The following is a 43110-nucleotide window of genomic DNA, read 5'->3' as shown; positions in this document are numbered from 1 at the left end:
TTGGGGGGATCACTTTAAAGTGAACGGAAGGGGGCAGATACGAGTGGATTTTCCAGTCTTGGTTGAAATCATATCAAAGAAATCATCAGTTTCCTTATACTCCCCTTTCAGCCATAGTAACATCGTGCTGATACGCTGCCCCATTTCACACTGCAATACAAATAAATCTTTACTCTCCGCATCAATATCCGATAAGTTTTGACAAGCATATAACTGTTCAACTTCACTATACGCCAGCGCAAAACTCCGACTTAAATCATCATCTTTCAGTTTCTTAGTTTGAAGTTCATAATTTTCAACTCCCACATTAATATTACTTGGAAAGTCTTCAAATTTCTTTGCTGTACGTATTACACTCATTATATGCCCCATTTTGGTTTTGACGGTCTTATACTCTGCCCCTATCTTTGACCTCGTTGTAGGGGTAATATTCAGATGCCGTTCATAGAGTGCTAATGTTTTTTTACTTACATTTTCAAGTGTATCACCGCCATTACTTTCCAACCACTTACAAAAGTCCCGAACAATAGCTATCTTTTGCCTCGTACCTTGTTTCTCGTAGTTCCAATGGTCTGATATTACTTTGGTAAACACCGCAGTTGCCTTTAGTGGGTTCGTATTTTTCTTTGCCGCCATAGTCTTCTTAATAGTTGGGTTAACGCAATCTACAAATAGGGATTTGACCTTAGCCTCATCGGTCAACAACTCTACATGCTCACAAAGATACTGTTTTAACCTTTCAATCTGAACAGTCACTTCCATTATTTTGGTGTTGACTATGGCATTGTTTCGACTATCAAGACCACTCAAACCACCACCCATACGGGCAATCTGTCTGTTCTTATCCCAATGGGAAGCATAGACCTTAACCCCCGTACTGACTTTTATCTGCTGCCCCCACAGCGTTGCCACCGCATAAATAAGAGTTGCCCTACGGCTATTAGGTTTCCGTAGATTGAAATGTACCTGCCAATCAAGAAAAATCTGTTCATCCATACCGTTCTAAATCAGGTGCTAAAAGTGGTGCTAAATATGGTTCTAAAACGGTATTCCACTAATATGCTCCCATTTCAATAAAACGTTAACACACTGATTTACAAATATGAAATAAAAGACAAAAATCGCCCACATACGTGTATAAAAAAAGGAAGCTTTTCACAAAGCCTCCTTTTTCAGTTTTCAATAGGTATTAGTTTTTTTTAAGGTAAAAAGATTGTTTTCAGGATAACGTTGCAAATATAGCCGCTTTTCGAGATACCAACCAAATTAAAAAACATGTCTTATAACATCTTTTCTTTTATTCTTTTGATTTTATTATCATTTCAAAGCATTTTTCTACATCTGCAATCGTTTACAATGGACAAATATAGGGTTATTTTCCATTAAACACTAAAAATTTCCTAAAAACTTACTTGCTTCTTTCATCCGAATAGTGCTCGTCTGTGCGTCCGCTGTGTTTCAACACTTTGGCATCAATAAAGAACACTATCTCCTCGGCGATATTCGTAATGTGGTCGCCCGAACGCTCCAATTTACGGAATACGCTAACCAAATTCAAGCACGAAAGTGCACTTTCGGGATGCTTTCCGATGTAATCGGCAAGAACGGCAGCGGCATCCGCATTAATTCCATCCAATAGATTATCTTTGGCAAATACCGCTGTCGCCATCTCCTGACTCTCCTCACGGAGAGCTTTCTGGGCAAGTTGGAGCATGGACAGCATCTGCTCTATCATCTCTTCCAACCGTAATTTTCTTATCAATTCGCTGTCCAAAGCAGGTTCCTTGCAATTCAAAGCAAAGCGGGCTATGCCCTCGGCAAAGTCACCCAAACGCTCCAAATCCGTATTGATTTTAAGCATGGCAAGCACAAAACGCAAGTCAATGGCAACAGGGTTATAGAGTGCGATAATATCCTCCACATCGCTATCTATCTTAAGTTCAAAGGCATTGACACGACGCTCACGCACCAATACCTGTTGTGCCAGTTCGCGGTCTAAAGTCAGCACCGCCTCTCCAGCACGGTCAAGCTGATTATACACCAAAGTCCACATTTCGTCTATTTCTTTTTTCAGCAAGACGAGTTCTGATTCGATAAACTTTACCATAATGCTTCTTCTATTTCTAAATTATCAATCACATGCCATACCGTTTGTTAACTGCAAGAAACGGTTTATCTTAACATCCCAACCAACTATCATCCGAAACGCCCTGTTATATAGTTCTGCGTCTCTATCTTATCGGGATTGGTGAAAATCTTCTTTGTATCACCGAACTCCACCATTTTGCCCATATAAAAGAAAGCCGTGCTATCACTTACGCGAGCTGCCTGTTGCATATTATGGGTGACGATTACAATGGTGTATTGTTTCTTTAATTCATGAATTAGTTCCTCTACTTTCGCCGTTGAAATGGGATCAAGGGCTGATGCCGGCTCATCCATCAACAAGACGGAAGGAGACACTGCCATGGCACGGGCTATACAAAGGCGCTGTTGTTGCCCGCCGGAAAGAGCGTATGCAGACTCCTTGAGTTTATCCTTCACTTCATCCCAAAGAGCAGCACCTTTCAACGTCTCCTCTACCCGCCGGCGAATAAAAGCATTGTCGGTAACCCCGTTTACACGCAATCCGTAGGCGACATTCTCGAAGATGCTTTTTGGAAAGGGATTAGGACGCTGAAACACCATGCCGACGTTTTTGCGCAGTTCGTCCACTTGTACGCTTTTCTTATATATATCCTGACCGTCGATAAGGATTTCACCGGTCAGGCGAGTGCCGGGAATCAAATCGTTCATGCGGTTCAGCAAACGGAGAAAAGTGGATTTACCACAACCGGAAGGTCCGATAAAGGCTACGACCGACTTTTCTGCAATATCCATACTGATACCTTTCAAGGCGTGGAAGTCGCCATACCAGAAATTCACATCACGCGTTTCTATCTTATTTATCATGTCATTGAGGGTTTTATAAATTTAGTTCATTTTGATTTTCTTCTCGAAATATTTCCGCAACGCATTAGCCAGCAAATTGACCAGGAGAATGATTATTATCAATACCAAAGCCGTGCCGTAAGCAATAGGCAATTGGGCTTCCATGTCGGTACCGCTGGTAGCGATGACATACAGATGATAAGGTAACGCCATACACTGGTCGAAGATACTGCCGGGAAGTTGCGGCAGGAAGTAGGCGGCACAAGTAAAGAGGATAGGTGCCGTTTCTCCCGACACACGCCCCAAAGCCAGAATCAGACCGGTAATGATATTGGGCATTCCCATAGGCAAAATTACATGCTTGATAGTTTGCAGTTTGGTAGCTCCCAAAGCGCGGCTGCCCTCACGCAGACCATCGGGTATCGCCTTCAAAGCCTCCTCAGTGGTACGAATCACCAAAGGCAGACTCAAAAGCCCCAATGTAAGCGAACCGGCAAGAATACTATCGCCGAAGTCCATGTAATTGACAAACAACGCCATGCCGAAAAGACCGAATACAATGGAAGGAATACCGCTCAGGTTGTTCGTCATCATGCGAATGAAGCGTACCACCCAACCTTTGGACGCATATTCGTTCATATAGATGCCACTCATCACTCCTACCGGAAAAGCGAACAACGCACTACCTGCCATCAGACAGAAAGTACCGACGATGGCAGGCAGAATGCCGCCGGAAGTCATACCGTCTGTCGGGGCGCTCGTCAAGAATTCCCAGTCAATAACCCCTATACCCTTATATATGATAAAACCAAGAAGGGCGAAGAGAATTCCTACTACACTAAAGCTCAGCAAACGGAATAATCCGAATGTGATGTTTTGCGAAAGATGTTTTCTGCTTATCATATCCTTTTATTTTCTTTTGCCCGAAGAAACAGCTTCTACCGTGAAGTTTATCAACAGGCTGATAAAAAACAATACTACTCCCAAGAGGAACAATGCCTCGTAATGCGCGCCACCTGCCGGTGCCTCGCCCAGTTCGGCAGCAATGGTGGCAGGAATCGTGCGCAAAGGTTCCAAAATGTTACGAGGGATTACAGCGGCGTTTCCCGTCACCATCAACACCGCCATGGTTTCACCCATGGCACGCCCGATGCCCAGTACCACTCCGGACGTAATGCCCGATATGGAATAAGGTATCACCACCTTATATATGGTCTGCCACTGCGAAGCACCCAGTGCCAGACTGGCTTCGCGCATGGCACGCGGGCAGTTGCGCATAGCATCTTCCGTCACTGTAATGATAGTGGGCAGTGCCATAATGGCAAGTACAATACTTCCTGCCAGTCCACTCTCGCCGACAGGCAAGTCGAAGGCATTTTGCAATAAAGGAACTATCACAATCAATCCGAAAAAGCCGTAGACAACGGAAGGAATACCACTCAGCAACTCTATGACCGGTTTCATCAGATTACGTATCTTGTAATCCGCTACCTCAGACATGTAAACCGCCACTGCCAGCCCGAACGGCAATGCGATGAGAATGGCAAAAAAACTCACCCACAATGTGCCTGTTATCAATGGCAAAAAGCCGAACTGAGGCGCCGGAGTTGCCGTAGGGAACCACTCTGCCCCGGCAAAGACGTCCTGCAACGAAATAGTGTTGTCCTGCAACAGACAAACAGCATTGGGACGGGCTATGAACTGCTCCGGCACAAAAGCCGCCATACCCGGCGTACGTTCTATCAAATCCGTAATGCACGTACCCGCATACTCATAAGAGGCTCCCAACTGCTCTTCCGTATAGTATTGTGTCACATCTTCCAGACGAAAAAGCCGAATGGGGAGATTTTTGCCGCCCACTTCCTGCCAATCGGTTATCTCTTCATCGAAAATATCCTTTATTTGCGCCGAAGTAAGCCTGCCCACTCCATTTTCTTTATTCAATGCCAATACGTACCCTTCCTCAATCACCCGGCTGTTGAACAATCCTACCGCTTCGGAAAAAAGGAATAGGACGATAAGCACAATCGTAAGGCTTGTCACAAAACCGCTACAAGCCAACAAACCTTCTATAACCTTCTCAAAAACTTTTTTCATATTGCCTATTTTTTTCTGTGCACAAAGGAACGGGATAAATGTTACGGCAATGTGACTATCGTTTGAAAGAAACGTTGCAAACATGTTACAAAACCGTTACAATAAACACGCGCCCGTTATTTGTAACAAATATGTAATATATGTTGTTTTAATTTGCAACAAAATACAGCACATCGGAAACATACCATCGTGCATTATCGTTGTTTAAATATCATCCTAAAAACATCTGCATTATGATGAAACATTTATTTTCTGCCCTCCTTGTGTCCGCATTTGTCACCACCGGCGTCCAGGCACAGCGTATTAAAGGAAGCGACACCGTTCTCCCCATTGCACAGCAAACCGCCGAACGGTTCATGACATTGCATCCCGGCACGCGCGTCACCGTCACCGGTGGCGGAACCGGAGTAGGCATTTCCGCCCTGCTGGACGAAACGGCAGACATCGCAATGGCCTCCAGAAGTATCAAATTTAACGAAAAAATGAGAGCGAAAGCCACCGGAGAAAACCCGGAGGAAATAGCGATTGCTTATGATGCACTGGCAGTGGTCGTACACCCTTCCAATCCGGTAAAGCAACTCACCCGTCAACAACTGGAGAATATCTTTCGTGGCAAAATCACCAATTGGAAGCAAGTCGGCGGAGACGACCGGAAGATAGTGGTCTACTCGCGCGAGACATCTTCCGGCACCTACGAATTCTTCAAAGAGAGCGTACTGAAAAACAAGAACTACATGAGCAGCAGCCTTTCCATGCCGGCCACCGGAGCCATTATACAATCTGTCAGCCAAACACGTGGAGCTATCGGCTACGTGGGACTTGCTTATGTATCGCCACGCATCAAAACCCTTGCCGTAGCTTACGATGACAGGCACTTTGTTGCTCCCACTCCGGAAAATGCCGCCAACAAAACTTACCCTATCGTGCGCCCGTTATTTTATTATTACAACAAGAAAAACTCCGGTCTCGTAGAGCCGCTCTTGCAGTTCATGTTATCGCCTACCGGTCAAGAAATCATTAAAAAGAGCGGATATATTCCCGTGAAATAATGAGATATACAAAAAAATAGTCGTATTTTTGCGCCATTATACGAATAATAATAACATTATGGCAGAAATAAAAAGCGAAGAAACAAGCGAAAAGAAGAGCCTGAACTTCATAGAACAAATAGTAGAGAACGATTTGAAAGAGGGTAAAAACAACGGAAAAGTACAGACACGTTTCCCGCCCGAACCTAACGGTTATCTCCACATCGGACATGCCAAGGCAATTTGCCTGGATTTTGGTATTGCTGCCGCACACGGTGGTATCTGTAACCTGCGTTTCGATGACACCAACCCCACCAAAGAAGATGTGGAATATGTGGAGGCCATCAAGGAAGATATCCAGTGGTTGGGTTACCGGTGGGGCAACGAATACTACGCTTCCGACTATTTCCAACAGCTATGGGACTTCGCCATCCGCCTCATCAAAGAGGGCAAAGCATATATCGACGAACAGACTTCCGAACAGATTGCCGCCCAAAAAGGCACTCCTACCCAACCCGGCGTAGAAAGCCCGTACCGTAACCGCCCCATCGAGGAAACACTTGAACTGTTCCAAAAGATGAATACCGGAGAGATTGAGGAGGGCGCTATGGTGCTTCGTGCCAAAATCGACATGGCAAGCCCCAATATGCACTTCCGCGACCCGATTATCTATCGTGTCGTGAAGCATCCGCATCACCGTACGGGCACCACATGGAAAGCATATCCGATGTATGACTTCGCCCACGGGCAAAGTGACTATTTTGAGGGTGTGACTCATTCGCTGTGTACATTGGAGTTCGTTCCTCACCGCCCGTTGTACGATCTCTTCGTGGATTGGGTAAAAGAAGGAAAAGATTTGAACGACCACCGTCCCCACCAATACGAATTCAATAAGCTCAACCTGAGTTATACGCTCATGAGCAAACGCAATCTGCTTACTTTGGTAAAAGAAGGTCTCGTCAACGGTTGGGATGACCCCCGTATGCCGACTATCTGCGGTTTCCGCCGCCGTGGCTATTCACCCGAATCCATTCATAAATTTATTGATAAAATCGGGTATACTACTTATGACGCCCTCAATGAATTTGCATTGCTGGAAAGCGCCGTGCGCGAAGACTTAAATGCCCGTTCCACCCGTATATCCGCCGTATTGAATCCGGTGAAACTCATTATCACCAACTATCCGGAAGGACAGGTTGAAGAGTTGGAAGCCATCAACAATCCGGAACGCCCGGAAGAAGGCAGCCACCACATCGAATTCAGCCGTGAACTATGGATAGAACGTGACGATTTCATGGAAGACGCTCCGAAAAAGTATTTCCGCATGACGCCCGGACAAGAAGTACGCTTGAAGAGCGCATACATCGTGAAATGTACCGGCTGCAAGAAGAACGATGCCGGAGAAATCACAGAAGTATACTGCGAATACGACCCTGACAGCAAGAGCGGTATGCCCGGAGCCAACCGCAAAGTCAAAGGTACGATTCATTGGGTGAGTTGTGCACACTGCCTGCAAGCCGAAGTCCGTCTTTACGACCGCTTGTGGAAAGTAGAAAACCCACGCGATGAGTTGGCCGCCATCCGTGAAGAAAAAAATTGCGATGCCCTGACAGCCATGAAGGAAATGATCAATCCGGATTCTCTGAATGTATTGCCATGCTGCTACATTGAAAAATATGCTGCCGGCATGCCCCCCCTCTCTTACCTGCAGTTCCAGCGTATCGGTTACTTCAATGTGGACCGCGACTCTACACCGGAAAAAATGGTATTCAATCGCACTGTGGGTCTGAAAGACACTTGGGGTAAAATCAATAAATAATATAAAGAGTAAAAACAGTTAATGAGTAAAAATAATCTGCTGTCCGGAAGAGACAGGGAGTTGCAAGAACTTGCAGAACAATACGAAGCCGCAATAGCTGAAAACAGACCTATCTATCTGGACGCAGACGATTTAGCCGACCTTGCCGACTGGTATGCCATGCACGGAAAAGACGTACAAGCTACCGAAGTCATAGAATACGGTTTAAGATTACATCCCGGCAATACTCCCCTGTTGGTAGAGCAAGCCTATCTCTTTATAGATGCCCAGGACAGAAACAGTGCCAAGCAGGTAATAGAGCAAATATCCGAAGATTATTCTCCGGAAGTAAAGGTGCTCAAAGCGAACCTCCTTTTGGGTGAAGGCAAAATAGATGAAGCGGAACAACTTCTTGACACTATAGAAGACAAACAGGATTTGGCCAATATCGTGGATGTAGCTTATATGTATATTGATATGGGGTATCCGGATAAAGCTACATCGTGGTTGGAAAAAGGTTCGAAAAAATATGCCGAGGAAGAGGCATATCTGGCGGCAACGGCGGATTGTCTCCATGCACAAGGGTTAGAGCAAGAAGCCGAGACATTCTATAATAGACTGATAGACAAAAATCCCTATTCGGCTCCTTATTGGTTCGGGTTGGCGCGTTGCTATTTCAGTCAGCAGCTATTTGACAAGGCCATCGAAGCTTGCGATTATGCAATCGTAGGAGATGAAGAATTTGCCGACGCTTATATAATGAAAGGCCATATTTTCCATCAACTGGGAAATGAGAAAAGCGCACTCGAGAATTACACTTTAGCAGAAAAATACAATGCCATTAATCCTGCAACACTCCAGATGCTTATCGGGTTCGATGAAATATCCAAAGGATGCTGGGAAGAAGGATACCGACATTTCGAATCGGCAATACAAAGCGAAAGTATCGAACCGGCAATATTGCCTTCCTTATATGCGCATGCGGCACTTTGCCTCTATAACTTAGGAAAAAGGCAGCAAGCCAAGGGATACTTCAAGAAATCCCATGAAATAGACCCTGAAGATGCAGCCCCGTATTTGGTTGAAGGGCGTACCTATCTGGAAGACGGCGACTATGACACGGCAATAAAAAAATGGGCTTTGGCTTTAGAGTACGCGCCGTATGCCGAGACCTGGTACGAAATTGGCACATATTGCCTGGAGTTGGACCAACTGAACTACGCCAAATTCGCTTTTGAACATGTCAAAGAGTTGGATTCACAATTTGAATATATCAACGAAAAACTGGCTGCTATTTATCTGTTGCTCAACGATAAAGAGAATTTCCATAAATACAACCAGCTTTCCAAACAACCATTCCGACCGGAAGATTTGCAGAAAATAGAGCAACTGCTGGAAAGCGAAGATAAAGGAGAGCTGGCAAAAGCAATGAGGGATATCTTGAATGCGTTACAATAAGCAAGCATGTAAACAAACCGTTAAATACAAATATAGAGTATGGAATCATCAGCAGAACTCATTAAATGGGTATTGGAGAATTTGGATTATTGGATAGTCACCATTTTCATGACTATTGAGAGTTCATTTATCCCGTTCCCTTCGGAAGTCATAGTGCCGCCGGCTGCATGGAAAGCAATGACCGACGACAGTATGAATATCTTCCTTGTCATTATTTTTGCAACTATCGGCGCCAATCTCGGTGCGCTCATAAATTATTATCTTGCACGTTGGTTGGGGCGTCCTATCGTCTACAAATTTGCCAACAGCCGTTTGGGGCATATATGCCTGATTGATGAAGAAAAAGTACACCGTGCCGAAGAGTACTTCAGAAAACATGGTGCCGCATCCACATTCTTCGGTCGTCTTATCCCCGCAGTGCGGCAACTTATCAGTATTCCGGCAGGATTGTCAGGCATGAAATTGGCACCATTTCTGATTTACACAACACTCGGTGCAGGAATATGGAATACGATATTGGCGTTACTCGGCTATTTTATATATCGGTTCACGGACATTAAAACAACCAATGATGTCTATCTGCTGGCAACGAAATACAGCCACGAAATCGGCTATATCATTATAGCGGTGGCGATATTGATTATAGGGTTCCTTATTTATAAAGGTATACGACAGAAAAAACGATAAACAAAAAAACGGTGGATGAATATCAAGCTTCATCCACCGTTTTTTCATTATATATAGCTAAGTCTAAAGAGCTTATTTCCTAACTGCTGCAATTGCCTTATCGTAATCCGGCTCTTGGGTAATCTCCGGAACCAGTTCCGTATAGGCAATCTTTCCATCCTTACCGACAACAATCACTGCACGAGCCAGTAAACCGCTTAACGGTCCGTCTGCCATACGCACGCCATAGCTCTCATCAAAATCGGAAAAACGAAAATCGGACAAGGGGATTACATTCTCGATTCCTTCTGCCGTACAGAAACGGGCATGTGCAAAAGGCAAGTCTTTTGAAATGGCGAGTACCACCGTATCCGGTAAACCGGCAGCCAATTTATTAAATTTGCGTACGGAAGCAGCACATACGCCGGTATCCAAACTTGGAAATATATTAAGAATTACATTCTTGCCATTCAGTTCTTTCAATGAGAAAGAGGACAAATCCGTCTTTACCAATTCGAAATCAGGAGCAGCCGCTCCCACTTTTATGAACTCACCGATTACTTTTACCGGTTGTCCTTTAAATTTTGTTATAGCCATAATTTTATCAATTTATATGGTATACTAACAAACAGAACACAGAAAAAGTTCAACGATGGCAGCTTCCGATCATCTTTTATGATGCAGAAAACGGAACATAGTTGTTCTGGACACCCCCATTCGTCGGGCAAGTTCCGAACAGGATGTCCCCTTTTTTTGTTCTTTAAGCAATTGCTTCTTATTCTCTGTAAGTATTCTCATTTTAGGCATATCCCCTTTCCTACGCCCCAAACGCTTTCCTTCCTGTTTCCTACGTGCCAATGCCTCTTTAGTCCGCATTGAAATCAGATTACGCTCGATTTCAGCCATCAGCCCGAACGCAAATCCCAGTACCTTACTGTTAATATCATTCTGAAAAACATATCCCTCTTTAGTGCTATACAATATCACCTCTTTTTTTATGCACGAATTAAGAATAGTCATAATTTCAAGCAATGTACGGCTGAGCCGTGATATCTCCGTCACAATTAAAGAATCGCCGGGACGCATCTTGTCCAGTACTCCCGACAACTTACGCTCCTTGCTACTGATGCTTCCGCTAACAGTTTCCGTATACCACCTGTCAATACTCAACCCGTTCCTCTCTGCAAAACGTGTAATTTCCTCGCGTTGGTTTTCCAAAAACTGTTTTTCTGTACTTACTCTTAAATAAGCTACTACTGCCATAAATTTTGTTGTTTTTTATTGGTTTAACATCGCCAAAGAACGACTATTCCAATAACACCGCCAACGTATCCATACGCATCCTTTACTAAAGGAGTTTAGAGCCTGTTTAATTTTCTTCAAAAAGAACGCTCAAAAGACCATACCTATATCAAAAAGGTAAAAAATGTTTTGAGCGAAGCTAATGCCGAACAAAATTTAAACAGGCTATTAAAAATAAATGATAAAAAAACTCCCGGCTACATTCAGTAACCGGGAGTCCCTGTTTCAAATTCAAAAATAGGATATGCTCTTTACATCAACGTACAATACTCCAAAATGTCAAGAAGATTATTTTGAAGTACTCCTTCAAGGAACGATTATTGATGTATTTCATATTATACCTAATCTTATCAGGCATAATCAACTCCACATAAGCCTTATCCGCATCCTCCGCTTGTCCAAGTATTGCATTCTCATCAACATATTCTATTGAAGCATAATCCGTTATACCCGGTCGCACAGACAGGACCTTGCGTTGTTCTTCCGTATAGAGCTCGACATACTTACGTACTTCAGGACGCGGGCCTACCAAACTCATATCTCCTTTCAGGACATTAAACAACTGAGGGAGTTCATCCAGTTTATACTTTCGTATAAAATAGCCGATACAGGTTATTCGCGGATCGCGCCCCCCTACAGTTATCAATCCCTGTTTATCAGCTCCCACACGCATCGAACGGAACTTATAAACATAAAAATCCTTCCCGCGACGTCCTACACGTAACTGGCGATAAAATCCGCCGCCGTTACTTTCCAAGCGGATTGCCACATAAAGAAAAAGGAAAACAGGAGACAGGAAAAGTATACCCAGAAAGGAGAAAAAAATATCAAAGAAGCGAATCATAATGCTGTAGTCGTATCACTTTGCAGTTTCGTCACCTGCCACTTTATGATATGCCGATTTTACCGTGTCAATGATAAAAGCCAATTTCTCTTCATCCAGTTGCGGATATATAGGCAAGGATATTTCTCCCTTAAAGTTCTCGTAAGCTTGAGGATAATCTTTTATATCATAGCCTAAAGAGTTGAAGAAGGATAACATAGGCATCGGAATAAAGTGGACATTCACAGCCACTTCACTTTTGGCTATTTCATCAATCATCCGGTCGCGCTGTTCTTCCGTAAAGCCTTTGACACGTAAGGCATAGATATGGTAAGAACTCTCTTTATCCCCTTCTATCGAAGGTGGCACAATTGCCCAGCCACAGTTTCCAAAAGCTTGGGTATAAGCATCGAATACCCTTTTTCTCTCTTCGAGCAGTTTAGGATATTCCCGCATCTGCGCAAGGCCGATAGCGGCATTCACATCCGCCATATTGATTTTCATCCCCAGCCCCACAATATCATAACGCCAACCACCCGCTTTAGATTTAGAGAAAGCATCCTTTGTCTGGCAATTCAAACTCATCATGCGAAGCTCCTTATACAACCCCGCATTGTCAAAAGGCATGGGCAGGTTCAAACAAATCGCTCCACCTTCGGCAGTCGTCACATTCTTTACGGCATGAAGCGAGAAAATAGCGACATCCGTCTCACACCCCGTACGCCGGTTCTTGCCATACCATGCCCCCAATGAATGGGCGGCATCATTCATCACAAGGATACGCCCCAACTTTTCCTGTACCGGACTTTCCGCCTCGAACATCTCCCTTATTTCGGGGGCATTTACCAATCGCATGATATCATCGTAATCACAAGGAAAACCTGCGATATCCACAGGAATGATAGCCTTTGTCCGTGAAGTAACAGCTTTACGAATGGCATCTACCGAGATATTAAAGTCCGTACCCGAGTCTACCATCACAGGTTTGGCGCCGGCATGCAGTACCGCTAATGCCGTAGCACTATATGTATAAGCAGGGACAATCACCTCATCCCCTGCCTTCACTCCCAGCCAACGGAGCATCATAATGGCTCCCGAAGTCCAGGAATTTACACAAAGCACTTCTTTAGCACCGGAGAAAGATTTTATTTCCTCTTCCAGTGCTTTCACTTTAGGTCCAGTGGTTATCCAGCCGGAACGCAAAGAATCAACCACTTCATCGATGATGCTGTCATCAATGTAAGGGGGAGAAAATGGTATTTTCATGATTAATATAATTTAGTTATCTCATTTTTCTATAAATCAGATCAAGTATTTGGGTCGGCATTAGTTTGGCTATTGCATACATCAAGGCATAACAATCTTCTTTCAAGCCAAATCCCAACATTTCATTTATCCGTCTGCGAAGAGTAAAAATAGATTTTGCGTGTTTCCACCCTCTTCTACGTTGAAAGAAGTCAATATCTAATCTAAATTTTAAAAGGTATTCCGGCAAGTTGGCAAATTTACATCCTGCTTGAAAGCCCTTGGCCCACATCATTGTATCTTCGCCAAAATAAGTATCCACCGGATACAACCCCGCCTTTTCGAAATAAGAGCGGCGGAACATCACAGTAGGATGTATCATGCAGTCGCGCATCCTGAAAAAGTCCAAGCATTCCTCATTCGTTAACGGCATCCGCTTTCTAAAGTACTCATTACCGCCGTCGTCTATCTCAATTGCCCAAGTTCCCAAACAATCGATATCCGGATGATTTTCCATATATGCAATCTGTTTTTCAAAACGTTCGGGCATGGATATGTCATCGGCATCCATACGGGCGATGTATTGATATCCCATAGGTAAGACAATTTTCAGAAGGTCATTAAGAGAACAAGCCAAGCCTTTATTCTGCGTCCTCTCAAAAATAAATATATCTTTTTCAGAAAGATTAGATAAATATCCCCTGACTTCGTTATCTATATCCCCGTCTAATTGAATAAATACATCAGTTGAAGAAAATGTTTGAGTAAACAAACTGTCCAAAGACTCTTTCACACAAGACAAATTATCCTTCCGATATATGGAAAGAATGACTGCTATTTTCTTCATCACGCTACGCTAATGTTTTTATTTTCGCTATCAAGCTATCAACAGTATATGTATAGTCCCAAAACTGATTTACAATCCATTCTCTTTCATCGAATTGAAGAGTTACCTCATCCCGCATTACAGTAAGCAACTCTTCAAAAGTGTGCACTCTTTTGCCAGGAGTATACTTATCGAAATCAAAAGCCAAATCCCTGCCTGCTGTTATATATTCTGCATAATCAAAAGGGAACAAGAGTACCTCTTTTCCGGGCATTAACAAATAATCATAATAGATGGAAGAGTAATCGGTTACGAGAACGTCTGTAAACGGAAGAACCGGATAAATATCAATCTTTTTATCCAATACTAAAATATTACTATACCGGCTCATTTCTTCCATCGAAAGATTGCTTTCCGGATGCAACTTTAGTAAAAATAAATCCCCCTTTTGTTTTAATATCTCATTCAATAGTACAAAATCAAATCCTGCACTTACAATAAAGTTCTCTCTTGTTTCACGCCATGTAGGCATATATAAGTATGATTTCCTACATTTTTTTAATTTTTCTATTAAATCCAGACTCTCCACAGACTCATATTGATATATAAATTGTTTCAGTTTCTCCGGATGCCAGCTAAAAATATCGCAACGAGGATAAATGCCCTCTATACATTCCTTATCCGTTATTCTAAAACATTGTTTAAAATGCTCTGTCATGAGCGGCGAAGTAGACAGAAACAAATGGGGACGCTTGAACAAGTACGGAAGATAGACTCGTGAAAAGAAGTTCTTCTCATCGTATATTTTTCCGGCAGAACCTTTAGTAGACTTAAACTCGATATTCTTTATACCGACCCCATGCCAAAGGTTCACCCGCTTTACCCTGCCAGATGTCCAAAAATTCACATCAATCAAATGAAAACCATATATGTACGTACCTGCTGTAATGCTATGAAAAAGTCCTTTTATACCCCACCTGTAATAAGCAGGAAATCCCAGCTCTCTTATTTTCCTTTCTTCAGCACGCGTAGCTGCAATCCAATAACATTTTTTCATCTTACACCCGGCAATCACATAGATAAAAAAATATTTAGGATTTCCACTAAAGCCAACATGACTGCCTACCAACCACTTCTCTTTGTTTCGCGGTGCAATAAAAGACAATACATATAATGGGTACCCCCAAATAATCTCAATGTTCTTTTTCACTATTTCTTTGATACTTCTCCGCTTAAACATCAAAGAAATAAGAGAAAATTTTGCTTTCAAACTCATGAACGTTTTATTTTCACATCAATTACTTCACCTGTCATTGAAGAGAACAGGCTATTAACCGAAACAGCGGCTACAACATTAGACTTCAGTAAACTGTCATCAGGTTCCATACCAAAGTTTTTTGTTCGCATAGGCGTCTTTGTACGTTCCGGATTAATACAATTTACACGTATTCCACAATCATACCATTCCTCACTTAATGCTTGTACAAAATTGACAATTGCAGCCTTGGAAGACGAATACAAACTGTACAAAGAACGCCCTCTTGTATAAGAGCTGGAAGTGAACAACAACAATGCACCTTTGCTATCTTTCAAATACGGATAAGACTCCTTAGCAACAATAACAGCACCTAAATAATTAATATTAATGCTTTTACAGATATCTTCATAGGACATATTTACCAAGGGTTCTTTATCAAGTATTCCGGCAGTGTTCACTACGGCATCTATCCGTCCTTCCTTTTCATACACCTCTTTAAGAGCTTTTGCTACCAATAACTTATTTGAAATGTCAACCCCATTCTCCGAACGACTAAAAGAATATATATGCGCTCCATGACAGTTGCAGATGTTAACGATGTCAAGTCCTATGCCATAACTACCGCCAAAAACCACAATTACAGAGTTTGCCAACCCTAATTGCGCTTTAGGAGTTACCGTCTCGTTCTGTTGAGCAACAGACTTTAATTGAAACAATTTATCCAAAAGAAACAAATCTTCTTTATAAGTAAGTTTCATATTAAACTGTTCACCTTTTACAACATAAACCGGTTCATCGGGCAAATATTTATAAACTACACCGCAATCATCCGTTGTTTTAAAATCGGGGTCTTGCAATGCCAATGTATAAGCCTTTTTAATTGTAGATAACTTAAAAGCCTGTGGAGTTTGCCCATTACGCAGGTTCTCACGAGCAGGAATACCGGTTATGTACTCTTTCTCATTTACCTGAATAATCGTATCAGTAGTCTTAATAGCAACATCTACTGCATTATATTTTTCCAAAGCCTGTATGCAGTCCGATATAATCCGATCGTTCACTAAAGGACGCACGGCATCATGAAAAATAAGATTGAGTTCTTTGTCACCATCATAAGCATTAATAGCCGCCAAACTGGAATGATAACGCTCTTTACCACCTTGAAGAATCCTTTTCAATTTGGTATAACTATTCTTAATCACAATACTCTCTACATCACTCAAAAAGTTAGGATTAGAGACAACTACAATCTCATCTATTTGCGGATGATTTTGAAACACATCCAATGTGTGTTCAATAATCTTTTTTCCGGCAACTTTCAAAAATTGTTTAGGAACAGAATCACCTAAACGCTGACCGGTACCCCCAGCCAATATAACAGCAATATTTTTCATTATTTATTCAAGAAATTAACTGCTTTGCAGCTTCTACTTTATCAAACTTATCAATAAAACTTTTTAAATCTTCTGATTTCAATCGTTCATATTTTCTATGTAGCAAAATGTCCAAACATTCTTCATCACTGTTTACTAAAAAGCCAGTCTTATTATCCATGATTGTTTCTACAACGCCACCTTTATTCCTGCCAATAGCAGGAGTTCCACACGCTTGAGCTTCCAAATACACCAATGGCAAACACTCATCGTAATCTGATAAAAGCCAAAAACAATCTGCTATAGAATAATACACTTTTAAAGAATTTCGCTCTATATTCCCTAAAAAAGTAACATTTTCCGACAAAGATTCTTCCAGAACTCTCATTTTTAGTTCTGATAAATAGGGACCATCACCTGCTATCATCCAATGATATGTAGGATCTTTTAAACACAATACTTTAAAAATATCAAGCATCTTAGCATAACCTTTCATTGCAACAATCCTACTTACTGAAAGTAATATGTGGCAATTCTTTAGTTTATCATCCCGATAAACATCGTTCACTTTATAAAACACCTCTTTATCAATACCTGTATATACAACTTGTACTTTAGAAGATAAATGTTCTAAATGAGCAGCATTTAAAACTTTTGATTTATGAGCACTACTTACAGATACAATCTTTCTTGAATTACAGAGGGTCTTTTTATGGAACTTCTTCAAACGAAAAATATAATTGTTAAATATATTACTCAATAATCTATGATTCTTATAAAACCATTCTACTTCGAATCCTTGTATTATAGTAATACATTTATCAAACTCTTTTTTGTTAAAAATCCGACCAACAACCCCAGAAGTATTCGATTGGTTTAATATAATATAGTCATACTTATTATAATCAACCTTCTTCAAAAAGAAATAGTAGTTCAACATCCAAAATTTTTTACCAAACGAATTAGGGATTTCTATAATTTCGAATTTTTCATATTTCTTTCTATCTTTATGTCTACAACAAATAACAGATACTTGGTAGCCCAACAATGCTAAATTAACAGCATAATCATATGCAACAATTTCTGCTCCCCCTGTATCAGGTGGAAAACCATAAGATATAATTAAAACTTTATTTCTCAACATTATTTAAATATAGTTTTTTGATAATACTTAAGTTCACCAGTATTAATGTTTTCCTGCATCCAATACAAATTATATTCATGAAGTAAAAGTATTAGAAGTGGGTTACATAACTTTCATTTAATAGGTTCTACCCAACGTGCTTACTATCCATAGAATAAATAAGGTAATGCTGTTTTAGATAAAAAAATAACTGTATAAAAAACAATATAAATAAAGGGCGGAACAACGCAGATACTATACTTAGTGGAGCAGCACGAGGAGAAATAAAAAATGCTGGTAATATAAAAAATAAAAGAAATATTCCCGTATACGATTTTTTATATCTTTCTACAAAAAGTATTACACAAAAAGTGAATAAAAAGCCAACAATCATCACTCCAAACATTCCACCTAAGATATAAGATTCCGCAACAGTACTACTTCCCATGCCATGTCCTGACAAATAATATTTTGGTGCTACCATATATGAAAGTTTATCTGCCCAAGAGTATCCCTTCTTTACCGTTTCTGCAACTTGCCCTTGTGGAATTCCAAGGTCAAGCCTCTCCATAATAGGATTTTTCCTTAAATCATTTGTAACAGGACCACAAAAATAAAGCCATCCATTTACAACATCATCCGCGTGTTCTATCGTCCGTCCAATAGTTTGTATAGAAGTCCCTTGCTGCCAAAAAAAGGTTTGTACTAACTGCATAATGGGGATACTACTCTTCTCTTTACTATCCAAACTTTGAAATCCATTTTCGCGGAAATCATTAACAACTTGGGCTGTATATATCAATCCAAACCCAGTCAAGCCCAAATATATTACACGCTTCTTGTCTATCTGTAAACCTCTAAATCCTAAATATGCAACGAATGCAAATATTTGCGTAAAAGTAGCCGTCCTTCCACCCGTTCCAAGCATTGCTAATAATGTGAAAATATAAAATGACAGAACAAACTTATATTTCTTTCCGGATGGAAATGTACTCAAATATAAAAACAACCCAGCCATGCAGAAATCATCGCTGATTCTCAGAATAGGATTGGTAATTGTAGACTCAGACTCATTTAAATAGACCAATAGATATCCATTGTCTATTACATACTTCACTGCCTGATACAAATAGATTAGATAAGGAATAGCAAACACGATGAAAAGACCAAAACCAAAATTCCGCATTCCTATTATAATAGAAGTTTCTTTCTTTATATTTCCATTACTACGCAATCTGCCAGTAAGATAAAATACAGACAAGGCACCTAAAGAAGTAAACAGTAAAAAAAAAGCCAACGCATTCAACATTTCAAATCGAATCGGTTGCGAAAAAAAAGACCAATCATTAGCCCATGTTGCCACATCAAAAAAGGCACTTTCCACTCCAAAAGCATCCAAAAAAACCCGTGACATCATAAAAACACCGAATGCAAAAAGATAAAGAATATATGGATGAACGATATTCGTTCCAAACAATAATGGTACTATAAATCCTACGACATATATAGCGCATACATAATATTTCAGAAATGAAATAATGCCTTCATTAGGGCATTGCGCCCAAACTACAAATTGCACAAAAATTAATATCAAATAGAAGAGTGAAAAGACTTTTATTTTGTTTCTCTTACTATTTAAAACACTCATTTCCATAAAATGTACTACCAATTCTTATTATCTACTGCCAAACAGTGATTTCATTCTTATCATAGACAATCGAAAAGCCCTGTCAAAACATACAAATAATACCAAACTTAATACAGAATAGATAGAAAGATACTTAATTGCAACCCAGCAAAACGTTCTATATGAAGATATTATACCTAAAGAGGATAAATCACCAAAAAAGAAAACAGTCAACCAAGATATTAGAATTAATATAACATATTTAGTATAACGCCAAACATACTCATTAATACTTGCTTTAAAACCTTTCCTAAATAAAAAAACAGGTTTCCAACAACAAACTATCAATAAAAGGCTTGTTAAAACACCCGATAAAATGCCTACTAATCCATAATAATATCCCAAAAGAATTGAAAGTCCCAAATTCAACATAGCTTCTGTTAGTGGAGCCCAAATATCCTGAAATAATCCATAGGCAGATAAAAACACCTGACTTGTCCGCGTCAAATTTATAAAAGCAATCATTACCATGAGCTTAAATGCAATTCCTTCCAATACAAATTCTTCCCCAACCCAAAGACTAATAAAGGAATGTCCCAATGTATAAATGCCAAAACATATAATCGAAGCAAACCACATTTTTATAGATGTAAATTCCCAAAATACAGATTTAACACGCGTAACATCTCCCTCTGCCGCCAAATTGCCAATAGAAGCAGTAACCCCATTAAATAAAGAATTCATAAGGGAAATTACTCCTAAAATAATGAGCATATAATTACCATAAATAGCGACCAAAGTCAATGAAGCATAAGCATAAATCACCAAAGGGCTCGTTTGGGTTAATACAACACCTGCTATTTGATGAAAAAAAATCTGTTTCGTTTTCTGAATGATTTCCGGATATTTTTTCCGAAGTTCTCCGCCTTTTGACGGAACTGATTTTAGCCATGGATATATACGTTTCAATAATTTATCTAATACGATAGCCATAACAACGGATATTACCAATTCTAAAATCATCCAATAAACATATCCATTATTCAAATAATAGATGGCAAATATCTGTAAAAACACCTTTATAGCTCTACCGCCTTGCAGATTCCAAGTTACCACATACTCTTTTTGATCTGCCGTCAATACTATTTGGCGATAATTAATAAAATAACCGAGTAATGCGCTTATAAGCAATACAATAAAGGAACCATAAGTATACCATAAAGGAACTTTTGCCTTATCAAAAATCAGTGGAAAAAAGCACATCAACACGCATGCACTTATAATTACACAATAGGCAACCCGACGATAAAGCCATCCTTGTATAGAAACTATCTCATTAACTGCTTGAATATTTTTCTTATAAAGAGGTTTATAAAGCGTAAAAGCAATAGCACCACCTATTCCTAATTCCGCTAAATTCAAGAAACCTATTAGATTCTGCGCAGTAGTATTCAATCCTAAAAGTTCTGCTCCCAAATAGTCTAAAAAAACTTTACGGGAGAAAAATTGTAAAATCAAATTGATAAAATAAAAGGCTAAACCAATCTTAGCGTTTTTAAAACTCTTGACAGTTCGAGACATTTCTGACACTTATTACTGTAGCAGTTATTAAGTTACTTAAGAAAAAGCATATATGATTACAAACTGTTCGGACTCAACAAATCATATACGGAAATATACTATAGTTTATACTGAATAAGAACAGGGTTATTGAAAATCAGCATCCTAAAATCTTATTCGACATATTGCCTACTGATTATAAAATTATTACAATCCATCAAGTTAACTTTAACACACCGTTAAAGTTAACTTCCTACCATCAACGAAGTTAACATCGTAAACGCAAGAAGTTAACTTCTTGCAAATAGAATATATATTACTTGATTTTCGCCTTAACATTGTTAAAGCAGAGACTTTATTTTTAACAATAAAAAGAGATAAACGATGTTACAATTATCTTTGTATCAAATATCTATCCACATTACGCGTCTCTTTGCTAAAGTTCACCCCTATTTTCACCAGTTTCTTACCAGCCAAGACATAAGGAATCAGATAGCCTTTTTCATCAATCTGTTTCAGTGCTTCCTCGGCACTACCATCCAACTTGAACTCAAATATATAGATAGAGTCATCCGTCTTCACAACTGCATCGGCACGACCACGGGCACTACGTACCTCAGTCTCTATAAATTGTCCCATTAAAGTGAAAATTACATAGAAGATAGCCTGATAATGCCGTTCCGACTTCGTATCCAACTCGTAAGGGATACCTGCAAAAAACACTTTCAAACGTTCCATAAAGGCATCCACATCACCGGCACGAAGTTCACGCATGAATTTAGCAATATGAAAACCCGTCTCATCATCGGTGATATGGGTATAGAAAGGTACTAAAAAATTCAGAAAACCGTAACGGACTTCATCATTGGGAAATCCTAAGGTATAGAGACCAACTTCCTTATCATAAGACTTAATAGTCAGATAGCCACTCTGATAAATCATAGGTAACGGATTACTTGTTTCCACACGATATTCTAAAAATGCAGAAGCTGTCACAGCAACACCCTCAATCAGAAAGCGAAGATTATAATCACTCTCTTTCAACAAATTTATCAAATAGGTAGGAGTACCTGTCTGAAACCAAAAATTATCCAGTATTTTCGATTTAAACGCATTCAGCACACTGAAAGGATTGAACACCCCTTCACTATACGGATAAAAATGATAACCATCATACAATTTGGTCATCTTTTCCAACATCGCATTGAAATTCATGTCATTGGACACCCCTAAACGTTCTATCTCCGGAGTAAATGCCCCAACCAATTCCTCTTTTGTAATACCGCATAAGGAAGAATAGTCGGGCCATGAACTGATGTCCTGCAATTGGTTCAGGTCACTGAAAACACTGACTTGCGCAAACTTGGTTACTCCTGTCAAAAAGACAAAACGAAGATAACGGTCTGAACTTTTCAGTACCCCATAAAAGGCTTTCAAGGTACGGCGGTACTCTTCCAACAAAGGTTTATTGAGAACAGCCTGAAGCAAAGGCTTGTCATATTCATCAATCAATACCACCGTTTGCTTACCTGTACGGATACAAGCTTGCTCTATCACGTATGCGAAACGCTCTTCCGGGCTGCGGTCCTGTCTTTCCGTACCGTATTTCTGCTCCCATTTCTCCAAATACTGATTGAGCATGGCTACTAAATCAGCTCCCGTTTCATACTTACGGGCATTCAAATCAAGATGCAGCACGGGATATTCTTCCCATTGGGTTTCCAGTTTTTCTATGGCAAGTCCTTGAAACAAATCCTTACGCCCTTGAAAATAGGCTTCAAAAGTAGAAAGAAGCAAACTTTTGCCAAAACGACGAGGACGACTCAGGAAATAAGGAGTAGAATTAGATGCTATCTTATACACCAATGCCGTCTTATCTACATAAAGATAGTTCTCTTTACGTAGCTTTTCAAAACTTTGTATGCCGACCGGCAATTTGCGTATTTGTTCCATATTTTGCCTCATTTGGAAAGCGATATGCAAATATACTAATTTTCAACACAGAGAAAACAGGGTTTCGCAAAGTTTTTTGAGTTCGGGAAGAAATAGAGTATCACCCCCTTCTCACATAGCTCACCGGCACACTCACCAATGCACACCCTAATTCCTGCAATCGTACAGCTATGTAATATTTACTTTCGTATTTCACCATTTCACCGCGAATGCCCTGCATGCTCCCTTTCGCTACAGTCACCATAGTTCCCGGAGCAATCGGTTCGTTGACCATTAATATAGAAGTATCGGAAAGGTCCGCCATGAAGCGGAAATCCGCCATTTGCCGGTCGGGAATGATAAGGGGAGCGTTCGTGCCGCGTTTACTAAAGAAATGATGGACATTGGGAGCATGTTCTACAACAGTGAGTTCGGGACGGGAAAGACAGACAAAAACCATACCGCCAATCACAGGTTTGGTCACCTTAATACGCTTTCCGGCATGTTCCCGATAGACATCATGCACAGGTAAGTACACTTCTATACCTTGCTCACGAAGCCACGACTCTACTCTGAATTCAGTATTGTGACGAACATAAACAGCATACCAATGCCTATGAACCGAAGTAGTTAACAAATGCTAATGATAAATTATTAATAGTTTAGTAATAAGTGTTTTATAATTTCACTATGATTGAGCTGTTTTTACGGCTCCGCCGAACGTAGCTTTTACTACGCCTTTCATTTAAGAATGGTATTTATGTCCACGATTAGTTTATTTTGCAAGGGCAAAGATAAACACTCCGTGCGGAACTACAAAATATTTGATAGATAAAAAGTTTTGAATTAGCATAATCTTCTTCCACGTACATCAAACATTTTTCCCCTTTTTCATTTATCTTTGCATGCCTGTTTCCAACGTAGAAAGAAGAGGGGAAACTTCAAGAAGTTGTAGAAAGACAGGAAGAAGAAAGAGTTAATTGATTAATTAAAAACACTAACTAAAAATCAGAAAATTATGGCAATGCATACTTGGTTTGAGTGCAAAATCCGTTATGAAAAAACAATGGAAAACGGAATGAACAAGAAAGTGACCGAACCCTACCTCGTAGACGCACTCAGTTTTACAGAGGCGGAAGCACGCATCATCGAAGAAATGACTCCATTTATTTCGGGAGAATTTACCGTATCGGACATCAAACGGGCAAATTACAGTGAGTTATTTCCATGCGAAGAAGATGCCGCCGACCGATGGTTCAAATGCAAATTGGTTTTCATCACACTGGACGAAAAAAGCGGTGCAGAGAAAAAAACATCCACTCAAGTGCTGGTGCAGGCTGCCGACTTGCGTGATGCCGTGAAGAAACTGGATGAAGGCATGAAAGGTACAATGGCAGATTATCAGATAGCATCGGTAGCAGAAACCGCCATCATGGATGTATATCCGTATAGCGCAGAACCGGATGACAAGCCGGAAGTGTAAGAAAGAAGAAGTGAATAGCAAAAATTGAAAGCCTTATTGCGCATACATTATTATATATACGATGAGTATTGCAGAAAACATAAAAAAAATTCTGAATGAATTGCCTAAAAGCGTGCGTCTGGTAGCCGTCTCCAAATTTCATCCAAACGAAGCCATTGAAGAAGCTTACGGAGCAGGACAACGTGTGTTCGGGGAAAGCAAGGTGCAGGAAATGACCTCCAAATACGAAAGTCTGCCCAAAGACATTGAATGGCATTTCATCGGACATCTGCAGACAAATAAAATCAAGTATATCATACCATACGTAGCACTGATTCATGGTGTAGACTCCTACAGGCTTCTCACCGAAATTGACAAGCAGGCAGCCAAGGCGGGACGGGTTGTGAACTGCCTGCTTCAACTGCACATTGCGCAAGAGGAAACCAAATTCGGTTTCAGTTTCGACGAATGCCGGAAAATGTTTGCGGATGACAAGTGGAAAGAGCTTGAAAATGTCCGGATATGCGGATTGATGGGTATGGCAACAAATACCGAGAATACCGAACAAATCAAAGCTGAATTTTGTTTATTAAATAGTTTCTTCCAAGAGGTTAAAACTACGTGGTTTCCCGATGTGGAATGGTTCCGGGAATTGTCTATGGGAATGTCCCATGATTATCATGAGGCAATCGCCGCCGGCAGTACCTTGGTACGCGTAGGAAGTAAAATATTTGGAGAAAGAATCTATTAAATAACAAATAACTATTATCATGGCAACATTAACAACTACTTTTGCAGGGTTGAGACTTAGAAACCCGATTATTGTCAGCAGTTCCGGACTTACCGACAGCGCTGCTAAAAACCAAAAACTTTATGAGGCCGGGGCGGGAGCTATTGTACTCAAATCTCTTTTTGAAGAGCAAATCATGATGGAAGCCGATTGGCTCGGAGATCCCAATATGTATCCGGAAGGAAGTGATTATCTGGTAGGATATATACGCGAACACAAATTGGGTGAGTATTTGAACTTAATCAAAGAGAGCAAGAAAGTCTGCAACATTCCCATCATTGCCAGTATCAACTGTTATCAGGATGCGGATTGGACAGAGTTTGCCAAGAAAATAGAAGAGGCCGGCGCTGACGCATTGGAAATCAACGTCCTTGCCTTGCAAACTGACATGCAATATGTGTACGGTTCGTTTGAACAACGCCATATCGACATTTTGAGCCGCATCAAACAAACGACCAATATCCCCATCATCATGAAATTGGGAGACAACCTTACCAATCCGGTAGCTCTCATTGACCAGCTATATGCCAATGGTGCTGCGGCAGTAGTAATGTTCAACCGTTTTTATCAACCGGACATTGATATCGAGAATATGACCCAACGTGCCGGAAACATATTCAGCACAGATGCCGACTTGTCTAAGTCTTTGCGCTGGATAGGTATTGCCTCTGCCGCTGTCAGCAAGTTGGATTATGCGGCATCCGGCGGCATACACGCTCCCGAAGGAGTAGTGAAAGCCATTCTGGCGGGTGCTGCGGCTGTAGAGATATGCAGTGTACTCTACCGGAACTCCGATGCCATCATCGAGGAATATGTACGTTTCCTGAATTTATGGATGGAACGTAAGGGAATGGAAAATATCAACCAGTTCAAAGGTACGCTGAATGTAAGTGACTTGAATGGGGTAAACACATTCGAACGCACCCAATTCCTGAAATATTTCTCTTCACACAAATAAGCATAGCTTATATATGACAAACGGATGATGCACCTATGCGCATCATCCGTTTTTTTATATCATGGATTTATATCCACTTAAACAATCATCCCCCCCTACTCTTTCTTATCCAATACTTCAAAACAGGAATTCTTGCTGACAAATTCAGGAACGATGTCTTTCATGGCAGCTACAATCTTCATCTGGTCATAAGTATAGCTGACGTCAATCAATTTCTGAATACGCGCTTTCACCTCGTCATAATCATACTCGCGCACAGTGGCGATCATAATCTTTTCGTGATAGGTAGGTTTGGTAAGCTCCTTGACATTAAGCAACTCCTCATACAATTTCTCGCCGTGACGTAATCCGGTAAACTCTATCTTCACATCCGTACGTCCGGAAAGGCTTATCATGCGTTTGGCAAGATCTACAATCCGCACCGGTTTACCCATATCAAAGATGTAAATCTCTCCACCATGTCCCATGCTACCGGCTTCGAGCACCAGGCGGCAAGCTTCCGGAATAGTCATAAAGTAGCGTATAATTTCCGGATGAGTTACCGTCACAGGACCGCCACGTTGTATCTGGTCGCGAAAACGAGGTATAACCGAACCGTTTGACCCAAGAACATTTCCAAAACGAGTCGTAATGAACTGCGTAAAAGGTCCGTTTTCCGCCTGTGCCTGCAACTTCTTTGCCAACGACTGGATATAAATCTCACAGATGCGTTTGGAACATCCCATTACATTGGTGGGGTTCACCGCCTTATCCGTAGAAATCATGACAAACTTCTCCGCACCGTATTTCACCGCCAAATCGGCAACAGTACGCGTTCCGTAAACATTTATCTGGATAGATTCGGACACGTTATCTTCCATCATCGGTACATGTTTGTAGGCTGCCGCATGAAAAATATACTGTGGCTTATACCGTTTGAATATTTCCTCCATACGAGTTGCATTGGAAATATCGGCAATAATGGTTTCGGCATCAATATCGCGCCAACGGTCCTGCAACTCCAAACGAATGTCGTGCAACGGAGTCTCCGCCTGGTCTATAAGGATGAGTTTATAAGGATTGAAAGAAGCTACCTGGCGCATGATTTCACTACCGATAGAGCCTGCAGCCCCGGTAATCATCACCCGCTTGCCTTCCAAATGGGAAGCAACCTTATGGATATCAATCTCAATAGGATTGCGTTGCAACAAGTCCTCAATCTGTATTTCTTTCAGTTGAGCACGGTCCAGAGGTTGTCCGTTCCATTCACTCAACGGTGGAGCCGTCATCAACTTGATATTATGCGACAACAGGCGATCTGCCATATCGGAACGCTTGAATGCCTCCATCTTGGCAGGAGAAACGATAATGGTATGCACATCACGGTCGTCCAGGCAATCCATCAAGTTGCCATCATTGGGATATACCTTTACACCCATCATCACCTTATTAATAAGTTCCGGTTCATCGGCAATGAACCCCCGCAGACGGTAATGGTTACGCAAATTAACACGCAACGCCTTTGCAATATTCACTCCTGCCTCTTTAGCTCCGTAAATAAATACATTGGCACTGTGCGAACCGTCAAAGTTCAACGCTTCGAAGAATATCTTTACAAGTACACGGGAACATGCCATCATGGCAAAACTGATGATATAAGACATGAAAAACACCGTAGCGGGCGCTACATGGATACCCAGGCATTTTTTTGCCAGCACACCCGTTATCATCAGCAACGCATAAGAAACCGTCAGCGACACGAATATGCGCATTATATCTACAAACGATGAAAAACGCAGTACGCTGGAATACGTACGGAACACTCTAAAAAATATCAGATTGACCAACACCGTCCATACAATCGTTATATCCACAGACGATGATTCCGAAAAAAGAATCCGAAAATCGTATCGCAACGCATAAGACAACAAGCTGGATACGACAATTATAAGCACATCAACCAATAGAACAGTCCATATCGGCAATACCTTTGCTGAAAGGTACCGATGAAAAAAGTTTCGCTTCATCACGTTTGACAGTTTTTGTTTTAGGTACCGCAAAGATACACTATTTTTTATCAAAGCGAAGAAGAAATTAATAAAATATTACGGCTCGTTCATTTAAGAGAGTTAGAGATGTTGTTATTTCACATCGCTTCGTTAGGAGCCGTTAAAGAAGTTAAAGGAATTAAGGCCGATACTCTTGTATATGATATTGTTACAAAAGTATCGGCTTTAGCTCCTAAGCCGACTTGGCGGCTGATAACTCCTTTTAACCCCTTGATATAAAAAAGTCCTGATATTTTATTACATCAGATTACTTGCCAATTCACTTAACTGGCTACGTTCTCCTTTTACCAAATTGATATGTGCAAACAGGTTCTGGTCTCTCATGCGGTCTATCATATAAACAAGCCCATTGGACTGGTTATCCAAATACGGCTGGTCTATCTGCTGGATATCACCCGTAAAGACCATCTTCGTTCCTTCTCCGGCACGCGTTATAATCGTTTTTATTTCGTGAGGAGTAAGATTTTGCGCTTCATCGATGATGCAATAAGTCTCGCTCAGGCTACGTCCACGAATAAAAGCCAGGGCTTCAATGACAAGCTGGTCGCTTTTCTGCATATCATCCAGCCTTTTCACCTCGCTCGAATTTGATGCGAACTGGTGTTTGATGACGTTCAAATTATCAAACAGCGGCTGCATATAGGGAGCCACCTTCTCATTGGCATCGCCCGGCAGGAAACCAAGATCCTTATTGGACAAAGCAACGATAGGACGCGCCAGCAGGATTTGTTTATAATCCGTCAGCTTGCCCAAAGCAGCAGCCAGTGCCAACAATGTCTTACCGGTTCCCGCCTTACCGGTAAGAGCTACCAACTTGATATTCGGGTCGTTCAGTACCTCGAAAGCAAAACTCTGCTCGGCATTACGCGGTTCGATTCCGTAGTTTTTCGTCTTGTTTACGCGGCAGACAGAGTGGGTAAAAGGATTATAGCGTGCAAGCACACTGCTACGGTCGCTTTTCAGCACAAAGCATTCATTCGGATGCAGAATATCCTTAAAGTCGAATTCACTGATATCCAACCCTTCTTTGGACGAGTAGATACGGTCTATCAACCCCGGATCGACTCCTTCAAATACCTCATTCGATTTTTCAAATATATCTACATTGACTACCTTGTCATTGATATAATCCTCGCACAGCAGCCCGATAGAACGCGCTTTCATGCGAAGATTAATGTCTTTGGTGACAAGAATAGATTTCATTTCCGGCTTCTTCTCCGTCAGCCAGTCCACTACGGACAGTATCTGATGATCGGGAATACGTTCCGGAAAGGAACTGCGTACACGAGACGAATCTACCGAACCTGCCACTACAAACAAATGTCCCAACCCCTCGCCCAGCGGAGCACCTTTTGTAAAAAGGTTATCATCGGTAATCATATCGAGTTCCCGAACAAACTCACGGGCATTGAAATTTATCTGCTCGTTGCCTTTCTTGAATTTATCGAGCTCTTCAAGCACTACAATGGGAAGATAAATGTCGTTCTCTTGAAAATTCCTCAAACAGTTATAATCGTGAAGAATAACATTCGTATCAATCACAAAATTTTTCTTGGTTCCCATACTCTTTATATTTAAATTGTTTATACCTTATACCGACAATATAAAATAAAGCAAGCCATACACACTTAAATAAAAATGCCTTATCTTTGCCGTTCTTAAAGATAACAATTTAATAAGGAGAAAAGATTTCTTTCCCGTTAATTTTTATAAAAGATGGACTATCAGAACACTTTAACATACTTATATAACAGTGTGCCCATGTTCCAGCAAGTGGGTGGCGCGGCATACAAAGAAGGATTGGAAAATACACATACATTGGACGCTCACTTCGGACACCCCCACCGTTCATTCCGTACAATCCATATAGCGGGAACCAACGGTAAAGGGTCTTGTTCCCACACGCTGGCTGCCATATTGCAGGAAGCCGGATATCGCGTAGGGCTCTACACCTCTCCACATTTGATAGATTTCCGCGAACGTATCCGTATAAACGGTCTGCCTATACCGGAAGAATACGTAGTGCGCTTTGTTGAGGAAGAACGTGGCTTTTTTGAACCGCTGCATCCTTCTTTCTTTGAATTGACCACTGCGATGGCATTCCGTTATTTTGCCGATGAGAAAGTGGATGTAGCCGTTATCGAAGTCGGACTGGGCGGCAGACTGGATTGTACGAACATCATTCATCCGGACTTGTGTATCATTACCAATATAAGCCCCGACCATACCCAGTTTTTAGGCGACACCCCGGCAAAGATAGCAAAAGAAAAAGCGGGTATCATCAAGACAGGTGTTCCTGTGGTCATCGGAGAAACCACCCCTGAAACCAAACCGGTTTTCCTGCAAAAAGCGGAAGAAGAGAAAGCGCCCATCACATTTGCGGAAGACATGATGAACAATGATTATCCCGAGCTGCAAACAGAGCTGCAAGGACTTTATCAGATAAAGAACACACGAACCGTCCTCGCCGCCCTGCCACTACTGCAAAAAGCCGGCTACCGGATAGACGAATCCGGTGTACGTAACGGTTTTGCCCATGTCTGCGAACTGACAGGCTTGATGGGACGCTGGCAGAAATTACAGGACACCCCTACCCTGATATGCGACACCGGACACAATGTAGGTGGCATAACATACATCGTAGAGCAACTGAAACAGCAGACTTTTCGCCAACTCCACATAGTAATAGGTATGGTAAATGACAAGGACGTGAACGGCGTACTTGCCTTACTTCCCCAAAATGCCACCTATTATTTCACCAAAGCCGGCGTAAAACGCGCACTTCCTGAAGAAGAGTTGTGCAAACTCGCCGCTAAAGCCGGCTTGCAAGGAGAGTGCTATCCGGACGTGGCTGCCGCCGTGATTGCCGCACAAGAAAAAAGCCACCCGGAAGACTTCATCTTCGTAGGTGGCAGTAACTTTATCGTAGCGGATTTATTAGCGGACCGCGATGCACTCAATCTCCACTAAGGCATCTTTCGGAAGCGCCTTCACGGCAACTGCCGAGCGGGCGGGAAAATCTCCGTCAAAATAAGTGGCATATACCTTATTCATGTCGGCAAACAAGGACATATCCGCCAGAAAGACGGTAGTCTTTACGATATTCGCCATGCTTAGTCCTGCCTCTTCCAGAATGTGCTTCACATTCTCCAACGACTGGCGTGCCTGAGCCTCCGCACCTTCCGCCATTACTCCGGTAGCAGCATCAATGGGCAACTGACCCGATACAAACACCATTCCGTTTGCTTCAATAGCTTGACTGTATGGACCTATTGCCCCCGGAGCCTTTTGGCTGCAAATTACTTTTTTCATAATTTTTGTTCCTTTTATCTGTTCATTATCAAATATATCACATCTTTCTTTACAATATTCTCAAAAAAGTCAGTAGGTTCATGCAGTATTTCCCGAAACCGTGCATTTATCATACAGACACACGAAAGACAATTTCATTCATAACCGATTAATACCTAAGACTTAACTTCTATTTAACAAGGGAAAATTTCCCCAATAAAGGCTCTGCTTTCATCGGCAGGGCCTTTATCTTTAATTATAGAACTTATTTACAGTGCTTTTCAATCAGTTCATTCACATTCGGATCGCCCAATTCTTTTGCCTTTGCAAAACTTTGGCACGCCTCCTCCTTTTGCTTCATTTGCAGTTGGGCAATTCCCATTAGCCGATAAGCTTCGGAATATGAAGGGTCAATCGCCAAAGCATCTTGCAATACCTCCAAAGCCTCCTTATTACGTCCTACACGAATATTGACAACAGCAAGTTCCGCACGGTAAGTCAAGTCTTTCGGATTTAGTTCAATGGCTTTCTCCATATCGTTCAATGCCCGTTGGAACTGCCTGGCACCTAATGCCGCCTGCTCACGATAGAAATAGAATACATCATTCACCTTACCGTTCACTGCCTTGTAGTAAGCATCGTAATCCAACATGGCGGCACGTGCCCGATTTGCATTCATGCGGGCTTGGGCACGTTCCAACAGGTAGGGAGCGGCTTCTTCCGTATACGGTTCGGCGAAACGCGCCATACAACTATCCATCAACGCCAATATTTCTTCCGCCGGAGCTTTCATCAGTTCTTTGGTCTTCGCCGCGCTAAAGAAAGTTGCCGGTGATGCCATATCGGATTGGTTAACTTTTTCATAGCAGGTCAAAGCCGCCGGATAATCTTGCTTTGCAAACAGAATATCTCCTTCTGTCTGTACATACACCGGAAGTTCTTGAACAGCAGATGCCTTTCTTATTTCATCTACCGCCTTATCGTAAGACCAGTCTTTATAAGGCTTCTCCGGATTGCCCAACATATAATTGTATATCAGCTTGGCACGATTGTAATACACATCATCTTTCTTTTGCGCCACACTCAAGGCCTTATCCATGTCAGCCGCCACATTATCCATCGTGACATCATCCTTAGAATGATACAACCGGTTGGTGGCACGGCGTATATAGCCATCGGCACTGTTCGGATATTCAACGATAAAATCATCCAACAACGCCGCATACTTCTCCGGAGCAACCTGCGAAGATGCCATGAAGAGGAACACTAAAGCTTGTTCTTCCGTGTCGGGCAATGCTTTCTTGATGCCGATATTCTTTAAAGCCATATCACTGAAAGAGAATGCGGATACACTTTGAGTCATTGCAAAGTCCGCATCCACCGCATAGCATATCGTAGCAGTATCGGCACCGGATGATTTCTGCGCAAGAGCAAAAACCTGCCCCTCCTCGGTCATGACAGGACAACTCACCATTTTATCTTTCAGGCGCACGTTGAGCGTATAATAATAATATTTCTCGGAGAATTTATCCGCAGCTTTCATTTGTCCGGAAGTGTAAGAACGGTCTTTTTGCGTGGAATAAGGCAAAATATACACATTAGTACCTACCGCCGGAGCCACGCTTGCCAAATTCAATGCCGGAACCTTCTTGGCGGATATACCTACACGAAACTTAATGACATCGTACATATCATTCGCACCCAGAACAGAAGTTACCGACATCTGCACACCTTCCGAATTTATCACTACTGCCCGTTGCGCACCCTTGAATAACGAATAATCGGACAAGGCAACACCGTCTTCCGTCACGAAAAATCCGTTTCCGGTATTCAAAATCTTATCATCCTCGCCATAAGTAACCACCGAGAATACGGCACGTTTGGCTTTCTCCACCCATTTAGGGGCTTGTGCTACACTCCACTGCGCCAAAAGACACAGCGCGAAAAGCAGGAAAATCTTCTTTTTCATATTTAGTTGTTTCTTTGTTTCACAGCTTCATAAATCAAGATACCGGCTGCAACAGATACATTGAGAGACTCAATCGTACCCAACATCGGAATCTTCACCCATTCATCGCACAATGCAAGGTTATCGTAAGAAACTCCCTTATCCTCAGCACCCATAATGATACACATGGGACCGGTATAATCGGCTTTTGTATAATCATAGTCTCCTTTTTCAGTAGCGGCTACAATATGGAAACCGCTATTCTTAAGGAATTGCAACGTATCTTTCAGACTCTGTTCGCGACATACAGGCAAGGTATGCAATGCACCTGCCGAAGTCTTTACGGCATCAGCATTTACCGTCACACTGTTCTTGGCAGGAATAATAACGGCATCTACCGCCGCACACTCGCAGGTGCGGGCTATCGCTCCGAAATTACGCACATCCGTTATGCCGTCCAGCATAACGAACAACGGGTTTTTGCCTTCTTCAAACAGGAACGGCACGAGGTCTTCCGTCTTCTGATAAGTCACGGCAGAAACAAACGCCACCACGCCTTGATGGTTCTTACGCGTAATGCGGTTGATGCGCTCTACCGGCACACGCTGCACCGGTATTAAAGTTCCCTTCAATGCTGCAAACAACTCTTTGGAGAGTTCGCTCTGAATATCCTTCTTTACCAATATCTTGTCAATATCCTTACCAGCCTGAATAGCTTCTATCACGGCACGGACGCCAAAAATCATTTCACTTTTATCTATCATTGTATCTTATTGTTTTTTTGTTCTACTTTAGCCTGCCAAAGTTCTACTCTACGGTTGTAAAGTTCTACTTTATAACCGCAGCATACAACATCCGTCAGACGATGCCTAACAACGCTTTCGCATTGTTCAGCGCAGCTTCAGTCAAGGTAGCACCACTCAGCATGTGGGCTATCTCCTCTACCCGCTCTTCATCCGTCAAGCGGCGGATGTGGCTATTGGTTTCCGTTTCATTATCCTGCTTATACACTTTATAATGAACACGCCCACGGGCGGCAATCTGCGGCAAGTGGGTGATACTGATAACCTGGCGGTCGCTATTGCCCATCTCCTGCATGATATCCGCCATACGGTCGGCAATCTCGCCAGAGACGCCGGTATCTATTTCATCGAATACGATAGTGGGCAACTTCACCGCTCCGGCTATCATTGCCTTGACAGAAAGCATGACGCGGGCTATCTCACCACCCGAAGCCACCGAAGAAATATTCTGCAAAGCCCCATTCTTATTAGCGGAGAAAAGGAAGTTCACCGTATCCACGCCATGCGCACCCGGTTCCTTACGCGTACCTATTTCCACTTGGAAACGGACATTGGGCATGCCCAGCGGTATCAGGCGTGACGCCATTTGCTTCTCAACCTCGCGAGCGGCGGCAGTACGCAATCCGGTAAGTACCGCAGCCTGTTTTTTCACCTTATCATATAAGGCCTCGCTACGCACTTTCAATGCTTCAATCTGTTCATCCGATGAAGTGATGTTGGAGAGCTTGGCGGCATAATCATCCGCCAGCACCAGAAGTTCATCCACCGTAGAGACACGATGCTTCTGCTGAAGCGTATAAATCAAGTTCAGGCGGTCGTTTACTTCTTCCAACCGAACAGGGTTAAATTCAATCTCCTCCTCTTTTCCTGAAATCTCTTGAGAAATATCTTTCAATTCGATGTAGCTGCTTTCCAGACGTTCGGCAAGTTCCCCGGCAACAGGATATACTTTCTCCAAACCCGCCATTGTATTCAGGCACTCCTTCAGTGCCGAAAGCAAACCGCCTTCATCGGAGTTCATCGCCTGACCGGCACGAAAAAATCCCGCCTTTATCTCTTCCGCATGGCTTAGCGTATCGGCTTCCTGTTCCAGTTCCTCCTGTTCTCCGACAGCCAAATGCGCATCTTCCAACTGCTCCAACTGAAAACGGATGTAATCCTCGTCAGCCTTATTTTGTGCGGCAACTACTATAAGGTTTTCCAAGTCCTGCCGTACCTGCTTCCATTCCCGATAAAAAGATTGATATTTACTCAATTCATCTTCATCGTGCGCCAACAGGTCCAACACATTCAACTGGAAACCTTCTTTGTTCAACAACAAATTCTGATGTTGCGAGTGTACGTCAATCAATTGTTCGCCCAGTTCTTTCATCTGTACCAGCGAAGCGGGCGTATCATTAATAAACGCACGGCTTTTGCCCGAAGCATAGACCTCACGGCGCAGGATACATTCATCTTCGTATTCCAGTTCATTTTCCTCAAAGAAAGGCTGCATGCCATAGCCGGCAATCTCGAAACGGGCTTCAATCACACACTTTGCAGCACCCCGTCTGATGGACTTCACATCGGCACGCTGTCCCAGCAACAGGCCGATAGCACCCAATATAATGGATTTTCCGGCACCGGTCTCGCCGGTAATCACCGAAAATCCACTGCCGAAGCCTATGTCGAGCTTCTCGATAAGCGCATAATTCTGTATATATAAAGAACGCAACATTTTATAACTTGAGAATTAAGAATTGAGAATAAGAGATACACTAATGCTTCATTACGTCCACCAAATAATCGATGATGTCCGCAGCCACTTCCGCTTTGGACTTCAAAGGATAATCCTTTTTACCGCCGCGGTCGATAATGCTGATTTTATTGGTGTCGTAACAGAAACCGGCTCCTTTGTCATTCAATGAGTTGAGCACGATAAAATCCAAATTCTTACGGTTTAGCTTATCTTCCGCATTATGCTGTTCGTTATTGGTTTCGAGGGCAAATCCCACCAATACCTTGTCAGGACAGTTCTTCTTCATCTCTCCCAGACAGGCAGCGATATCCCGGGTCGGCTTCAAATTCAAAGACATATCCCCGGTCTGTTCCCGCTTTATTTTGCTATCGGCAACCTGTTCCGGGGTGTAGTCGGCAACGGCAGCTGCCATAATAACGGCATCCGCATCGCCAAATGAAGCTACAGCCGCCTCAAACATCTGTCCGGCAGACTCCACACTGAGATATTGGTGCATGGCATAATGCGGCTGTAACCGGACAGGTCCTGAAACAAGAATGACCTTTGCCCCTCTTGACGCACATTCATCGGCAAGCGCCAAGCCCATTTTGCCCGACGAGTAATTACCGATAAAACGTACCGGATCAATCTTTTCGTACGTAGGTCCGGTGGTAATCATGATTGTCTTACCCACCAGGTCGCCCTCTTTTGCCGCAAAGAATTCTTCCAAACAATGGACTATCACATCCGGTTCTTCCATTCTGCCCTTCCCTACCAAATGGCTTGCCAATTCGCCCGTACCCGGCTCTATGATATGGTTGCCGTATGAACGCAGCGTATCCAAATTCTTTTGAGTGGACGGATGGGCATACATGTCCAAATCCATTGCAGGAGCAATAAAGACCGGGGCTTTGGCAGACAGGTAAGTGGTTATAAGCATATTGTCGGCAATGCCATTCGCCATTTTGCCGATAGTGGAAGCCGTGGCGGGAGCTATCAGCATGGCATCCGCCCATAAACCCAAATCCACATGGCTGTTCCAAGTCCCGTCGCGCTGTGCAAAAAATTCACTGATGACAGGCTTGCTTGTGAGAGCAGACAGCGTAATGGGGGTTATAAATTCCTTTCCGGCAGGAGTTATAACGACTTGCACTTCCGCTCCCCGTTTTATTAATCCGCGGATGATATGACAAGCTTTATATGCGGCAATACTTCCCGTAATGCCGAGTACTATTTTCTTTCCTTTCAGTGGATTTGCCATGAAATCAAATTCTATTTATATAATCAAGTACAACACTACACTACTTCCGGGTCATTTCACGCAAACGGATTTTAGTCAGCATGGCTTTGGTATTCAGCGTAAAATCACTGTTCAGTATCCAACTGTAATATCCCGGATCACGCTTCAACACATCTGCCACCGACATGCCTTTATACTTACCGAAATTAAACACTTCCACACCCTTGTCATCGTATACCATACGTCCGGCAAAGTCTACATTCTTATTGAAACTGGAATAATCCGACAAGAAAGCCACATCGTTCTGCAAGTCGGGATAACGGTCCAGCTGCGACATCAGCACCTCGTAAGTGGCACGCGTATCGGCTTCCGCCGTATGCGCGTCTTCCAAATTCTTGCCGCAATAGAATTTATAAGCGGCAGACAGCGTACGCTGCTCCATTTTATGGAAAATAACCTGCACATCCACAAACTTACGGCGACTCATATCAATATCCACATCCGCACGCAGGAACTCTTCCGCCAACACGGGAATATCAAAACGGTTGGAGTTGAAACCGGCAAGGTCGCACCCCTCAATATCGTTGGCTATGCTGCGTGCCACTTCCTTGAAGGTGGGACACTGCGCCACATCTTCGTCATAAATACCATGAACGGCGGAAGCCTCCTCAGGAATATGCATTCCGGGATTGATGCGCATGGTCTTGGTTTCCTCATTTCCGTTGGGATATACTTTGAGATAACAGATTTCCACTATTCGGTCCGAGTTGATATTTGTTCCTGTAGTCTCCAAATCGAAAAAGACAATCGGATTTTTCAGATTTAATTTCATTATTTTCTATGTTTATTGTTTCACCCCAAAAGCTTCCCGGATTTAATCTTTTAGGCACGGACTGCACGGAACTCACAGTTTCGGTCCTATCCGTAACCGCATTGGTCCATGCAATTCGTGCCTAAAATCCATAAAGTACTCGTTTATCCGGGGCATTCGCCATCATGCCCTTTTACGGTAAAAAGAATTATTATTCTCAGTCATTCAGCATCATCGGCATCAGCAGCATCAGCAAGTCTTCGTTTTCGTCCTGCTCTACCGGAACAATAACGCCGGCGCGCGAAGGATCCGCCAACTCTATAACTACTTCATCCGCCGATATATTATTCAGAATATCAATGAGGAAAGTAGATTTAAAGCCGATACTCATCGGATTACCGGCATACTGGCACGGCTGCGTCTCCTCTGCCGAAGTGGAGAAGTCGATGTCCTGTGCCGAAATCACAATCCGATTATCCTGCATGCGCAGTTTGATAAGGCTGCTTGCCTGTGAAGAGAAAATGGAAACACGACGCAACGCACCAATCAGCTGCTGACGGTCTACAGTCACTTTATACGGATTGTTCTGCGGAATTACGGAGTTATAGTTCGGATAACGTCCCTCAATCAGGCGGCATACCATGCGATAGCTTTCCAAAGTAATCACCGCATTGCGTTCGTCAAATTCAATGGTTACCATGCCCTGCTCTTTCGGCAAAAGATTCTTCATCAGATTGGCAGGCTTCTTTGGCAAGATGAAGGCGGCACGTTCGTTGCCTTTAGCAGCCAGCGTCTTGCAGCGCACCAGTTTATGACCGTCGGAAGCCACCATCGTTATGTCTTCGGTAGTAATATCGAAATAGATACCGTTCATCACCGGACGGAGTTCGTCATCGGCTGTGGCAAACACCGCACGGTTGATGCCACCCAGCAACACCTGCGCATCCATTTCCACACGAACGGCATTCTCGCCCAACATTGCCGATTGCGGGAATTCGTCCGCATTCTGCCCCATCAGGCTGTATTTACCGTTTTGATACTGTACCGTTATCTCCAAAGAATCCGTATTTACATCGAAAGCCAACGGCTGTTCGGGAATTTCCTTCAAAGCGTCCAACAAAGTCTTGGCAGTCACAGCGAAACGTCCGTCAGCATCACTTTCATTCACCTCAACCGTGGTAACCATCGTCGTTTCACTGTCGGAAACGGTTACAGACAAAGTTCCGTCTTGTAGTTCAAAAAGGAAACAATCCAAAATAGGCAGCGCATTCTTCGAATTAATCACGCGGCTGATAGCCTGCAAATGGCTGGAGAGCGCAGTACTCGAAACGATAAATTTCATATATTCTATATATTTAAGTTTTAATTTCAGCTAACTTGTTAACTAACGGACAAAGTTAAAAAAAGAATTTCCTACGACAAAGAAATAGCAAGAAAAAACCGCCGTTTATTCGTCGCATGTCCCTAAAAAATCGTAACTTCGCCGCATCATTTAAAAAGAGAACAATGGAATTTACAGGAAAAATTATCGCCATACTCCAGCCCAGAGGCGGAGTTTCCAAAGCATCAGGCAATGAGTGGAAAGCGCAAGAATACGTTATCGAAGATCACGGACAGTATCCCCGTAAGATGTGTTTTGACGTATTCGGAGCAGATAAAATAGAACAATTCAACATCCAGATGGGTGAAGAATTGACAGTTTCTTTCGATATTGACGCACGTCAGTGGCAAGACCGTTGGTTCAACAGTATCCGCGCATGGAAAGTGGAACGCGTCAGTGCCGCCGCACCGGCACCGGGCGCACCGGTTCCGCCGCCGGCTCCGTCTGCAGCACCGGAATTTTTGTCGGGAGATGCAAAAGACGACCTGCCTTTCTAAATAGAGAAGCAACAATACGTTTGTAAAATAAGAAAAAGACCGTGTATGCACAAGTGCATACACGGTCTTTTCCGTTATAAACCGTTAAACTGTTATTCCTTGATTTCAATTTCCGATTTCCCCGCCTTTGTATAATAGGACAAGATTAGGATATACCACATCGTCCATACACGTAAACTGTATAGCTATAACAAAGTGGCGGAAGAACTTGGAGTGGCGGAAAAAGAAATTCGGTATCAGCCGCACATAATTTTCCGGTTGAAGCATCATTTCTCCCATATCCGCCATCATAGCAAAATTATAATACGGAGAAAGACTGCCTACCCCCTCCTCATACACCGAAGTACCGTCCAGCACCTCCCCATTCTCTACAGCGTCTATGTAGGCAGAAAGGCTACGCGCATCGGGTGCCAACAATAAAGCTCCTTTATAAAAACAGGCACACGTATGAAGCGCAGATTCCGTAATCCCCGTCAATTGCGTCAATATAGTATTCCGGGGCAACACATACTGCCGATACTTCCGTGCACGCGGATACTGCTTATAATCGGGAGATATCTGCGAAACAGCCGGAGCGTCTTCTTCTTTCGGAGTGGCATACAGCAAATTTTGCAGATAACGTTCCGCCCGTACCTCATCTTTTACCGCAACGCTCATTACGGCGCAAGGATACCGGTCTGTAGTATCTTTAGATTGAAACAAGCAGGACATAATACTCTCTCCGGCATGCTCCTTCATAAATCCCATCCAATCTTCATCCCGTTTTTTGATATAATCGGAATAAGTCGCCTTGGCATACTCCTGCTGTGAAGTAAAACCGAACATGGCTTCCAAGTCCGAAATAGCCCATTGGTTATAGAAGAAAGCAGAAGCAGGAAGCCGCTCTCCCGAAAAATCTTTTATCGGATTCTGCCTGCGAAGCGCATTGATAAACGTACGGGTAGTATCCGCCCCATGGCTGATGCCTGAACAATAAACAGCCTCTTCATTGAATTTCATATCAAACTCCGCCCAACTCCCCAAGTGTGCATGCGAACGAATGCCATCCGTTTTTTTACCCATATTCACCTCTTTCATACGCACATACACCGTTGCAGCCACATTGGTGCGTTTTCCTGCATACATGGTGCGGAAAGAAAGCATATCCATCAACGACCGTTTGGAGCAGCGGGCATCAATAACCTGCTCTATCAAACGTTTTTGAAAACTGACTGCAAAAAAATCCGGCGTGAAATAGGTTGCAAGAAAACGTCCATCCGCCATGGGATAAATACGTATCTCCTCACCATTATAATCAAAGTATTTGGAGGGAAACGTACTGGAACAGTACTTACGTATAAAAGATTCCACCAACTCGTAGTCTCCCGCCCCCAAACTGCAATACAACACCTGGTTTAAAGGAGTGTCCGGCTCATGAAAACTGATAAGCATCTTGTTCATCTGCCTGCTCAACCCATGCGGAGTGTCGCCCACCAATGTGTCAAGGTACTTCTTCAGATAAACAAAAAGTTCCGAAACATATAGGAAATGATCGTCCTTGCTACAATGCAATCCGTTGATATCTTGCATTAAATCAGCCATACGGTCTGTCTCAAACACAGCCGTGGCATTTTGCGGCACTAAAGTAAAGAGATTAAAATCCTGCCGGTTTTCCACCGCATTCATACGCAGAAACGAGTATACGCCAAACCCCGTACACAGCAACACTATGGACACAACAACGACTATTCGTATAAGGGTTTTCTGTTTCATGGCATACATTCATCAACTGTTGGCAAAAATAGACATTCTTACTAATAAAACAAAACAAACCTTTCAAAAAGTTTAGAAATCTATTTCCATACCATCATAAGCCAAGTGTACATGGGACGGCAACCTATTGTCAACTTCGGCATGCAATCCCGTATGATGGCTCATGTGGATGAAATAAGTTTCTTTTGCACCGATACGTTCTGCAGCCGCCAACGCCTCCATAATGCTTTGGTGCGTAGGATGCGGTTGCGGCCGCAAGGCATTTATTACCAAAACATCCACTCCCTGCAATTGTTCATACGAGGTGTCCGGCATTGTAAGCATATCTGTCACATAACCCAAACGCCTGCCGATACGGTATCCCAAGATAGGCAGACGACCGTGCATCACGGCAACCGGCAGCACTTCCGTCTTCCGGATAGCAAAAGGCTTGCCTGCTTCCACTTCCTGCAAGTAAATGCGCGGCACTCCCGGATATTTCTTATCCACAAAGCAATAAGGCATACGCTCCCGCAGGTGAGTAGCTGTGTAAGCATCCGAAAAGAGAGGAATTTCCGAAAGACGGCAGAAGGGACGCAAATCGTCTAATCCGCCTACATGATCGTAATGTTCGTGAGTTAGCAGTACGCCGTCTATCCGCTCATAAATGGAAGTACGCAGCATTTGCGTCCTGAAATCGGGACCGCAATCTATCAATATCACCGCATCGTCCGTATGCACTAACGCCGACGCACGCAAACGGTTGTCGCGCGGGTCGGCAGATGTGCAGACAGGACACGTACAGCCCATTTCCGGTACTCCGGTGGATGTTCCGCTTCCTAATATAGTCAGTTTCATAACAGTTTCTCCACTAATAATTATGATGTCTGCTAAAAGACAGTATCAATCGCGATACAAAGATACGTAAAAACAACCGCTTCCATAACAAACAGGACAAGTAAGAGTAAGAGTTTAACAAAATTCATAAATATCCGGTCTATAAAGAAAACGAAAGAGACGTATTTACCTTTTCACAAAATCCATAGAGATTGACTTCAGTCGCCACTCATTTTTCTTTTTCTCAAAAAATGCCGTAAGATAAACGGTGGAAAGCCGATTGGGAGAAAAGTTCCCTGCAACCAGTTTGGCTGTCCGTCTTCTTATATTCATCTTATGGATTTCGAGAATAAAGCGGCAAGACGTTGTATCTACATCCGCCTTATCTATAATACGGAATTTCAAACAAGATACATTCTCGGTAAATTGATTATCAATAAGATATGCCATCCCTATATTATCCACAAACTCATTTATCAGAGTGCACTTAAGAGATTTTACATCTTGTGAAAAACAATTTATGTTTATAGTTTCCAAAAACATTATAAG

General features: G+C 42.5%; 38 protein-coding genes. 9 read left to right on the top strand and 29 right to left on the bottom strand.

The window, feature by feature from the left end; translation table 11 throughout:
* Positions 1-9: 9 nt before the first annotated feature.
* The 5 genes from QZ327_RS08935 to pstC all read right to left on the bottom strand — a co-directional run bounded on the left by QZ327_RS08935 (position 10) and on the right by pstC (position 5028).
* Positions 10-996, bottom strand: coding sequence for a hypothetical protein (locus tag QZ327_RS08935; protein WP_294618728.1), 987 nt, complete (start codon positions 994-996; stop codon positions 10-12).
* Positions 997-1408: 412 nt separating this feature from the next.
* The gene (phoU, locus tag QZ327_RS08930) at positions 1409-2107 is read right to left on the bottom strand and encodes a phosphate signaling complex protein PhoU (protein ID WP_294618727.1); all 699 of its coding nucleotides are present in this window, start codon (positions 2105-2107) and stop codon (positions 1409-1411) included.
* Between the two features lie 89 nt (positions 2108-2196).
* On the bottom strand, positions 2197-2952 hold the full coding sequence (gene pstB, locus QZ327_RS08925) for a phosphate ABC transporter ATP-binding protein PstB (protein WP_294618726.1): 756 nt from the start codon (positions 2950-2952) through the stop codon (positions 2197-2199).
* Positions 2953-2973: 21 nt separating this feature from the next.
* A complete protein-coding gene (gene pstA / locus QZ327_RS08920; protein ID WP_294618725.1) occupies positions 2974-3834 on the bottom strand; it encodes a phosphate ABC transporter permease PstA in 861 nt (286 codons plus the stop codon).
* A gap of 6 nt (positions 3835-3840) precedes the next feature.
* Complete coding sequence (pstC, locus tag QZ327_RS08915; protein WP_294618724.1) at positions 3841-5028, bottom strand: phosphate ABC transporter permease subunit PstC; 1188 nt, start codon at positions 5026-5028, stop codon at positions 3841-3843.
* A 233-nt stretch (positions 5029-5261) separates the two neighbouring features.
* Between pstC and QZ327_RS08910 the strand changes: the two genes are divergently transcribed.
* From QZ327_RS08910 to QZ327_RS08895, 4 genes are read left to right on the top strand one after another with little or no spacing between them, the layout of a single operon-like run.
* Complete coding sequence (locus tag QZ327_RS08910; RefSeq protein WP_294618723.1) at positions 5262-6077, top strand: PstS family phosphate ABC transporter substrate-binding protein; 816 nt, start codon at positions 5262-5264, stop codon at positions 6075-6077.
* A gap of 58 nt (positions 6078-6135) precedes the next feature.
* A complete protein-coding gene (locus QZ327_RS08905) occupies positions 6136-7875 on the top strand; it encodes a glutamine--tRNA ligase/YqeY domain fusion protein (protein WP_294618722.1) in 1740 nt (579 codons plus the stop codon).
* A 21-nt stretch (positions 7876-7896) separates the two neighbouring features.
* A complete protein-coding gene (locus QZ327_RS08900) occupies positions 7897-9312 on the top strand; it encodes a hypothetical protein (protein ID WP_294618721.1) in 1416 nt (471 codons plus the stop codon).
* Positions 9313-9351: 39 nt separating this feature from the next.
* Positions 9352-9999: a DedA family protein gene (locus tag QZ327_RS08895; protein ID WP_294618720.1), complete on the top strand. Its 648-nt coding sequence runs from the start codon at positions 9352-9354 to the stop codon at positions 9997-9999.
* 72 nt (positions 10000-10071) lie between these two features.
* Here the strand turns inward: QZ327_RS08895 and tpx are convergent, their stop codons facing one another.
* The 12 genes from tpx to QZ327_RS08835 all read right to left on the bottom strand — a co-directional run bounded on the left by tpx (position 10072) and on the right by QZ327_RS08835 (position 23684).
* A complete protein-coding gene (tpx, locus tag QZ327_RS08890; RefSeq protein WP_294618719.1) occupies positions 10072-10575 on the bottom strand; it encodes a thiol peroxidase in 504 nt (167 codons plus the stop codon).
* Positions 10576-10644: 69 nt separating this feature from the next.
* Positions 10645-11241: a master DNA invertase Mpi family serine-type recombinase gene (locus QZ327_RS08885; protein WP_294618718.1), complete on the bottom strand. Its 597-nt coding sequence runs from the start codon at positions 11239-11241 to the stop codon at positions 10645-10647.
* Positions 11242-11536: 295 nt separating this feature from the next.
* Positions 11537-12124 carry a sugar transferase gene (locus QZ327_RS08880; RefSeq protein ID WP_294618717.1) on the bottom strand — a complete coding sequence of 196 codons (588 nt, stop codon included), beginning with the start codon at positions 12122-12124 and terminating at the stop codon, positions 11537-11539.
* 15 nt (positions 12125-12139) lie between these two features.
* Complete coding sequence (locus tag QZ327_RS08875) at positions 12140-13369, bottom strand: DegT/DnrJ/EryC1/StrS aminotransferase family protein (RefSeq protein ID WP_294618716.1); 1230 nt, start codon at positions 13367-13369, stop codon at positions 12140-12142.
* 16 nt (positions 13370-13385) lie between these two features.
* Positions 13386-14195, bottom strand: coding sequence for a glycosyltransferase (locus QZ327_RS08870; RefSeq protein ID WP_294618715.1), 810 nt, complete (start codon positions 14193-14195; stop codon positions 13386-13388).
* A 4-nt stretch (positions 14196-14199) separates the two neighbouring features.
* Entirely contained in the window at positions 14200-15450 is a 1251-nt protein-coding gene (locus QZ327_RS08865; protein WP_294618714.1) for a CDP-glycerol glycerophosphotransferase family protein, read from the bottom strand.
* Complete coding sequence (locus tag QZ327_RS08860; protein WP_294618713.1) at positions 15447-16826, bottom strand: bifunctional cytidylyltransferase/SDR family oxidoreductase; 1380 nt, start codon at positions 16824-16826, stop codon at positions 15447-15449. The genes QZ327_RS08865 and QZ327_RS08860 overlap by 4 nt, the downstream gene beginning before the upstream one ends.
* Before the next feature lie 7 nt (positions 16827-16833).
* On the bottom strand, positions 16834-17949 hold the full coding sequence (locus tag QZ327_RS08855) for a glycosyltransferase family 4 protein (protein WP_294618712.1): 1116 nt from the start codon (positions 17947-17949) through the stop codon (positions 16834-16836).
* A gap of 127 nt (positions 17950-18076) precedes the next feature.
* Entirely contained in the window at positions 18077-19582 is a 1506-nt protein-coding gene (locus tag QZ327_RS08850) for an O-antigen polysaccharide polymerase Wzy family protein (RefSeq protein WP_294618711.1), read from the bottom strand.
* A 21-nt stretch (positions 19583-19603) separates the two neighbouring features.
* Positions 19604-21145, bottom strand: coding sequence for a sugar transporter (locus QZ327_RS08845; protein ID WP_294618710.1), 1542 nt, complete (start codon positions 21143-21145; stop codon positions 19604-19606).
* A 363-nt stretch (positions 21146-21508) separates the two neighbouring features.
* Complete coding sequence (locus tag QZ327_RS08840; protein WP_294618709.1) at positions 21509-23068, bottom strand: ATP-binding protein; 1560 nt, start codon at positions 23066-23068, stop codon at positions 21509-21511.
* Between the two features lie 100 nt (positions 23069-23168).
* On the bottom strand, positions 23169-23684 hold the full coding sequence (locus tag QZ327_RS08835) for a UpxY family transcription antiterminator (RefSeq protein WP_294618708.1): 516 nt from the start codon (positions 23682-23684) through the stop codon (positions 23169-23171).
* Between the two features lie 381 nt (positions 23685-24065).
* Between QZ327_RS08835 and QZ327_RS08830 the strand changes: the two genes are divergently transcribed.
* The 3 genes from QZ327_RS08830 (at position 24066) to QZ327_RS08820 (ending at position 26257) form a co-directional block, all read left to right on the top strand.
* Positions 24066-24530, top strand: a complete 465-nt coding sequence (locus tag QZ327_RS08830) for a DUF4494 domain-containing protein (protein WP_294618707.1) — start codon at positions 24066-24068, stop codon at positions 24528-24530.
* 61 nt (positions 24531-24591) lie between these two features.
* The gene (locus tag QZ327_RS08825; RefSeq protein ID WP_294618706.1) at positions 24592-25260 is read left to right on the top strand and encodes a YggS family pyridoxal phosphate-dependent enzyme; all 669 of its coding nucleotides are present in this window, start codon (positions 24592-24594) and stop codon (positions 25258-25260) included.
* Between the two features lie 19 nt (positions 25261-25279).
* On the top strand, positions 25280-26257 hold the full coding sequence (locus tag QZ327_RS08820; protein ID WP_294618705.1) for a dihydroorotate dehydrogenase-like protein: 978 nt from the start codon (positions 25280-25282) through the stop codon (positions 26255-26257).
* A 95-nt stretch (positions 26258-26352) separates the two neighbouring features.
* On the opposite strand, the gene QZ327_RS08815 is transcribed toward QZ327_RS08820, so the two are convergent.
* On the bottom strand, positions 26353-28263 hold the full coding sequence (locus QZ327_RS08815; protein WP_294618704.1) for a nucleoside-diphosphate sugar epimerase/dehydratase: 1911 nt from the start codon (positions 28261-28263) through the stop codon (positions 26353-26355).
* A 279-nt stretch (positions 28264-28542) separates the two neighbouring features.
* Positions 28543-29868, bottom strand: coding sequence for a PhoH family protein (locus QZ327_RS08810; RefSeq protein ID WP_294618703.1), 1326 nt, complete (start codon positions 29866-29868; stop codon positions 28543-28545).
* Between the two features lie 153 nt (positions 29869-30021).
* On the opposite strand from QZ327_RS08810, the gene QZ327_RS08805 reads away from it, so the two are divergent.
* Positions 30022-31275 carry a folylpolyglutamate synthase/dihydrofolate synthase family protein gene (locus QZ327_RS08805; RefSeq protein WP_294618702.1) on the top strand — a complete coding sequence of 418 codons (1254 nt, stop codon included), beginning with the start codon at positions 30022-30024 and terminating at the stop codon, positions 31273-31275.
* On the opposite strand, the gene QZ327_RS08800 is transcribed toward QZ327_RS08805, so the two are convergent.
* The 7 genes from QZ327_RS08800 to dnaN all read right to left on the bottom strand — a co-directional run bounded on the left by QZ327_RS08800 (position 31243) and on the right by dnaN (position 39457).
* Positions 31243-31617 carry a RidA family protein gene (locus tag QZ327_RS08800; protein ID WP_009121656.1) on the bottom strand — a complete coding sequence of 125 codons (375 nt, stop codon included), beginning with the start codon at positions 31615-31617 and terminating at the stop codon, positions 31243-31245. The genes QZ327_RS08805 and QZ327_RS08800 overlap by 33 nt on opposite strands.
* Positions 31618-31861: 244 nt before the next feature.
* Positions 31862-33565, bottom strand: coding sequence for a tetratricopeptide repeat protein (locus QZ327_RS08795; RefSeq protein WP_294618701.1), 1704 nt, complete (start codon positions 33563-33565; stop codon positions 31862-31864).
* Between the two features lie 2 nt (positions 33566-33567).
* Positions 33568-34308 carry a 23S rRNA (guanosine(2251)-2'-O)-methyltransferase RlmB gene (gene rlmB, locus QZ327_RS08790; RefSeq protein ID WP_294618700.1) on the bottom strand — a complete coding sequence of 247 codons (741 nt, stop codon included), beginning with the start codon at positions 34306-34308 and terminating at the stop codon, positions 33568-33570.
* Between the two features lie 94 nt (positions 34309-34402).
* Positions 34403-36064, bottom strand: coding sequence for a DNA repair protein RecN (gene recN / locus QZ327_RS08785; RefSeq protein WP_294618699.1), 1662 nt, complete (start codon positions 36062-36064; stop codon positions 34403-34405).
* A gap of 40 nt (positions 36065-36104) precedes the next feature.
* On the bottom strand, positions 36105-37325 hold the full coding sequence (coaBC, locus tag QZ327_RS08780) for a bifunctional phosphopantothenoylcysteine decarboxylase/phosphopantothenate--cysteine ligase CoaBC (protein ID WP_294618698.1): 1221 nt from the start codon (positions 37323-37325) through the stop codon (positions 36105-36107).
* A 40-nt stretch (positions 37326-37365) separates the two neighbouring features.
* Complete coding sequence (locus QZ327_RS08775) at positions 37366-38136, bottom strand: 3'-5' exonuclease (protein WP_294618697.1); 771 nt, start codon at positions 38134-38136, stop codon at positions 37366-37368.
* Positions 38137-38332: 196 nt separating this feature from the next.
* Complete coding sequence (gene dnaN, locus QZ327_RS08770; RefSeq protein ID WP_294618696.1) at positions 38333-39457, bottom strand: DNA polymerase III subunit beta; 1125 nt, start codon at positions 39455-39457, stop codon at positions 38333-38335.
* Positions 39458-39621: 164 nt separating this feature from the next.
* Between dnaN and QZ327_RS08765 the strand changes: the two genes are divergently transcribed.
* Entirely contained in the window at positions 39622-39993 is a 372-nt protein-coding gene (locus tag QZ327_RS08765) for a DUF3127 domain-containing protein (RefSeq protein ID WP_294618695.1), read from the top strand.
* 105 nt (positions 39994-40098) lie between these two features.
* Here the strand turns inward: QZ327_RS08765 and QZ327_RS08760 are convergent, their stop codons facing one another.
* From QZ327_RS08760 to QZ327_RS08750, 3 genes are all read right to left on the bottom strand, one after another.
* On the bottom strand, positions 40099-41745 hold the full coding sequence (locus QZ327_RS08760; RefSeq protein WP_294618694.1) for a DUF3352 domain-containing protein: 1647 nt from the start codon (positions 41743-41745) through the stop codon (positions 40099-40101).
* A 72-nt stretch (positions 41746-41817) separates the two neighbouring features.
* Positions 41818-42582, bottom strand: coding sequence for an MBL fold metallo-hydrolase (locus QZ327_RS08755; RefSeq protein ID WP_294618693.1), 765 nt, complete (start codon positions 42580-42582; stop codon positions 41818-41820).
* Between the two features lie 165 nt (positions 42583-42747).
* Positions 42748-43110 (bottom strand): hypothetical protein (locus QZ327_RS08750; RefSeq protein WP_294618692.1); only part of this gene is annotated, 363 nt, incomplete at its 5' end.

This window comes from uncultured Bacteroides sp. (assembly GCF_910578895.1).
GTDB lineage: Bacteria > Bacteroidota > Bacteroidia > Bacteroidales > Bacteroidaceae > Bacteroides.
This window is presented reverse-complemented; position numbering and strand designations above follow the sequence as displayed.

What these genes read in the sequence shown, in the direction of transcription:
- QZ327_RS08935 (WP_294618728.1), bottom strand. Translation starts at nt 996, where the DNA reads ATGGATGAACAGATTTTTCTTGATTGGCAGGTACATTTCAATCTACGG.
- phoU (WP_294618727.1), bottom strand. Translation starts at nt 2,107, where the DNA reads ATGGTAAAGTTTATCGAATCAGAACTCGTCTTGCTGAAAAAAGAAATA.
- pstB (WP_294618726.1), bottom strand. Translation starts at nt 2,952, where the DNA reads ATGATAAATAAGATAGAAACGCGTGATGTGAATTTCTGGTATGGCGAC.
- pstA (WP_294618725.1), bottom strand. Translation starts at nt 3,834, where the DNA reads ATGATAAGCAGAAAACATCTTTCGCAAAACATCACATTCGGATTATTC.
- pstC (WP_294618724.1), bottom strand. Translation starts at nt 5,028, where the DNA reads ATGAAAAAAGTTTTTGAGAAGGTTATAGAAGGTTTGTTGGCTTGTAGC.
- QZ327_RS08910 (WP_294618723.1), top strand. Translation starts at nt 5,262, where the DNA reads ATGATGAAACATTTATTTTCTGCCCTCCTTGTGTCCGCATTTGTCACC.
- QZ327_RS08905 (WP_294618722.1), top strand. Translation starts at nt 6,136, where the DNA reads ATGGCAGAAATAAAAAGCGAAGAAACAAGCGAAAAGAAGAGCCTGAAC.
- QZ327_RS08900 (WP_294618721.1), top strand. Translation starts at nt 7,897, where the DNA reads ATGAGTAAAAATAATCTGCTGTCCGGAAGAGACAGGGAGTTGCAAGAA.
- QZ327_RS08895 (WP_294618720.1), top strand. Translation starts at nt 9,352, where the DNA reads ATGGAATCATCAGCAGAACTCATTAAATGGGTATTGGAGAATTTGGAT.
- tpx (WP_294618719.1), bottom strand. Translation starts at nt 10,575, where the DNA reads ATGGCTATAACAAAATTTAAAGGACAACCGGTAAAAGTAATCGGTGAG.
- QZ327_RS08885 (WP_294618718.1), bottom strand. Translation starts at nt 11,241, where the DNA reads ATGGCAGTAGTAGCTTATTTAAGAGTAAGTACAGAAAAACAGTTTTTG.
- QZ327_RS08880 (WP_294618717.1), bottom strand. Translation starts at nt 12,124, where the DNA reads ATGATTCGCTTCTTTGATATTTTTTTCTCCTTTCTGGGTATACTTTTC.
- QZ327_RS08875 (WP_294618716.1), bottom strand. Translation starts at nt 13,369, where the DNA reads ATGAAAATACCATTTTCTCCCCCTTACATTGATGACAGCATCATCGAT.
- QZ327_RS08870 (WP_294618715.1), bottom strand. Translation starts at nt 14,195, where the DNA reads ATGAAGAAAATAGCAGTCATTCTTTCCATATATCGGAAGGATAATTTG.
- QZ327_RS08865 (WP_294618714.1), bottom strand. Translation starts at nt 15,450, where the DNA reads ATGAGTTTGAAAGCAAAATTTTCTCTTATTTCTTTGATGTTTAAGCGG.
- QZ327_RS08860 (WP_294618713.1), bottom strand. Translation starts at nt 16,826, where the DNA reads ATGAAAAATATTGCTGTTATATTGGCTGGGGGTACCGGTCAGCGTTTA.
- QZ327_RS08855 (WP_294618712.1), bottom strand. Translation starts at nt 17,949, where the DNA reads ATGTTGAGAAATAAAGTTTTAATTATATCTTATGGTTTTCCACCTGAT.
- QZ327_RS08850 (WP_294618711.1), bottom strand. Translation starts at nt 19,582, where the DNA reads ATGGAAATGAGTGTTTTAAATAGTAAGAGAAACAAAATAAAAGTCTTT.
- QZ327_RS08840 (WP_294618709.1), bottom strand. Translation starts at nt 23,068, where the DNA reads ATGGAACAAATACGCAAATTGCCGGTCGGCATACAAAGTTTTGAAAAG.
- QZ327_RS08830 (WP_294618707.1), top strand. Translation starts at nt 24,066, where the DNA reads ATGGCAATGCATACTTGGTTTGAGTGCAAAATCCGTTATGAAAAAACA.
- QZ327_RS08825 (WP_294618706.1), top strand. Translation starts at nt 24,592, where the DNA reads ATGAGTATTGCAGAAAACATAAAAAAAATTCTGAATGAATTGCCTAAA.
- QZ327_RS08820 (WP_294618705.1), top strand. Translation starts at nt 25,280, where the DNA reads ATGGCAACATTAACAACTACTTTTGCAGGGTTGAGACTTAGAAACCCG.
- QZ327_RS08815 (WP_294618704.1), bottom strand. Translation starts at nt 28,263, where the DNA reads ATGAAGCGAAACTTTTTTCATCGGTACCTTTCAGCAAAGGTATTGCCG.
- QZ327_RS08810 (WP_294618703.1), bottom strand. Translation starts at nt 29,868, where the DNA reads ATGGGAACCAAGAAAAATTTTGTGATTGATACGAATGTTATTCTTCAC.
- QZ327_RS08805 (WP_294618702.1), top strand. Translation starts at nt 30,022, where the DNA reads ATGGACTATCAGAACACTTTAACATACTTATATAACAGTGTGCCCATG.
- QZ327_RS08800 (WP_009121656.1), bottom strand. Translation starts at nt 31,617, where the DNA reads ATGAAAAAAGTAATTTGCAGCCAAAAGGCTCCGGGGGCAATAGGTCCA.
- QZ327_RS08795 (WP_294618701.1), bottom strand. Translation starts at nt 33,565, where the DNA reads ATGAAAAAGAAGATTTTCCTGCTTTTCGCGCTGTGTCTTTTGGCGCAG.
- rlmB (WP_294618700.1), bottom strand. Translation starts at nt 34,308, where the DNA reads ATGATAGATAAAAGTGAAATGATTTTTGGCGTCCGTGCCGTGATAGAA.
- recN (WP_294618699.1), bottom strand. Translation starts at nt 36,064, where the DNA reads ATGTTGCGTTCTTTATATATACAGAATTATGCGCTTATCGAGAAGCTC.
- coaBC (WP_294618698.1), bottom strand. Translation starts at nt 37,325, where the DNA reads ATGGCAAATCCACTGAAAGGAAAGAAAATAGTACTCGGCATTACGGGA.
- QZ327_RS08775 (WP_294618697.1), bottom strand. Translation starts at nt 38,136, where the DNA reads ATGAAATTAAATCTGAAAAATCCGATTGTCTTTTTCGATTTGGAGACT.
- dnaN (WP_294618696.1), bottom strand. Translation starts at nt 39,457, where the DNA reads ATGAAATTTATCGTTTCGAGTACTGCGCTCTCCAGCCATTTGCAGGCT.
- QZ327_RS08765 (WP_294618695.1), top strand. Translation starts at nt 39,622, where the DNA reads ATGGAATTTACAGGAAAAATTATCGCCATACTCCAGCCCAGAGGCGGA.
- QZ327_RS08760 (WP_294618694.1), bottom strand. Translation starts at nt 41,745, where the DNA reads ATGAAACAGAAAACCCTTATACGAATAGTCGTTGTTGTGTCCATAGTG.
- QZ327_RS08755 (WP_294618693.1), bottom strand. Translation starts at nt 42,582, where the DNA reads ATGAAACTGACTATATTAGGAAGCGGAACATCCACCGGAGTACCGGAA.